This is a genomic window from Leisingera sp. CC-HEC096 (assembly GCF_059429235.1).
Map to the genome: position 1 here is coordinate 56,995 of NZ_JCAIJS010000007.1, position 53,656 is coordinate 110,650.

Here is a 53,656-nt window from a genome sequence, read left to right on the forward strand (position 1 = left end):
ACCTCGCCGCGGCTGCCTTCGAGCGCTTCACGATAGACGGTTGCAAGGCCGGTGTCCTTGAACGGTCCCGTCATCATATTGGTGCCGAAATCGTTTTCCTTGAACACCGAATAGACGACGTCGCCGGCCAGGTTGATCAGGAAGGCGTCATAATACCCCTTGCTTTCGATCAGCGTTTTGTAGGCCGGATGAAAGCTCTCGTGATGCATGTGATAGGGGGAGTCGCCCTTGCCGCGCGCCAGCAGATGTTTCTGCCCCTCCGGATGCGGGTTGTCGTCGATATAGGCCTGGCGCAGAATCTCGCCCGGATTTCCCTCCAGGTCGTTCCACGTCATCGTCAGCCATTCTATGGCGGTTGCCGTCGACGGCACGGAGGCCAGCGTCTGGACATCCGCATGAATCCCGTCCAGCAAGGTCTGCACCGACAGCTTGCGGTCCGCCACCATGGAGCTCAGCTGGTCCTCGGCATTTGTTTCTGCGCTGCGCTGGAAGCTGAGCGTGCTGATGGTGACGAGAATCGCCGTCACAACCACAACCAATCCAACAACAAACAACGGCAGCTTATGTGCCAGTTTAAGCGATTTCAGGGCTTTCATTCCGTCCTCCTAAGAGTATTGCGGTCTGGGCCACCGCAATTGATGATGCCTCTCAGGATGTCGTGCAGATGTTAATTTGCAGCTTACGGAAGGGCAGCCTGATCCTGTTCGACAGCAAAAAAGGGCGGGAATCCGAAGCGCAACAGCGTCACTCCGTAAAGGTCAGGTAAAGATGCATCTTCTGGCTGAGCGCCGTGTCCTGGGCACGCCCGCAAGCACCCCAGCATGGCGTTCAGGTGATTCTCTGGAGCGTTGAGCCACCGTTAAAAATTGACAGGAATTTCCACGCGGAATTGCCCGCCCTCTCCTTATGAATCCCCCTTGGCGGGCGCGCTGCGGCAATCAAATGTTAAGGCCCCGCACCTATCAATTGCTTCATCGAACTCGAATTGATCGCCGACAACGGGGGTGCGAATCGCCGAACATGACCACGGAAACGCAAAAGCATATTCTTGATCTGCCGAATGCCTTCGCGGAGCTGGATCCGCTGATCGCCTTCCTTCAAGGGGCACGTGCCAAGGCGGTCGAAATCGACTGCAGCGGCGTTGCTCTGATGCCTTCGCGCTGCCTGCAGATTCTGCTCGGAGCAGAGCAGCAGTGGCGGTCCGAGGGGGTAGGCTTCTCAGTCACCAATATCACCGAATCCTGCCGCAAGTCCCTGACGCTTCTGGGGCTGGAGCCCAACCGTTTTGAAGACGAGGAAACAGCATGAAGACCAAAGTTCTGGCAATCGACGATTCCCGCACGATCCGGAATCTTCTGGCCGCAACCCTGGAAGAGGCCGGGTTTGAATACCACTGTGCGGTCGATGGCCGCGAAGGGGTGGACATGTACTCCGACGTCGACCCCGACGTCGTGATCACTGACATCAACATGCCCAACCTCGACGGCTTCGGCGTGATCGAAGAGCTGCGCGGCCACGGCATCAACTCCAAGGTGCCGATCCTGGTGCTGACCACCGAAAGCGCACCGGAGCTGAAGGCCCGCGCCCGCGGTGCAGGCGCCACCGGCTGGATCACCAAGCCGTTTGACGATGCTTCGCTGATCTTTGCGCTCAAGCGTGTAACCGGAGCTGCGGCCTGAGATGTCCGGCTCGATTCAGGATACCTTCTTTGAGGAGTGCGAAGAGCTCCTCGAAGCAACGGATGAGGGTCTGACCGCCATCGAAGGAGGCGATCACGACTCTGAGGTTGTCAATGCGATCTTCCGCGCCGTGCACTCGATCAAGGGCGGCGCCGGGGCTTTTGGCCTCGATGATCTGGTGGCCTTTGCCCACCGGTTCGAGACCGTGTTTGACGAAGTGCGCTCCAACCGGCTGGATCTGGACGAGAAGCTGATTCAGCTGCTGCTGCGTTCCAGCGACCACCTGTCGGCGCTTGTCGAGGCGGCCCGCGATGGCGGCCAGATCGACGAGGCACACCATGATACCCTGCTGGCGGCCCTGGATGAGTACATCCCGGAGGAAGAGGAAGACCTCACCTTCGAGCCGATGGGACTTGGCGGCCCGGCACCGATGATGGACCTTGGTGATATCGGCGGTGCCCCGGCGGAACCGCAGGAGGAGACATACCGGATCCGGTTCCAGCCGCTGAAGGAAATGTACGGCACCGGTAATGAGCCGTTTTTCCTGTTCCAGGCGCTGAGGGACATGGGTGATCTGACCGTGAAGCTCGATGAGAACGAGCTGCCCGGTTTTGACACCATGGACATGGACGAAAGCTACCTGGCTTGGGATCTGGTCCTGGTGACCAAGGAGACCCGGTCAGTGGTCGAGGCGGTGTTTGAGTTTGTCGAAGGGCTTTGCGAGCTGTCGATTGCCGGGGATGGTGACGCGGAAGCAGAGGCAAATGCCTTGGCCGCACTGGATGCGATGTTCAGCACCCCGCCCGCTCCTGCCGCTGCAGACAGCGCAGACGGGGAGGCCGCAGCCGCCCCTTTTGAACCGCCGGTCCCCGCACCTGAACCCGAAGCCAAGCCGGCAGCTGCCGAAGAAAAGGCATCGGCCCCGAAAGCCGAGAGCGGCAAGCAGGAGCAGCGCGGCGGTCCAAAGCCGACGCTCCGCGTCGAGCTCGAGCGGGTGGACCGGCTGATCAACGCTGTCGGGGAGCTTATCATCAACCATTCGATGCTGGCGCAGCAGATTGCCAATCTCAACGTCGCCGACCTGCGCGACGTTGAGACGGAGCTCGAAGGTTTCAAAAACCTGGCGCGCGACATCCAGGAAGGTGTCATGGCCATCCGTGCCCAGCCGGTGAAACCGCTGTTCCAGCGCATGGCCCGGATCGTGCGTGAGGCTTCCGCAGCCACCGGCAAGACCTGCAAGCTGGTCACCGAAGGCGAAAACACGGAAGTCGACAAGACGGTGATCGAACGGCTGTCCGATCCGCTCACGCATATTCTGCGCAATGCGGTCGACCATGGCGTCGAAAAGCCCGAAGACCGGGAAGCCGCAGGCAAACAGACCACTGGTGAAATCCGCCTGTCTGCCTCGCACCGTTCCGGCAGCGTCTGCATCGAGATCAAGGACGACGGTGCCGGCGTGAACCGGCCGCGGGTCAAGCAGATCGCCATCGAAAAAGGCCTGATCCCGGAAAATGCCGAGCTCACCGACAGCGAGATCGACAATCTGCTGTTCGCACCGGGCTTTTCCACCGCAAAAGAGGTCTCCAACCTCTCGGGACGCGGTGTCGGTATGGATGTGGTGAAGAACGCGGTTACCGGCCTTGGCGGCCGCATCAACATCTCCTCGACCCCGGGCAAAGGCTCGACCTTTACCATCATCCTGCCGCTGACGCTGGCGGTTATGGACGGCATGGTGGTGTCGGTGGCCGATCAGACCATGGTGGTGCCGATCACCTCGATCGTCGAAACCATGCGCGGCAGCGACGACATGATCAACAACCTCGGCGCCGACGGCACCCTGCTGTCGATCCGCGGCAACTTTGTGCCGATCTGCGATGTGGCAGGCGGCCTGGGCCTGTACCGCGAGAGCGACCAGCAGGCCGGCGTCTACCTGCTGGTGGAGACCGAGACCGGCCAGCGCTGCGCCTTGGCGGTGGATGATATCCACGACCAGCGCCAGGTGGTGATCAAGAGCCTGGATGGCGTCTGCGGGGAAATTCCCGGCGTCGCCGCTGCAACCATTCTGGGCGATGGCAAGATCGCCATGATCCTGGACCCAGAAAGCATCATTGCGGCCTCGCCCACGGCGGCCGCCTTTGACACCGAGCGGAGAATGAGCAATGCAAGCTGAAGTGAAGCAAACCGATCAGGAAGTGAAGCACGCTGAACACAGCGAGTTCGTCAGCTTCACCGTGGCAGGCCAGGCCTTTTGCCTGAAGATCACCCAGATCCGCGAGATCCGGCGCTGGTCGCCGGTGACCATCCTGCCGCATGCTCCGGCCGATGTGCTGGGCGTGATGAACCTGCGCGGCGCGGTGATCCCGATCTATGACCTGTCGGCACGCTTCGGCCTGCATCAGACCGAAGCCAGCGAGCGCAATGTGGTCATTGTGGTCTCGGTGCATGGCAAGCCTGTCGGGCTTCTGGCGGAGTCGGTTTCGGAGATCATCTCGATCAACCCGGACGACATCCAGGACACCCCGCCGGTCGACAGCCGCAACACGATGGAATACATCCAAGGTATCATCTCGCATGATGACACCATGGTGCGCATCATCAATCTGGATGCGGTTATCTCGGCTCCGGAGCAGGTGATGCCGTGAGCGCAGAAGGTTCCATCTCTCCCGCAGCTGAAAGCTTGTCGCTGACAGACCAGGAATTCGAGTCCATTGCGCAGTTTGCGCATAAACACTTCGGCCTGGCCTTGGCGGCAAGTAAGAAACCGCTGGTGTCTTCGCGGCTGGCGCGCAAGCTGCGCCAGCGAAACTTCTCCAGCTTCAAGGAATATCTGGCGTGTCTGGATGGTCCCAATTCCGAGCAGGAGCGCAGCGGCCTGCTGTCGCTGCTGACCACAAATGTGACCCACTTCTTCCGGGAGCCGCATCACTTTGAGACGCTGCGCAACGACGTCCTGCCGCCTCTGATCGAGCAGGCGCGGCGCGGCGGGCGGGTGCGGCTTTGGTCGGCGGGCTGTTCCAACGGACAGGAACCCTATTCGATCGCCATGACTGTTCTGGACCTGTGCCCGGACGCGGCCAAGCTGGACTTTAAGATCCTCGGCACCGATATCGACCCGGTTGTGGTGCGCCACGCCCAAGGAGCGAAGTATCCTGAGGACGAGCTGGCCCAGATCGACGCGAAATACCGCAAGCTGGTGCCCGCCCGGGACGCCGAGGGGCGGCTGCCGGACAACCTGCGCAAGCTGATCACCTTCGGGGTGCTGAACCTGATCGAGCCGTTCCCGTTCCGGGGCAAGTTCGACGCCATATTTTGCCGCAATGTGGCGATCTATTTCGACAACCCGACCCAGCAGAAGGTGTGGCAGGCCTTCCAGAATGCCCTGAACCCGGGCGGTTATCTCTTCATCGGGCACTCCGAGCGCATGTCCGGCCCGGCAGCGCAGCACCTGAAGACGGCCGGGATCACAACTTATGTCAACTCACCCGCTGGCAGGACCTCCTGACCACGGCTGCAAGCAGAGCAGAAGGAAAGAAAAATGAGCTTGAAAGACTCTCTCCGCGTTATGGTCGTTGACGATATGTCAACCAGCCGGGGGATCATCACACAGAGCCTGGATGAGATCGGCATTAAGAACTACATGGTCGAAAACTCCGGCGAGGGCGCCTACAAGAAACTGGTTCAGACACCGGTGCACATGGTGCTGTCCGACTACAACATGCCTGGCATGGACGGTCTGGGCCTGCTGAAGGCCCTGCGCAGCCACCAGGTCACCCAGCGGGTTGGCTTCATCCTGGTCACCGGCAAGCCGACGCCGGAGATGATCCAGGTCGGCAAGCAGATCGGCCTGAACAACATTGTCCGCAAGCCGTTCACGGTTGCCACGATGAAGCAGGCCATCGAACAGGTCGTCGGGCGGCTGTAACGATGGAGCGTCCCGGCACAGCCCTGAGCGAACTTTGCGCCGCCTCGGCGTGGGAAATGGAGCAGTTGCGCAGTCAGATGCAGGCGCTGGAAGACGTCGTGCTCGACGTGCTGGAGCGGGGCACGCCCCCGACCAGCCAGGAACTGCGCTCCCTGCAGGACTTCGATCTGGTGATCCAGACCCTGGCCGGGCTCTCAGGTTTTTACAAGCGCGTGCAGGCGCAGGTTGACGAGTCAGGCCCCGCCGACCTGCCGGCCGCGGCAGCGGGGGTCACCCTGGAAAAGCTGCGCGACCGGCTGCGCTCTGCCAGCAGCCTGGCAAGCACTTGAACTCCGCTGCCCCGCCCTGACCAGGGCGGGGCTGTCCTGCCAGCAGCGGCGAATTTTCTTTTTAATTGCTGCCGCAGCGGACTACATTGGGCATAGCTGAAACCGCCAGCCCGGGTATCCGTATGTCTTTCCTTTTCAAACCGTTGATTTTCACCGCCTGCCTGATGATTGCGGCAGGGGCGCAGGCTGCTAGCGACCGCATCGCCCTGGTCATCGGCGTGGCGGAATACCAGTACCTGCCTCCGCTCGAAAATACCCGCAACGATGCCGTTGCAATGGCGGACACGCTGGAGGGGATCGGCTTTGACGTCAGCCTGGCGCTGGATCCGGGGACGGCGGAAATGGAGCAGATGCTGGATGATTTCGCCTTCCGCTCCGAAGTCGCCGATCTGGCGCTGGTCTATTTTGCCGGCCACGGGATCGAGGTGCAGGGCGAGAATTTCCTCATCCCGGCAGACGCCAAGGTCGCCAGCAACCGGGATGTGCAGCGCCAGTCGCTATCGCTGAAGCAATTGCTGGCGGCAGTCGACCGCGCCCGCAAAATGCGCATCGTGATCCTCGACAGCTGCCGCGACAACCCGCTGGGCGACTCCATTGCGCTGGAGCAGAGCAGCGTGCAAACGGCGGCCTCCAGCGAAACCACCCGCGGCGGCGGCGGCATGGCGCCGGCCGATCCGGACCGCGGCACCCTGGTGGCCTTTGCCGCCAAGGACGGCCAGGTGGCGCTGGACGGCAGCGGCAGCAACTCCCCGTATGCAACTGCGCTGATGGAGAAAATGGTGCAGCCCGGGCTGGAGATCAGCCTGATGTTCCGCCAGGTGCGCGACCGGGTTCTGGAAAACACTGCCAACCTGCAGGAACCCCACACTTACGGCTCGCTCACCGGAGTACCCTTTTATCTGGCCGGCCCCGGCGAAAACGACACTCCGGTCTCGGTGGCCGATGCCTCCGCCGCCTGGGCCGCGCTGAAGCCGGACCAGGAAGAACAGCTGCTGGCGCTGGCCGACCTCGGCGACACCCGGTCGATGCTGGGACTGGCCTATATCCGCCTCAACCCGAATGAGGGCCGGTTCGACCCCAAGGCAGCCGTGGAATTTCTCCAGCGCGCCTCGGACGCCGGCTCCCCGGAGGCGCAGTTCGAACTGGCCAAGCTGTATGAGCGCGGCACCGGTGTCGAAGCAGACCCGGCCAAGGCGCTGGAGCTTTATCAGGCCGCGGCAGACCAGGATTTCGCCGACGCTATCAATGATCTCGGGTTTCTTCACTACCAGGGCGGGCTGGGGCTTCGCGCCGATCCGAAAAAAGCGCTGACATTCTTTGAACGCGCCGCGGACCTGCGTCATCCGCAGGCCCAATTCAACTTCGCCGCGCTGATTGACGACGGGCTGATCCCCTCAAAAGGTCCAGAGGATTCAGCACATTACCTCTATGCAGCGCTGCGCAGCGGCAGTTCTGATGTGCTCAATTTGCTTAGCGAACGGCCCAATATGTTCACCGCCGAAACCCGGCGCGCGCTGCAACGGAAGCTGAAGGACAACAACTTCTATGCGGGCGCGATTGACGGCGACTTCGGACCGGGAACGCAGCGGGGTATCCGCCAGGCCTATGGACTGGAAGGATAAGCGCCCTACTTCAAGCGGATGTCGTTACATCGTGCTTTGTTCCTTCTTCTGCTCACCTGTTTCCTGAACAGTCCCCTGGATAGCCAAGCCGGCGGCTATGGCGGCGCTGGCGGAGTCGGTAGCGGCGGTGGCAGCGGCGATGGCGGCAGCGGTGACGGCGGCAGCGGCGATGGCGGCAGCGGCGACGGCGGCAGCGGTGACGGCGGCAGCGGCGACGGCGGCAGCGGTGACGGCGGCAGCGGCGACGGCGGCAGCGGTGACGGCGGCAGCGGCGATGGCGGCAGCGGTGACGGCGGCAGCGGCGATGGCGGCAGCGGCGACGGCGGCAGCGGTGACGGCGGCAGCGGCGATGGCGGCAGCGGCGATGGCGGCAGCGGCGATGGCGGCAGCGGTGACGGCGGCAGCGGCGATGGCGGCAGCGGCGACGGCGGCAGCGGCGATGGCGGCAGCGGCGACGGCGGCAGCGGTGACGGCGGCAGCGGCGATGGCGGCAGCGGTGACGGCGGCAGCGGCGATGGCGGCAGTGGTGATGGCGGCAGCGGTGACGGCGGCAGCGGCGATGGCGGCAGCGGCGATGGCGGCAGCGGCGATGGCGGCAGCGGTGACGGCGGCAGCGGTGACGGCGGCAGCGGTGACGGCGGCAGCGGCGACGGCGGCAGCGGTGACGGCGGCAGCGGTGACGGCGGCAGCGGTGACGGCGGCAGCGGCGATGGCGGTGCTGGTGGCGTTAGCTCTCGTGGTGGCGGCGACGGCGAAGGCAGTACCTACGGAGGCCCATCCGGAAACGGACGGTTCTTTGGCAACCGCATACGGTCTGCTGACGAAGTGGTGGACCGTGTTGCAGGCTTCCGGAACCTGTGCGGCATTGTAGGACCCTACCTTATCGACTGCCTGGCCGAACGTTTCGAAGCTTTGGAAAAGGATTTGGCTGGCCTGCCTGGCCATGAGCCGCTGCGGGAAATCCTGCAGGATACGGCCCGGGATCTGCGGCAGATTGCGCGGGAAAACCGTGACCCCTCAAAACCAAGGGGGAAGGCGCGGTCGCTGAACAGCACCGAGCGGTCGCACCGCCCGATTGTCGCTGTCGCACCGGAACGGCAAACCGCTGCCAAGGCGCAGGCGCTGGCCGTGCTGGAGGAAGCCCAGACCAAACTGCTCAGGTCCGCGGAAAACTCGCCCACACGGTCTATTGTGCGTTATCAGAGGATTGCAGCGGCGATCGACTCCAGCAAGGTACTTTTAAGATCTGCCTGAGGCGGGTTTCTACAACAGCCCCTCAGCCAGCCACTGGTCCAGCTGGCGGCGGCTGATTTCGAAATGCATGCTGTCCTCGCGGCGGAAGCCTGCGCCCCAGACCCAGCCCTGATCGTAGAAAAAATCAGCCATGATGGTCAGCCCAAGCTGGGTCTTGCCGTCGGTGAAATTGTCCAGCTTGCCGTCGATGTTAAGGTCGACCGCCAGCCCATAGCTGTGGGTGGACAGCGAGCTCAAGGTGCCGCGGATTCGGCGCACACACAGCGCCCCGGCGGTGTTGATGCGGGCATACAGATCGGGATCCGCCTGGCGGATGTTCTCGAAAACCACCTTCAGGCTTTCAATTGCCGGGCGCAACATGCTGACCCGGATAGGGCCAACCTGCTCTGTCACCAGCTTTTTCTTGAGGTCCGGGTTGGTCATCGGCTGGCAATTGTCGTTCAGATCCTCCCGCGGACGGCCCAGCTTCTCTGTCAGATACCGTCCGCCGGTGACCTTCAGCCCGCGGTTCACGTTCAGACGGTCGGCGATCAGCACCACCTGGGCATAGTCCAGATCCGCGCCCTCGGTCTGGTTCCAGATCGCGGCCTCACCTGCCGCGTCATCGGTGAAAGGGGTTCCTGTGCCTGCCCCTCCCGCGGGCAGGCTGGCAACTTCATTCTGCAAATCGCTGACCCGGGCCTGCAGATCCTCGACCTGCTGGCGCAGCATCTCAATCTCGATCCGCGCGGTGGAATCCACACCGCCAGCCCCTTGGTAATCTTCCTCGCTCAGCAGCCAGCTCAGCCCGAACCAGACCGCCGGGGCCAGCACCAGGCCAATAGCTATTATGACTGCTGGCAGAACCCGCATGTTTCCTCCCGGTTAATCTGCGCCCATTTCAATCGTTCGCCGCGCGTCAGTAAACCCCCTGATTACAACTTGCCGGAAACACCATGTTTTTTTCCGCGGAGGGCCTGTGCCTGCCATTGGCAGGCCGCGGGTGCTGGTATAAGCTGCAGTCCATGTTGCAACGGTAGGGGAGGGCGCTGAGCATGATCCGCCTGAAAGGAATTTTCGCAAGTATTCTGGGGGCCGGCCTGATTTTTGCACCGCTGGCGCAGGCGCAATCAAACGGCGGTGAACTGTCGGTTGAGGAAATCACCAACGCCTTCAAGAAACAGAAAACACGCGGCCTGGTGATTGTGCCCAGCAGCACGGAGCAAACCCAGGACACCGCGCAGGAAACCGCGACCGTAGCCGCCGCGGCTGAGGAATACAATCCGGTCGACCGGCAGACCCAGATCAATGTCCAGATCTCCTTTGACTTCGACAGCGCTGCGCTGCGCGCGGACCAGGCGCCGAAGCTGGCCAATATGTGCGAGTCAATGAAGCTGATGGACGGTACCGTGTTCCAGATCATCGGTCATACCGACAGTTCCGGCTCTGCCGCCTATAATGAGCGGCTGTCGCTGCTGCGCGCGCAGGAAGTGCGCCGCCATCTGATCAGCTCCTGCGGCGTGCCTGAGGACATGCTCAAGGCGATCGGCATGGGCGAGACTGCCCCCTTTAACCAGAACAACCCGCGTGCGGACGAAAACCGCCGCGTCGAATTCCAGGCTCTGGGCTAAGCCCGGTTTGGACTCGCGGCGGACTGCAGGCCAGGGAGAACTACATGCTTGAATCGCGCCCTGGCGACCTGTTTCAGCCGGGTGATCTGCTGAACAACACCTACAGGATTGAAGGCCTGCTGGGGCGTGGCGGCACATCTGATGTCTACAAGGCGCGGTCGGAAATCTCCGGCAACCTGGTGGCGCTGAAGGTGCTGAAGCAAGAGCTTGCCGCCAATGAGGACTTTACCGTCCTGATGGCGCGCGAGGAGAATATCCGTGAAATCCGCCATGCCGCGGTGGTCCGCTATTCGGAAAACCACCGCACGCCGGACGGCCATATCTACCTGCTGATGGATTACGTCGAAGGCCCCGGCCTCGATAAGCGCCTGAAGCAGGGGCCGATGGCGGCCGAGGATCTGCTGGTGATCTGCCGCCGCGTCGCCGAAGGGCTGCAGGCCGCACATGCCCGCAACATCGTCCACCGCGACCTCAGCCCCGATAACATCATCCTGCGCGGCGGTGATCCGGCCGAGGCGGTGATCATCGACTTCGGCATAGCCAAGGATACCAATCCCGGCGCCCAGACCATCGTCGGCAATGAATTTGCCGGCAAGTACTCCTATGCCGCACCGGAACAGATGAGCGGCGAAACCGACGCGCGCTCCGACATCTATTCGCTGGGGGCGCTGCTGCTGGCCAACTTCCGCGGCGAAGCGCCCAGGCTGGGCGCCAATCCGATGGAAGTGGTCGAAAACAAGCAGAAGCCTCTGGACACCAGCGGCGTGCCGGAACCGCTCAAGACATTGATCGACAGGATGTGCGCACCGGACCCGGATGACCGCTTCCAAAGCGCAGGCGAGGTGCTGGCGTTCCTCGACGATCCCGACGGCGGCAGCCTGGCGGATGTGCTGGACGGGCCCGCAGCCGAAGATGCCACGATCATCGTGCCGCAAACGCACCAGCCGGCACCGCCTCCCCCGCCCAAACCGGCGCCGGAGAAAGCTCAGGAGAAGAAAACCCGCGGCGGCCTGTGGGCGGCCCTTGCAGTTCTGCTGCTTCTCGGCGGCGGCGGTGCGGGAGCCTATTTCAGCGGGATGCTCGACAGCTTTATGGGACCGTCGTACCCGATTGTGCGCCCCTATTCCCTGATTGCCGAAAAACCGGCAGATGGCCCGGTGCAGATCGTTGGCAACGTGCCATCGGAGGCCACCCGGGACGCCCTGCTGGCCTTGGCGCAGGACGCGGACCTGACCCTTGCCTCCGGTGAAATCGCTGAGACCTGGGGCGCCGATGTGCTGGACACGGTGCAGCCGCTTGAGGGGCTGCGCGAATGGCGGCTGGTGGTCAGCAACAACAAGGCCCGCCTGACCGGCACAACCGATGACACCAATACTGCGGAAATGCTGAACGAACGTTTCCGCAACGGCCTTCCCGGCGCGCTGGAGGGCAAGGCGGAAATCCGGTTTGAACTGCCGATGCTGCCGGTGGCTGAGGTCAAGGCGGTGATGGAGGCCTTTGCCGATTGCGGCCCGCTTGTGCGCGACGGCAACGGCCACTACGACGGCTATGCGCCCACCGATCCGATCCTGATCAGCGGGCGGGTTGCCAGCACCGGAACCCGGCTGGAACTGTTCGACGCCCTGCGTGCGCTGGCCCATGAACGGCAGGTGGTGCTGGATGTCGAAGTGCTGAACGACTCTCTCTGCGTAGTAGAGCAGCACCTGCCCAAGGCGCCCCCCGGCGGTGCGGAGGTTCAATTTGCGGTGGGCGGCTCGTCTGTCGAGCCCAACCCCTCGGGCCGCTTCTTTGTCGGGGAAAACCCGGTGATCGACGTGGTGCTGCCGGCGGATGTAACCGATGGCTACCTGACCGTCTCGGTGCTGGATGTATCCGGCAACGTGTTCCACCTGCTGCCCAATATCGCGCGGCCCGACAATGCGGTGGCCAGTTTGCGCGACGGTGCTGCGGGCGATGTGCCGGTGCGGGTTGCCTACAGCCTTGAGGAATCCTCCTCCGGCGGCGGCATCGCCTTCAAGGTGGACGACAGCACCCTGGGTAAAAGCAAGGTTCTGGTGCTGCACTCCTCGGAGCCGCTGTTTGACGGCATGCGCCCGACCTCGGAAAGCGCCGTGGGTTTTGCAGAAGCGCTGCAGGCCAGCTACGAGGCGGATTCCAGCCGCATCCGCTCTCTCGACAGCCGTATTCTGGTTACTGCCAAACCCTAATCGCAGAACCGTGAGACGAGTTTTCCGGGCGTCCTCCCGTACAGGAGAACAGCCGGCTTACATCACATCAACCACGACGGCGGTGATATTATCTGCGCCGCCGCCGTCCAGCGCAATCTGGATCAGCCGGTCACCGACAGTTTCCAAAGGTGTGCCGCCCAGCACATCCTCAAGGATCGCGAAGGTGGCGTATTTAGTCAGCCCGTCGGAGCAGACCAGGAAGCGGTCGCCCGGCTCTGTATCCCCGCGGACCTTATCGATCTCGAGGTCCTCCCCCACTCCGACGGCGCGGGTGATGGCATTGGATTGCGGGTGCTGGTCGGCCTCATCCCAGGTCATCTTGCCCGCCAAAACATATTCCGCCACCGCCGAGTGATCCTCGGTCAGCATCTCGATCCGGCCGTCGCGCAGCCGGTAGATGCGGCTGTCCCCCGCCCAGAGGCCGACAAAGTGCTGGTTCGCCATGATCAGCGCCGCCACGGTTGAGCCGATGGTGCCTCCGCCGCGGGAGGCGGCCTCCGCCCGGATCGCCTTATGCGCGGTCTGGATCGCATCCCGCAGCGCGCGCATCCGCGCCGCCGGATCCAGCCCCAGCGGGATCGTCGCGGCAGCATCGGCAATCAGCCGGCTGGCGTAATCACCCGCTGCATGGCCGCCCATGCCATCGGCCACAAGCCAGATGTCATGCTCCGGCAGTGCCAGCACGGCATCCTCGTTGACCTTGCGCTTCAGCCCCACATGGGTTTTCGCGGTGTAACGGTATTTGCGCATCGGGTTCATCATGAAACCTTGGCCCCCGCCCAGACCGGCGCGCCAAGGTCAAACAGCCCCAGCGCCGCAAGGCCCTGCGGCAGCCCGTTGCACGCCAGCGTCCGCGGCTCCCCGTTCAGAACTGCCGTCCACAGGCTGCATCCCGCCAGCCGGGCGCCCAGCACATCGCCAGGCAAACCGGCAGGCAGCCTCTCCAGGCCATGCCTCCCTGCCAGAACCACCGCCACACCCGGATCCGGCCAGGGGCCTTCAACCCGTGCTTCCGGAGCCTGTATGTCTGCGAGTGTTTCTGCCAGGCGGTCCTTGGTCATCGTGTCCTCCAATGCATCCAGCGCCACATCCTCCAGCCGTTCAAATAATGCGGCCTCGCCGAAATGGTACAACGCCACCGCGCCCTGCCCCGGCAATCCCGCCATCAGCGTCAGCGGAAACCGGCGCCCGACGCGGTCGACCGAGGGCATCATGACGCCCATGACCTTACCCGAACCGGCCAGACCGGCAGGCAGGGTGAACCGCCAGATCGGCGCGGTCATGTAGTGCGCGTCAAAGCCTGAGCCATAGGCCGCCCTGCCGTCCAGCAGAACCTGCTGCAGCCAGGCATCCCACACCCGCACAAACCCGCCCGGCGTGTTCAGCCGGAAAAAATCCCCGGCTGACGGCATCTTACCGAAGGCGCCAAAACCCGCCATCACATCGACTTCGGGCAGCTGAATTTTGCCATCGCCGGCAGGGCGAAGGGGTTGATCACCGAACCGGACTGAAGCTCAAACAGCGCCAGCCGGCCGCCCACGCGGAAATTCACCCGGCGCCGGTCCGAGACATTGGTGCGGCGCACCTCTGCCGCGTCCAGCAGCCGGAACCAGGCCCAGGGCCCGTCGCGCGACAGCACATTCTCGCTGTCGCGCTTCTGCGGCAGCAGGGTCAGCCGCGCCAGCCCGACCGAGCCGGGCCAGGTAACCGCCACCGGGGTTGGCGCGCCGGAGCGGTGGTTATAGGCGACCTTGGTGCCGTCGATCTCCAGCAGAACCTCCTTGGCCTTGGGGTCCAGCGCGTTGACGGTAATCTGGAACTGCACCGCGGGCTGCGCGCCGCCGGCAAAGAACGCCTCCTTGATTTCAGAGGCATATTGCATCTGCTGCAGCACCGCCTGGCTGATGCCCAGATCCACGTCATTCACACGCTTCCACGTCCAGGGGCGGCTGCGGGTGTCGACATATTTCAGCAGCTGGTCATTGAAGAAGCCGTCGATCAGCCCGCCCGGCGCAAACAGCTTGGCAAAATCCGCCATTGCCACATCTGCCCGGGCCGAGCGGTTGAACGGATACCGGTTGGCCAGCGCCTGTTCGCAGAACGGCAGCACGGCGGACTGCCAGCGCGCGTTGATCGACGCCCGCGTGCCCTCAGAGGTGATCCCGGAGGAGCCCGCCGAAATCTGCGTTGCCCAGCGGGGCAGCGGGCCGCCCATGCGGCTGGCGGTCTGCTGGAACTGCAACAGTGCCTGCCCGCTCTGGCCGCCGGTGGCAACACCGGAGAAAGACATCTTGTTCAGCTCCTGATAGACCATCTGAAGCTGCCCCATCAGATCATCCAGCTGCGAGGGCTGCCCCTCGGGCCGGTTGACGAGGTCATAGAGCCACTGGAACCGCTCCTGCACATAGGCTCCCGGCGGCTTAGCCGCCTGACCAGGCGCATTTTCGGCAGAGCCGACCAGCGCCTCCAGCAGGATCTGCCCTTGGATCGACAGGTTGGAACGCGCCTCAATCGCGGCCACGTTCTGGGCGCCCGCGGCAAGAGTGCCCGCGTCCAGAAGCGATTTGTCTTCGTTCAGCCGGGTTTCATTGCTGACGTCGGTCAGGATATTGACGATCGGAGAGGTCGGCCCTGACAGCACATTGGTCACCTCCACCGCATGGGAGAGCGACTCGAGCGGGATGATATCGATATCGCCAAGGATCTGGTCATAACGGCTGATGTAGTCGTTGTAATAGAGGTCCAGCACATCGCGACTAAGCTTCAGCAAAACCGCCTCGTTCTGGGCGGCCCCGCTCTGTTCGCCCAGAACCCAGGCCTCGCGGTGGACACGCTCGGCGACGCTTACCGCTTCCGGCAGGAACACGTTGTGGAAGCCATCATAGGTAAAGATGCCCTCGATCCCGTCATTCAGCGGCTTGCCGGAGCTGCGCACCAGCACCCGCTTGACCGACGGGCCGCCGACATCGGTGATCCGCCATTTCGGCAGGCTGGTGGCCTTTTGCGAATTGAGGATGCCGTTGTAGACCCGCTGCGCCAGCGGCATTTCCGACAGGATGTTCTGCGCCTGGGCTACCAACGGTCCGTTCAGCGCAATCTCCTCCATCGGCTGCGACAGCAGCGCCGTGAGGTGGTCCATCAGGTCCGCACGCAGCTGGGTGCGGGCAATGCCGGGATAAGCAATGTTTTCCCAATCCAGCCGCATCCATTCCTTGACCAGATCCTGGTTCATCGGACCCTGCAGGCCCAACATCAGGTAGATCTTCAGCGCCTCGTAGAGAGTATCGGGGTTGTTGATATTGCCCTCGATCTGCTGCTCCAGCCGCACCAGCAGCCGCGGCAGCAGGCGCTGGTTCAGAGCCGCGCGGTAGGTCTGGGCGGCCTGGGTGCCAATCACCTCGCCCTGATAGAGGCCATAGGTCATCGCCCGCTCAGGCTCCGGGTCGGACAGCACCGGATTGCCTGGCAAATCACGCAGATTGTTCAGCGCCGCGGCCACCGGCACCAGATCGGTGTCGCCGACCGGGCTTGGCGGCAGCTGGGCCGCGGCAGCCTGATAGGCCGAGACCTGGCCCTCCGCCTGAGCAATCAGATCGGTGTTCTTGAGATAGGACCGAACCCACAGCGTGCCCATCGCAATGGCAACCAGCACGGTTGCGGCGATGGCAATCCGCCGCGTCCAGCGGTAGCGGCGCTCGACCTTGTCATCGGCAGAAACCAGCCCCGCCTCCGGGAACATCACGCCTTCGAACAGCCGGGTCAGGAAGAAGGAACGCCCGGTCCCCTGCCCTGAGCCAATCGCCTGACGCCCAATACCGAACGTCTGGGCCATACCCAGCATCAGCCGGTCAATCGGAGTGCCTTCCTGCGTGCCGGAGGTGAAATAGACCCCGCGCAGCATCTGACGCTGCGCATAGCGGTTGTCCTGGAACACCTCCATCAGGAAGTCGCGGGCAACCCCGCGCATCGAGGCCACCTGCGCCGGGAAGCCGGCGATCAGCGCCCGGCGCTGATGTTCGGTCTCGGTTTGCATCTTCTCCAGCAGCTGCGCATTGATCTGCCCCAGCAGCAGCCCGAATTCCGCGTCAAACGCGGCAATCGGCGGCTCTTCCTTCTTGCCCTTGGGCAACGGCAGGGTGAACCCCCAGACTTGTTCGCGGTCCTCCTTGCCTAAGTTGTCGTGGAACTCTTGGAAACCAGCGATCAGATCCGCCTTGGTGAACAGCACATAGACCGGGAAACGCACCCCCAGCTTCTCGCGCAGCTCCGTCAGGCGATGGCGCACCGCGGCGGCGTGGCTTTTCTGGGTGATCTCATCCTGCAAGCTGAGGTCCGACAGCGAAATCGCGACAATGGCGCCGTTGATCGGCTGCCGCTTGCGGTATTTCTTGAGCAGCCCCAGGAAGCCGAGCCAGGCGGCGTTGTCCGCATCCGCATCGCTCTCCTGCGTGGTATAGCGCCCGGCGGTGTCGATCAGCACCGCGTCATTGGTGAACCACCAGTCGCAGTTGCGGGTGCCGCCAACGCCGCCAATCGCCGCCTTGCCCATTTTCTCGGCCAATGGGAACTGCAAGCCGGAATTCACAATCGCAGTAGTCTTGCCCGCACCCGGCGGGCCGATCATGATGTACCACGGCAGGTCGTTCAGGTGCCGGCGGCCGCCCTTGGACTTGCGCAACTCCTTCATCGCGTCCTTGAACTTGCCGCGCAGCTCGCCGATTTCCTCCGACAAAACATCATCTTCCGAGGTGCCCGCCACCTCGGCCATCTCCTCGGTCATCTCCTTGTCCTTGCGGCGCCGCCGCCAGAAGATGATCCCGATGATGATAAAGTACAGCAGGAAGATCACCCCGATGGTGATCAGCCGCGCCATCACGCCGTCAAAGGGTCGCCACTCGGAACTACCAATGAAGGGCGCAAAGAACCAAACACAGGCCGCCAGCACCAACGCCAGGATCAGCAGGATGGTGTAGATCGACCGGAACAGGGGAAAGATATAACGGCGGATCATCCCTCAACCTCCTGAACCAGCAGGATTTCGATCCTGCGGTTCTTGGCCCGCCCTGCGCGGGTGCTGTTGTCTGCAATCGGCTCCTTGTCCGCGCGGCCTTCAGCCGACAGCCGGTCCGGATTGGTCATCACTTTGGCCATGCCCGCCATCACCGATTTCGCGCGCGCCAGCGACAGCGCCATGTTGGACGGGAAGCGCGACGACCGGATCGGCACATTGTCGGAATGCCCTGCCACGATAATCCTGCCTTTTTCATCATTCAGTGCCTCGGCCACCCGGTTCACCGGGTTTCGGAACGCCTTGCTGAGCTGATCCGAGCCGGAGCCGAACATGCCAGAGCCGGTCAGCCGGATGATCAGCGTGTTGCCCTTCTGGAACACCTGCACGATGCCTTCCTTGATCTCCGGCTCCAGGAATCCGGCCACCTTGGCTACCTGTTCCTCGGTGGTCGGTGCCAGTCGCGGCGGCGGCGGCGGCGCGCGCCGTTCCAGTTCCACCTTGGGACCGGAGTCGACGATGGACAGCTGCCCCACCACATTCTCCGTCTTGTTCGACAGCATCCAGCTGAGGCCGATGAACTGCAGCGCCAGCACCGCAGCAGTGGCCGCCAGCGTGATCCACACCAGCCGCCAGACCGATAGCGCCTTGAACGGTTTCACCAAACCTTCCCAATGCGGCGACAGATCGCGCTCCACCGGCCCGCGCTGGTTGCGGATGATCCGCGCCAGCGCTCCGCGGATCTGCAGGTGCTTCTCGGAGCCGCCCTGCTCCACCCGCAAGCGGCCCTCGAACCCCAGCGACAGGCACATGTACAGGAATTCCAGCATGTCGATATTCGCGCCGGGCTCCTTCTCCAGCCGGGCCAGCAGATCATAGAACCGGTCGCCGCCGACCACCTCGCGGTGGAAGGTCGCCACCATCGACTGCAGACCCCAGGAGGACTGCCCGCCCCAGGGCGTGTTCAGCACTACATCGTCCAGCGTCGCGCACAGGGCGTAACGGGCGATCTTCACGGTCTGCGCGGCAATGCCCGCCTGCAGGGCGCGGTTTTCAAACGCGCGCACCTCCGCCACCACGCTCTTGCGCAGCGCGTCCGGGTCCATGTGCTGGGCCCGGTTGCGGATCCGGGAAATCAGCGCAAACAGGGTCGAGGCGCAGGCGGTCAGCTGGTTCATCCCCGTCAGCGCCATCTTCGGCGCTTTCTGACCGCCCGCAGCAGCCTGCGGTTTCGGTGCCGCCGCCTGCGGCACGCCATAGGCATCCAGACCGGCCTCGGCAGGCGCGGCCGGCTGTTCCGGCGCCGGCTGGGCCTGCGGTGTCTCCGGCTGCTGCATCGGCGCGGCAGAGCGCCGCCCGCCCGGGTTCGGCTTGATCACCGTTTTGTCGGTATCCCCCGGTTCGGCAAAGGGATCGTCATAATCAGCCATCTCAGCGCCTTCCCTTATGCATTACGGATTGCCCAAAGCTCCATTTTGAGCCCCGGATACTGTCCCGACACATGCACTGCGATTCCGCCCGAAGTGGTCATCTTGCGCCAATAGGGGCTGTCCGCGTCCATCTCGAAATAGACAACACCCGAATGATAGGGGATCTGCCGCGGCGCCACCGGCAAGGGGCGCAGGGTGATCCCCGGCAGCGCCGAGTTCACCAGCTGGCGGATTTCCTCCACCGGGCCGATCTTGGCCTGGCCGGAGAAATGCTTGCGCACGTCCTCTGCCGGGATATCGGCGCTGACCGCCAGCACAAAGCCCGCGTTGCCCAAGAGCTTGCGGTCGGCAATGACGCCCACCGAGATACCGTATTTGCGCGCCTCCAGCTTGATCGGGATCGCGGTCTGTTCCAGAACCGAGCTCAGATACTGGCGCAGCACCCGGATCACCGGTGCAAAGCATTCCATCAGGTTGTCATGGGTATAAGGTGGAAACTCCGGCGCCTGCTTTTCCGCCGACATGAACACCGACAGCTCCCCCGCCAGCCCGGCGCTCAGGGTGAACAGGCGCTCAGGGTGCAGATTCTCGATATTGCGCAGGTGGCGCACCTGCGGCAGCAGCCGGTTCACCACCGTCAGCAGCATGAAGTCCGACACATCCGCCACGCCGCGGGCGCCGCCCGCCTCTGACAGGCGGCCCGCCAGCGCCTCCATCCGGTGCGCCAGCAGCCCCTCCAGCTCCCGCAGGAAACCGCTCAGCGCAGGTGCTGCGCGCACATCCAGGCAGGACGGGATAAACGCCTGGTCCAGCACGATCTCCTTGTCCGGGCGCACCTCGATGATCCGCGCCACCGGCACCGCCAGAAGGTCGGCCAGATCATCCACTTCCAGCGCGAATTGCAGGCGCATCTTGCCGACGTCCAGCTCCACCGGCTTGCGCTCGGTCGAGGTGACGTCGGTCACTTCCTGCTTGTCCGGGCGCAGACGGCTGGCCGAGCGTTCGGCGCCGCTCAGGTCGACCTCCACCGCCCCCTGCCGCCGCTGCGGCACGGTCAGGTAGACGATGCAGTCCTTGACGGTGGACGGAACCTCCATTGCCGGCGGATGCGGGTCTGCCATCGGCACCCGGAACACCGTGCCGTCATGGGTCAGCCCTTCGCAGGACTTCACCGCAAACTGGCCGATCTTCAGCGCCTCGTGGTCAATCTCCAGCCCGTTCACGCCCCAGGCATAGGGGCTGAGCCGCCGCGCCAGCCCGGCAACCAGCGCCTCGTTGTAACGGTCGGACTGCTGGAAGTGATGCGGCTGCAGAAACAGCCCCTCCGTCCAAAGTACCTTGCTGTCCCAGGACACCGGGATCTCCTCTTACCTTGCAGGCACGCGCCAGAGCGCGCCGCCAATCATTCCTTCAGCCTGTCCAGCTGCTGCTTGTAAGCCCGCGCAAATTCGCGGCTGAACAGGTCGTGAAAATCATTCTCAGCCTGGTCGGAAATCTCCGCATAAAGCTGTTCGTAAACGTCCCAGTACCGCGCCTTCTTGCCGCGCAAGAGGCCGGTAAAGCCGCCCTTGTCCTCGATCTGCGCTTCCAGCGCCTTGGGGTCGAGGCGTTTCAGCACGCCCTTCAGCGCTGCTTCCATACCGGTGACCATCGCCACCTCATGCGCCTTGATGTCCTTCAGCGCCTCCTCGGCGGCGGTTTCGGGGCTGAGATAGCCCTTGGTCGCCGGGCGCACCATCGCCTCGATCGCCTGCTCCGGCGTGATCGAGAATTTCAGCGGGTTGTTTCCGCCGGCCGAGATCATCGTCTGCTCAATGCGGAATTCCGACTTGATCGAGGTTCGCGTCATCAGGATTTCGCGCAAGCCGGTGACCAGCGTCCGCATCACCCGCCCCATACGCGCCATGGTGCTGGCCTGATCCGCCGGGTCGATGCTGATCTCGGCGCCGGCGCCATTCAAAAAAGCTTCAAGCGCGTCCTGCGTCCCGGCAGGCGGCGCTGCTTGCGCACCCGATTTCTGGTAAGGCGGAATCTCGGGCGGTGCAGAGGGCGGGGCCTCCTGCGGCGACGGCGGCGTTTCCTGAGGCGGTGCGGGAGGGGCTTCCTGCGGCGGACCCGACGGCGGCACTTCCTGCGGCGGCGCCGGAACCTCGCGCGGCGGTTCGGGCTTGGGCTCCGGTTCCTCCGGCCCGCCGATGCCGGACAGGAACTCGTCATCCCAATCGTCCGGTATCATGCCGGACTGCGCCGCGGGCGCGGCAAACCCGTCCGAGGCGGTCGGGTTGTGGTTGGCCAGGCTGGCCCCTTCGCCTTCGCGCCCGTCGCTGGCTTTCTGAAAGAACGGATCCTCCTCCTCGCCCAGCGGCGGCAACAGCTCGTCAATCGGGTCGACCGGGTTCAGCTGCGCGGGCCCCTTCGGCCCCTCGCCCAAAAGATCGTCCAGGAAATCTCCGCCCGTGCCGCTGTCCTCCAGCAGCTGCAGCGGATCGGGCGCATTCGCTGCGTTGCCGTGCGATATGGGCGCCTGCGCCGCAGGTGCCGCAATCATATCCCCAAGGTCCATCAGATCGTCGCGGATCTCCACCACCAGCTCATAGTTGCCGATGCACAGCACATCGCCATTGTTGAGCGGCGTCGGCGTCCGGCCCAGCGGGATCTTGGAATAGTTCAGAAAGGTGCCGTTGGAGCTCAGGTCCACCACCACCACATTGCCGTTGTGATCCTCAATCACGCAGTGATTGCGCGACAGCATCTGGTCCGGATCCGGCAGCACCAGGTCGCAGCTGGCCCCGCGCCCCACCGTGAGGCTCGGCCCCCGCATTGGAACAGGGGCCGCATCGCCGGGCATCGCGCCCGAGCTTTGAAACTTCAGCGTCACTCCCATGACTGGGCCTAACCTCCCACCAGCACGGTGAATTCACCCTTGACGACCATGCCGCCGCAGGCGGTGTTGTCCAGGATACGCGCGGCCGGCATGCTGTTGATCAGCACCGTTGCGGACCCCTTGATGATCGGGTGCGGCGCGGGCGCCGCCGTGCACATGTCGCCCAACCGCGCAGCCGGCAGCTTCCCCACCAGTACAGTGACCGCACAGGGCGGCAGGATCGGCGTCGGCACCGGCAGAACCGGCGGCGGCGGGGTGGAGGGCAGCATGCAGGCATGCAGATCCGTCACCCGGGCCTGTGGCATTCCCATCTGTTACATCCTCCCCGTTATTCCTGCGCCGCGTGCTGCGGGACTTCGATCACCTGACCTTTGCCGCCGCGCGCGATATCCAGCGCGCGCTCGACCAGCACGCCGCCGTGTTCTTCAAACTTATCAGACAATTGACCCAAGGCCACCATATTCATGGCAAAGGCCGCCGCCTCAGAGGCACCTGCAGGGGCAGGATATTGATTCAATTCTCCGGGTCCCAGTGTTCCCGCGGCATAGAGCACCGCAAGCGCACAGTTCACCGTGTCATCATCCACATAGGCATGATCCAGTGTTATCCGCGCCTTGTCGCGGTTCTCCTCTGTAGGCTCGAACACCCAGGCCTCCGATGCGGTCAGCGAGGCCGGATCCTTGTCCGACCGCGGCCCGATATAGTCGCGCGCAGCCAAACAGGCCCACCACACCCGTTCCCTCGGGGGCAGCAGAACTGCCAGCACCCGCAAGAGATCAACCAGCGCGCCCTTGCGGTCCAGCTCCTCCAGCACCACCCCGGCCTGCGCCGTCGGCGGCGCCTCCAGCGGCGTCTTCAGGATCACATTTGCCCGCGACAGCAGTTTGGCCACCGGGTCGGCGGGCATCTTGATCAGCTTTTCAAATCTTGCCGACATCTGCACCACCTAGTTGATCATCGTGAGGCCGCCCTTCAGGGTCAGCATGGCCTCGCCTTTGACGGTGGTCATCGGTGCTTTGGCTTCGACCATGCCGGAGCCTTCGATCTTGATCATCGGCCCCTTGATGGTCACGCCGGAATTGTCGATCTTGACCTCCGAGGCCCCCACGGTCAGCTTGATCTCCTGGCCTGCGCTCATCGCGATCTTGCCCGCTGTCACATCGACGGTCAGATTGCCCAGCGAGACAGTCTCTGTGTGGTTCCCTTGGGCAATGGTCTCGGTCAGGTTGCCGGTATCCACATCCAGGGACATGTTGCCGGTCTGGATGTTCTCCGATTTGTCGCCGGTCTCCACCACTTCGGTGCGGTCGCCCTGGTGCACGGTTTCCGTCATGTGCTGCTGGACCGTGAACACATAGCTCTTTTCGTCCGCCGAAGTGACCTCCGGGTCGGGCGCATCCATGCCGACCGTCACCGTCGAGCGGTCCTTGACCAGCATCTGGTGATCCTTCTCGGCCTGCACCCGCATCAGTTCGCTGTCCTTTTTGTCGTCGAACATCAGCTCGTTATAGCCGCCGCCTCCCTTGGAGGAGTTGGTCTTGATCCCCAGCTGGGTCTGATCGTCGGGGTAGGTATAGGGCGGCATCGTTTCGGCATTGTAAAGCATGCCGGTGCAGATCGGCCGGTCCGGATTGCCGTCCTCGAACTGGATCACCACCTCCTGGCCCATCCGCGGGATCGCCACCATGCCCCAGTTCTTGCCAGACCAGGGCGTCATCACCCGCACAAAGCACGACGAAGTCTCGTTCTCCTGCCCTTCGCGGTCCCAGTGGAACTGGATCTTGATCCGGCCGTGCTCGTCGGTCCAGATCTCCTCGCCGCTCTTGCCGACCACCGTGGCGGTCTGCAGCCCCTGCACTTCCGGCCAGGGAGTCACCAGCGGCGCCCGGAACTGATCGGACTTGGGGATCACCCCGAAAGTGGCCGCATAGGTGTCGTGCTCCATCTCTTTGGGGTAGTCCATGTTGCGCGGCTTCACGTCATGGCGCATCTCGCCCGAGGTTGCGACCTCGGTCGTGCGGCTTTCCCGCTCGCCGTAGTCCCAGGCCAGCTTGATATGGTGTTCTGCATCGGTGACCAGATACTCCTGGTTATTCTCCGCAACCGGATGCTTCTTCATTGTGAAGGTATAGCCGGTGCCCAGGGTCGCCACACTGGACGCGCCGCGCCAGCGCTTGTGCTTGATCGCCTGTGCCTCCATCTGCACCCGTGTCCGTTTGGTGCCCAGGCCGGAATTCTTTCGGTAATGGCCCTGGTAATCGTAAACCTCGTAATCCTTGTGGGAATGCTTGCCCTTGGCAATGGCCGTGGCCGCTTTCAGATCCGCCGACGGGGTCAGGAAGTCGAAATCGTTCAGGGTAACCTTGCCGCGGGTCAGGATTTCCTCCTTGGCCCATTCCGAAATATGCTCCTCCCGCCGCCTGTCGCGGTCGTCGCGGGCGTGAAATTCGATCTCCGCACCGCCCTTGATTGGAGAATGGCCGCTGACGCCATCACACAGCACCAGTTTCTCGGGGCTGCTGGGGCTGGTGGTGCTGTCGAAGTAGAAATAGATCCCCTCCTCCTCCATCAGCCGGCACAGGAAGGCATAGTCGCTCTCGCGGTACTGCAGGCAGTACTCGCGCTGCTCATAGCTGTCGCTCAGCTTGTCGGTGTAGTCGCTGAACCCGTACTCGCTGAACAGCTGCTTGATGATCTCGACCGTGGTCTTTTCCTGGAACACCCGCAAATCGCTGGTCCGCGTCAGCAGCCAGAACCAGGGGCGCACCTCCGCCACATACATCTCATAGCCGTTGCGGAACCCAAGGTATTCGACCGAGATGCACAGGCCTGAGAATTGCTGCTCCGTGTCCGGGTTGCGCATCACATGCACGTTCATCGTCTTGCCGACCAGATCCTCCAGCTTGGGCTGGGCCTTGGTGGCGGCAAATTCGATGGTGGTCTCGGTCAGCTTGCTCAAGCCCTCGCGCACAATTGCGCGGCTCAGCATCAGCCCATCGGTGCTGTAGCTCCCCGACATCCAGGCGAGGTCGTTTTCATGGCCCTTGCTTACAACCATGGTTCCTCCTTTCCGCGAAGGGAACCGGGCCGGAAATCACCGGCAGTGTTCTCAAACATTCGCATCACAAATCATCCAAAAGCGCGGCGAGTTCTGCATCCATTTCCTCATCGCCGCTGCCGTCGTCGTCATCCTCGTCGTCGTCATCCCCAAACGACGCCAGCAGATCATCGAGCCCCCCGTCATCGGCATCGAAGTCCAGTTCGCCCAGATCCAGGTCGTCTTCCTCATCACCCCCGAGGTCCAGGTCATCCAGGCCGAGATCGTCCCCGTCATCTCCGCCCAAATCCAGGTCATCTTCATCCCCGCCGCCCGCAGGAGCCGCCGGTTTCGGCAGGCCGCGCGGATCCGGCGGCGAGGGCTCAGGTGCCGGCAATCCAGTCCAGGGCCCCAGAATTTCGCTGCCCTTCAAGGAATTGAAGGAGGTCAGCCGCACCTCGTCCCGCCCCTTGACCGCGCTCACCGCCATAAAGCCACGCTCCTGAGCCAGCGCGATCTTGTCCAGGTCGATATTGCGCTCGGTGCAGGGCAGCGCCACTTGGTCGCCGAACCTGTCGTTCACGTAATGATAGGGCACCCCCCCCAAAGACATGGTCTTGCCCAGCTGCAGCGACGGGCCGTATTCCTTGAAGGACCGCCCCAATAGGATCGCCACCAGCACAACCGGATTGGCCCAGAGCATACCCTTCAGGCCTTCCGCTTCGGTGAATTCCTCGAAATCAAACTCGTAACAGGGCTCGGTTTTCTCCCCATATGGCCGCCGCAGCAAAAACCGCGGGCTGGCCAGCCCCAGATGCCCGGCCTCCGCCATGCCCCGCAGCGTATCCCAGGCCTCCGCAACCAGCTTGGGCCGCTCCGCCTTGGGCGTTTTCAGGAACTCCGGCGAGATCGACGCAAAGAACGGCGCATCCACATGCGCCGCCACCCGCGCGATCCGGCCCAGCAGCTCCGCATGCGGCGGCGTCTCCTCGAACTGATACATGCCGATCAGCGCCGAATAGCCGCCGCGGCCGTTCTCCTCGTCCAGCGGCTCCTCTGTCAGCAGCCGCACAAACCCGGTCTTTGACAGGTCCTCTTCCGCGGCCAGGTCCGCCGCCAGCTCCTCCGCCGAGATGTCATAGAGCATCACATCCAGCGTATCGTCCGCCTCGATCGAGCGCGCCATCAGATCCAGCGAGCGCCACTGCGCTTCGACCGACTGGAACTCCGGATGATGCAGCACCAGCCGCATCGCATCCGACAGCGCCTCATCCACCGCCTTCTGCATCGCGGCCACGTCCGGATCCGGCAGCGCCCGGATATGCGGGCCGACAACCCGTGCCAGCAGCTCCTCCACCGGCGTCGCCGGGCGCGGGGTAATGCCGGTGTCCTTGATCAGCTGCTGAAAGGCGCTCAACCGCTTGTCAGCAGGCACCGCATTGCCCGCCGAGGTCCGCTTGGGCGCCCGCGCCTTGGTGCCGTGTTTCTCCGCCCAGGCCTTCAGCGTATTGGCCGCATGATCCGCCGTCGCGCCGCTCTGCAGCTGCTTGCGCAGGCCCACCAGCTCCGAGAACAGCTCCACATTCTCAAAAAGCTCATCCGGATGCAGCCCGTCCAGATCCTCCAGCTTGACCGCAATCCCGGCACCCTCCTTGCCGATCGGCAGGACCAGCTCGGTGGCAAAGCGCTCGATCACATCCTCAACCGTATCCGGGTCCAGCAGGATCGCCTTGCGCGCCGCCAGCGCGTCGCCGGTTTCTAGCTGCCCCTTGGCCGCACGGCCCGAAAAATCCCCCAGCACGGCCATCCGGAACCGCTTGCGCGCCAGCTTCTGCGGTTCGGGCCGGTCCGCGCTCATAGTGCCATAGGCGAATTCCGGTTCCTCCGAAGCCTCCACCGCAGCCACGGCCTCCGGTTCGCTGCCGCCTTCTTCCAGATCCCCCAGCAGCGCATCCAGATCATCCCCGCCGGCATCCTCCGCCGCCTCATCATCGCCGCCAAGATCGCCCAGCAGATCGTCGAGGTCCATATCCCCGTCCCCGCCCATCAGGCTGTCCAGATCGGGGTCCGCATCCCCCAGACCGCCCAGCAGCGCATCGAGGTCATCCTCGGCGCTCTCCGCATCTGCGGTTTCCTCGGCTTCCGCCTCTTCCCCAAGACCAGCCAGCAGATCGTCGAGATCACCGTCGTCTTCCTCACCGCTGCCCAGATCGCCGAGAAGATCATCCAGGCTGGCGTCATCAGCCTCCCCGGCATCCTCCGTGTCCAGATCCCCAAGCAGCGAGTCCAGGTCATCATCTCCGGCCTCTTCGGCGCCGGCGCTTACGTCATCGTCCAGCCCGCCAAGCAGATCATCCAGGCTGCTGTCTTCGGGCTCCTCCGAAGCCTCATCTCCGGGCTCATCCAGATCGCCCAGCAAATCATCGAAATCATCCCCGCCGGCTTCTTCTGAGCCCCCATCGTCCGGCAGCAGCGCGCCGGGACTGTCCTCCTCAGCCGCGTCGGCCTCCACATCATCCAAACCGCCAAGCAAATCATCCAGACCGCTGTCCTCGGCGCCCGCTTCCTCATCGGCACCGCTCAAAAGCGCATCCAGATCATCATCATCCGAGCCTGCTGTTTCCTCGGTCAGGTCCCCTAGCAAGCTGTCAAGGTCATCATCCCCGGCTGTGTCCTCAGCCTCGTCTCCGCTGTCCAGCAAAGCGTCCAGATCCAGGTCCGGCTCGCCGCTGTCTGCGTCTTCTGGGCTGTCCTCTTCCGCGGTCAGAGCATCCAGCACCCCGGCGGCATCCTCCTCCGCATCTTCGACGCCGTCACCGCCAAGATCGCCAAGCAGATCGTCCAGCCCGCTATCGTCCGCATCTTCCTCCGCAGGCGCGTCCAGGGTGTCCAGCGCGGCGCTCAGATCATCGCTTTCCTCCGCTTCCTCCGGCGCATCCAGACCGCCGAGGATCGACTCCAGGCCGCTGTCCTCTTCCGCAGTTTCCTCCGGCAGGTCATCGGAAAGCCCGGCCAGCACATCGTCAGAAGTCTCCTCGGCGTCTGCCTCCTCCGGCGCTTCAAGGCCATCCAGAACCGCGCTCAGATCCTCGCCCGTGTCCTCCGCCTCATTCAGGCCGCCCTCCAGCAGCCCTTCCAGAACGTCATCGGACCCGTCATCGTCCTCTTCCTCAACCTCAACGGACGCAAGGCTCTCCAGCGCGCCCTCCGCCTCGCTGCCGGCGTCTTCTTCTGCAGGCGCATCCTCCAGAAGGCCGCCAAGAACATCGTCCAGGCCGTCGTCTTCCTCGGCAGCCGAAACCTCTGCATCCGCCAGACTTTCCAGTGCTGCGTCAGCGGCCTCGCCTTCCTCCTCTGCCTCTGGCTCGGCATCCGCGAGGTCACTCAGAACACCGGAAACATCTTCTTCTTCTTCGCCCCCGTCGGCCTCCACAGGTTCAAGACTGCCCAAAGCCGCCTCCGCAGCATCATCCGCTTCGGCCTCGTCAGGCTCCAGATCTGCCAGCCCTTCCAGAATGTCCGAGTGATCTTCCGCCTCGGGTGCCTCAACCTCCGCCGCGGCCAGGCTCTCCAAAGCAGCACCTGCAGCATCCTCTTCCGCCGGTTCTTCAACCTCAAGAGCCGCCAGGCTTTCCAGCGCGTCCTCCGCGGCGGTATTTTCAGGCTCGTCCACCGCGGTTTCGGCAAGCGCATCCAAAACGCCGGAATGATCCTCCGTTTCCGCCTCGGCCACTTTAACTTCCGAAAGGCTCTCCAGCGCGGCTGAGGCCGTGTCTTCCGGCGTGTCCTCATCCACCTCCTGCGCGGCCAGCCCGGCGAGCACCTCACCGGACGTGTCTTCCGCCTCCTCCGGAATTTCCGCCTGCGCCAGACCTTCCAGAACAGACCCCGTCTGATCGTCTTCCCCGACGTCCGGAATCTCCGCCCCCGCAAGCGACGCAAGCGCATCTCCGGCTTCGTCGCCCAGGTCTTCCTCCAGCGGCGCGGATGCACTCAGGTCTGCCAGCACATCTGCCGAGCCGTCCCCGGTGTCCGCCTCAACAGGCTCCGCCGCCCGCAGCTCTTCAAGAACGCTGCCAGAGGCATCCTCCGCTTCGGTCTCTTCCGGCGCTTCAGCCGCCGCCAGGGACGCCAAGGCATCCGCTGATTGATCCGGTTCACCAGCGTCTTCAGGCTCCGCAGCGCTCAATCCTGCCAGCACATCCGCCGAGGTGTCTTCCGGTTCAGCCTCCTCCGGAACGGCAGAGCGCAACCCCTCCAAAACCCCGGCCGAAGCATCCTCAGGCGCCGCATCCTCCGGTGCCTGCGCGGCAAGGCCTGCCAGAACGTCGCCGCTGGTGTCCACCTTTTCCTCCGGCAGCTCCAGATTGCGCAGGCTGTCCAATGCAGCAGCACTGTCAGTATCCGCCGCCGGCGCCGACACCGCCTGCAGCAGCGACGGGTCGTTCAGGATCGTCTCGATCAGCGTCTCGGCGCCGGTCTTGCCGTCCATATAGGCCATCAGGTTCTGCAGCTGGGTGCGCGCCTCCAGCAGGGGCCGCAAGGCGTCCACCTTGGCGGCAATCGCCCCGGGCGAGAAATCCGCCATGCTCTCAAACGTCAGATCCACCGCCAGGTTGCCCTCACCAGTAAGCGTGTTGGGCACGGTGAAAGCGGCGCGCGGCGCCAGCCCCTTCATCCGCTCATCGAAGTTGTCGACGTCGATTTCCAGGAACTTGCGGTCGGCGACGGCGGGCTGCTCCACCGTGGATTTCCCCGCCAGATCGCTCATCACCCCCATGACAAAGGGCAACTGCACCTTCTTCTCGGCGCCGTACAGCTCCACATCATACTCGATCTGAACCCTTGGCGCCCGGTTGCGGGCGATGAACTTCTGCGAGCTGTCAGCCATTGCCCTGCCCTTTCAGCTCTGCGACTTCAGCCCTGAGCGCCTTGATCTCCTGAAGCAGCTCAAGAACACGCTCGTCGATCACATCCGTCTCCGACTTCACCAGATCCCGCAGCTTCTCAAACTCTGCCTCGGCTTCCGCCTCCACCGCCGACTGCATGGTGTTGACCAGTAGACCGATGAACAGGTTCAGCACCGAAAAGGCGGTGATCACGATGAAGGGCACAAAGAAAGACCAGGCGAAGGGGAACTCCTCCATTACCGGGCGCACAATGCCCATCGACCAGCTTTCGAGCGTCATGATCTGGAACAGCGAGTAAAGCGATCGGCCCAGGGTGCCGAACCACTCGTCAAAAGCCTGCCCGTACATCATCGTCGCCATCACGCCGAACACGTAGAACACGATGGAAATCATCACGATCACCGCGCCCATGCCCGGCAAGGCGTCCAGCAGTGCCTGCACCACCGCGCGCATTTGCGGGATGACGGACAGCAGGCGCAAGGCGCGCACCACCCGCAGGCCGCGCAAGGCCGACAGGCCCTGGCTGTCCGGCAGCAGCCCGAAGGAGACCACAACAAGATCGAAAATGTTCCAGGCAGAGGAGAAGAACCGCAGACCGTAGGCAAACAGCTTCAGCGCCAGTTCCAGCACAAAGATGGTCAGAACCGCTGTGTCGATCACGTCCAGCAGCCCGCCAGCATGCGCCCGCACCGCGGCAGAGGTGCCAAGGCCCAGCGTGATGGCGTTGAAGATGATGATGCCCAGAATGGTATTGGTCACCCAAGGGCGTTCGACGAATTCACGGGCGCGGTCCCGAAGCGTCATGCCGGTGCTGGCCTGGGTTTCCACTGGTCTTCTCCCTTTTTCGCGGCCCGGCCAGCTTTGGGCCGGGCCAATCGTCTGCCGGTCTGGATCAGGCGACCGCCTTGCTGACGTTGTCTACCAGGGTCTTCACGGTCTTGATCGCCCCCATCAGCGTGGCCGCTTCCGAGGCGATCGACTTCTTGTCCAGCTCCTTGAGCTTTTGGATCGTGGTCTGGTCGTCGATCTTCATGCCGTTGCCCTCCATCAGGGCCTGCATTTCCTCCAGATAAGCCTCGCGGTCCTTCAGCTTGGCGGCCAGCTCGCTGGCGGCGCGTTTCAGCGTCATGCATTCGGCACCCAGCTTCACCCCTTCTTTCAGGGTTTTCGACGCGCGCACCTTCTTCATCAGCTTGTCCGCCGAAACGCCCAGGCTGTCGGTCTTGTTGCGGGTCTTGGTGGTGTGCTCGCGGTAAGCTTTGCGCGCCTTCTCGGCGTCATTCACCTTGGCTGAGATCCCCTTGACCGTGGCGTCCAGCAGGTTCTTGGCGATCGACTTGGCATCCTTGCCCTTGGTCACCTCATCGCCCATCGCCAGCGCCTTGGCGGTCAGCTTCTTGATCGCTTCAATCGGCTTTTTCACCGAAATGCCGGAGGTGTCGGTGATCCCCTGCCGCTCCGCCGCCTGCATCAGAACGGTGCCGCGCAGGGTGATATAGGCCTGGATCCCGGTATACAGATCCTTGCGCAGCTTGGCCTCGTTCTTGAGCTGCTGATTGATCTCCATCCCCAGCTTCACAACCTCAACAACGATGGTCTTGTAAGAGGTCACATCCGCGCCGGAGGTCGCCACCAGCTTGGCCACAGAGCCTGCGATCTTGATCGTGCCCAGCCCCACCTTGAGCGTGGTCTTGACCCGCGCCTCCTTCAGCAGCTTGTCGCCCTGGGCCTCTTTCTTGAGCCGGGCCTCGATGGCTTTCTGTGCGGCCCCTTCCGCCGAATCCATCGCGTTCTTGATCGAGGCGTTGGTCGCCTGGATCATCTTTTCCGCTTCTTTCTGCGCCGCCGCTCCCGGCGTCTCCATCAGCTTGCCGACCTTGGCGTCCAGCTTCACCGCCTCTTCGGTGATCACCTTCTCATAGCGCTCCAGCTCCGCCATGCCGGCCTCTTCCAGGCGCTTCAGCTTGGTCGAGGGTGCCGGATCCGGCTTTTTCACCGTGCCCTTGGTGGTGACTTCAAACTCTACATCGACCCGGTATTTCGGCAGTTCGATGTAGTTCAGCTTGGGTTTGGAACGCACAAGATCGACAACATAGAACTTGTGCTTAACGGTTGTTGTCTTGGCCATCTTATTTCTCCCTTGTACTCATCACCCTGCGGCGCAGGCTGTGCGGCGCCGCATCAGTCAAATGCGTATGAAAACTCTCCGTCCGTAACGCCGATCTCGACCTTCTCCACTTCCTTGCCTTCCATCAGACGGCGCAGGAATTCGTTGGAGATGTCCGGCAGCATCGAATTGGTGACGATGGCGTCGATCATCCGGCCGCCGGATTCCAGCTCCTGGCAGCGCTCGACGATCTTGTCGACGACTTCGCCGCTGTAAGAGAACGGCACCCCGTGCGCTTCCTCGACCCGCTTCTGGATGCGGCCCAGCTGCAGCTTGGTGATCTCGGCAATCATGTCCGGCGACAGCGGGTAATAGGGGATCGTCACCAGACGCCCCAGCAGGGCGGGCGGGAACACTTTCAGCAGCGGGTCGCGCAAGGCTTTCGCCATGCCCTCCGGCTCCGGCATCAGATCGGGGTCAGAGCACAGATCCATGATCGTCTCGGTACCCACATTAGAGGTCAGCAGGATCAGCGTGTTCTTGAAGTCGATCACGCGGCCCTCGCCGTCTTCCATGACGCCCTTGTCGAACACCTGAAAGAAGATCTCATGCACATCCGGGTGCGCCTTTTCGACCTCATCCAGCAGCACAACGGAGTAGGGCTTGCGCCGCACCGCCTCGGTCAGCACCCCGCCCTCGCCATAGCCGACATAACCCGGAGGCGCCCCTTTCAAGGAGCTGACGGTATGGGCCTCCTGGTATTCCGACATGTTGATGGTGATGACATTCTGTTCACCGCCATACAGCACCTCAGCCAGCGCCAGCGCGGTTTCGGTCTTACCCACGCCAGAGGTGCCCGCCAGCATGAACACACCGATCGGCTTGTTCGGGTTGTCGAGGCCTGCGCGGCTGGTCTGAATGCGCTTGGCGATCATCTTCATCGCGTGGTCCTGGCCGATCACCCGCTGGGCCAGCCGCTCTTCCAGGTTCAGGATGGTCTCGATCTCGTCCTTGACCATGCGGCCCACCGGAATGCCGGTCCAGTCGCCCACCACCGAAGCCACGGCCTGGTGGTCCACAATCGGCAGGATCAGCGCCGAGTCGCCTTGCAAGGCTTCCAGCTCCGCGTTCTTGTCCTTCAGCTGCTGCATCAGTTCGGCGCGCTCATCATCCGACAGCGGGCTATCGGCAGCGCCCTCCGCAGCGTCGTCCCCAGCATCCCCGGCATCATCCACGGGCGCGGCCCCCTCCCGCAGCTTGGCGCGCAGGTCCAGAATGCCCTCAACAACCGCCTTTTCCTTGTCCCAGCGCTCGGTCAGGCCTGCCAGCCGTTCCTCCTCGGCAGCCTTGGCCGCCTCCACCGCCTCGCGCCGGTCGGCGACCTCATAGCCTGCGGTCTCGTCGCGGCCGATGATCTCCAGCTCGGTGGTCAGCGCCTCGATCCGGCGCTGGCTGTCATCGACCTCAGCGGGCACCGCGTGCTGGCTCACCGCCACGCGGGCGCAGGCGGTATCCAGCAGGCTCACCGACTTGTCCGGCAGCTGCCGCGCCGGAATATATCGAGCCGACAGGCTGACGGCCGCCTCAATCCCCTCGTCCAGAACCTGCACCCGGTGGTGCTGTTCCAGCATCGAGGCAATGCCCCGCATCATCAGGACCGCCTTCGGGATATCCGGCTCATCGACCTTGACCACCTGGAAACGGCGGGTCAGCGCCGGGTCCTTTTCGATGTATTTCTTGTATTCAGCCCAGGTCGTGGCGCCGATGGTACGCAGAGTACCGCGCGCCAGCGCCGGTTTCAGCAGGTTGGCCGCGTCGCCGGTTCCGGCCGCGCCCCCTGCGCCCACCAGCGTGTGGGTTTCATCCACGAACATCACGATCGGCACCGGGCTCGCCTGCACCTCGTCAATCACCTGGCGCAGGCGGTTCTCAAACTCGCCCTTCATGCTGGCACCGGCCTGGAGCAGCCCCACATCCAGCGCCAGCAGCCGCACATCGTGCAAGCTGGGCGGCACGTCGCCGCGTGCGATCCTGAGGGCAAAGCCCTCGACCACCGCGGTCTTGCCCACCCCGGCCTCGCCGGTCAGGATCGGGTTGTTCTGCCGCCGCCGCATCAGGATATCGACGATCTGGCGGATTTCCTCGTCCCGGCCCACGATCGGGTCGATCTCGCCGTTGCGGGCCTGTTCGGTCAGGTCAGTGCAGAACTGCTCCAGCGCCTCGCCCTTGCCCATCGCGCCCGGCGCCATCGCCGAAGAAGCCTCGCCCGGCTCGGCCCCGCCGCCAGTGACGTTGGAACCGTCCTGCGCCCCCAGCGTTTCCTCGGGCGAGCCATCAGTGGCCTCGTTGAAATTGTCGGCCAGATCATCCGCGCCGATCTTTGCCAGCTCCGGCGACATGGTCGACAGGATGTTGCGCAAGGCCGGCGTCTTCAGCATCCCCAGCAGCAGATGGCCGCTGCGCACATGCCCCGAGGAGTAGAGCAGCGAGCCCCAGACCCAGCCGCGTTCCATCGCATCCATCAAGTGATCGGAGAGGTCCGAGATCGTCGAGGCGCCGCGCGGCAGCATGTCCAGGGCGCGGGTAAGCTCGGTGGCAATCTTGCCCGCATCCAGGTCGTAATGCTGGATGATCCGGTGCAGGTCGCTGTCCTGCTGCGCCAAGAGCTGATGCATCCAATGCACCAGCTCGACATAGGGGTTTCCGCGCATCTTGCAGAACACGGTTGCACTTTCAACGGCCTGGTATCCCAGCTTGTTCAGCTTGCCAAACAGCGCCACGCGGCTGATCTCGGTCATCTCAAATCCCTCCCTCTACTCGCTCTTCAGCCCCGGCGCCAAATCCCGGGTACAGGTACAAATCATTCACGTCCGGCTGATCCGCATCCGGATCCGGGCGCGAACGGATCCAGCTGGTATGCCCCAGCCGGGTGGTTCCGCCCAGGGACGCGCGCGGCACCTCATCGCCCGCCAGCACCAGGTTCACGTCCCAGTCCAGCACATCGCCGGCATAAGAGCGCACAATGGCGCGCAGCCGTTTCAGCGCCTCCCCGCCCGGCAGCAGCCGCTCGTAATCCTTCAGCGTCAGCGGCCCGATGCGGATGCGGAACTTGGCGGTGCGGCTCCACACCTTGTTGCCGATGCTGGTGCTTTGCCCCAGCCCGCCATAGCCCAGGCCCCAGCGGTCGTCCGGCTCCAGCTCCAGCCAGCTGCCGACAAATTCCTCCAAGGAGACCGGCACCTCGAAAAACGCCGCCAGGATCGACACCAGCCCTTCCGGGTTCTTCGCGCCGCGGGCCAGGTGGCCTGCAAAATGCAGCTTGGCCAGGTCGGGCATGTCGTCCCGCCGGGCGAACTTGAAGCCATTATAGCCGATCAGCGACGCCACCTTGCGCGCCATCGGATCATCCGCCCGGTCAAAGCTGACGGCGGGCGAGCCTTGCGTCCAAGCGCGATAGAGCAGGCTCATCAGCCGGTGCGTCAGCATATCGGCAAAGGCCACCATCGTCGGGTCGCGGTGGTTGCGTTTGCGGTCGCGGGCGTATTCGGTCAGGTGCAGCGGCAACGGCCCTTGCGGCCCGAACAGGCCGAAAAAGCGGTTGGTCAGCACCGCGGGCTTGTCCCCTTCAGCCGGCTTGAACGCGGCAATGGTCGAGGGCGGAAAGGCCAGCTCCGCCTCCTGTCCCAACCGCAGCTTGTCCTCGCGCGGGCGGCGGCTTTCGCCAAGCCGGGGGGCCTCCTCGAAATGCGCCTCCAATACCCTCAGGGCCTGAAAAACGTGGTGTTTCTCAGGCTCCATGGCCAGCCGGCCATAGAGGCTCAGATCATCCGGCCAAGGCCCTTTTCCGGTCGCCATCTGGCAATTTCCCCGCGTTTTTCAGTTTTCAGGACGGTCTCCGTGAATGAGTTGATGCTGGCATAACCGCGGAAGAACCGCTCCAGCACGGCCCCCAGCGCGTAGATGTTGCTGCCTTCGAAAAAACTCTCGTCAAAGCCCAGGGTGATCTCCAGCCCGCGCACCGCGGTGGACAGGATTTCATCGCTCATCCGCCGCACGATGGGCCGCGCGCCGACCGACAGGATCCCCTCCAGCTGCTTCTCGGTCACCCGGTCGCCCAGGGGCGCATACAGCCCGACCAGCTCGCGCAGCGCCTCCGCCGACTGGCCCTTGCCGGTTTCGGCAATCGACACGTAGTTGAGGCTCAGGTGCGAGATCAGCCGCCAGGCTGTATCCCCCTGCGCCAGCGTCGGATGCGGACGGGTGGGCGACACCGGCAGCGTCACCTTCTTGACCGGGCCGCCTTCGGGCAGATGGAAGACGTCGTCACTGCCGGTGGCCAGCAGCATCGGCAGGTCGCGGTTGGTGCACAGCGCGGTCACCGCCAGCTGCTCCAGCCCCGGCGAATAGGGCACCTGCGACCGGTCGACCAGCGTCAGGAACACCTCCGACCCCAGGTAAGAGCTGCGCACCCCGCGCAAACGCTCCTTCTCCGACCGCTGCCGCATCCGCCGTTTGACGGTGTAATAGGCCGGGTGGCTTTCGCCTGCCGCAGTGAAGTCATTGGCGGAATAGAACGGGCGGAACACCACATCGTCCTCGCCCTCGCCGCTGATCCCGACCACGCTTTGCAGCGCGTAGACCTCGAAATCCAGCCCGGCGGTGCGGTTCGGGATCACGTGATGCTCGGTATCAATCGGCGCAATCCGCACCCGGTCGCAGCGTTTCTCGAACAGGTTCACCGCAGGCACCGCGTTCAACTGGAATACCTCCGGCACCACGATCGGCGCCACCTCGGACATGCCTTCGCGCAGCAGGATATACAGATCCACCTCATTGCCGGCGGATTTCTCCAGCCCCGCCCGCAGCCCCTGCAGCTCGACAAAGCGGAACCGCTCCGGCATGGCGAAATATTCCTGCAGCAGCCGGTAGCCGTCATAGACCCGGCGCGGCAGCGGCAGCAGCGCCTCCTCCGGGCTGAACCCCTTTTGAACAACCTTGGCGCCGCGCAGCGGCAGCTGCCAATCGGCCCGCCGGTCGGTGGAGCGCGCCACGATCCCCTGCACCTGGGTGCACAGCAGTTCCAGCAACGGCCAGCTGTTGCCCGCCGCACCGGACAGGTACAGCGACAGCCTGTCCATCTGCAATTTGCTGATCGGGTCGCCGTCGATCCGCTTGATGCGCAGCCGGATGCCCGCCCGGGCGTCATACCCGGTGGCCACGCCCGCCGCGACCAGCTCGCCGCGCCCGTCGATATACTGCGCCTCGGTGATCTCGATCGGCCACATGGTCAGGTCGGCGGCGGTGCGGAACTCGCAGGGCGTCTGCTCGCCTTCGGTCAGCCGCGACCTGAGGGTGGAGCCGCGCGGCAGCACATAGCCGCTTTTCACCGCCGAATTCGCCGCATCCGGCTCAAACGCCGCGATCATCATCGACGGCGTCGGCGCCAGGTAATGCGGATAAATAATCTCCAGCAGGTTGGAGGTGAAATTCGGATACTGCAGCTCCAGCTCCAGCTGCACCCGCGCGGTCAGAAAGGCGGCGCCCTCCAGCAGCCGCTCCACATAAGGGTCAAGAACCTCGACCCCTTCCATGCCCAGGCGAGCCGCGATCTTGGGATAGGCGGCGGCAAACTCCGCGCCCATGTCGCGCAGGTAGTTCAGCTCGTTCTCGTAATGGGTCAGCAGCCGTGTATCCATCTCACAGCGCCCTTTCCATTTCCACTTCGCCGGTGGTCAGATCGACCTTGCTGCGCAGATACAGCTCCAGCGGCATCGGCTGCGCCCACATGTCGGCGCGGATCTCCAGGCCGACGGTCATCTCGGTGGCGTCAGTCCCGTCCTGCAGCCGCACATCGACCGATCCGTCGATGATCCGCGGCTCATAGGTGGCAATCGCCTGCTTGATCGACCGGCGGATCGCCTCCGCCTTCTCAGTGGTCGAGGCTTCACCCGCCACTTCCACCAGCCCGTAATTCAGCACCGAGGCCGACACCGACGGGTATTTCTCCGCATCGAAATGGCTTTCGACATTCTGGGTATTCAAAAGCCAGGACAGATCGCGCTGGATGATCTCCCGCAGCCGCACAAGGTCGATCACCCGGCTCTCGCGGGTTTCCTTCAGATCGCCAGGTGCATTGTCGGTCAGCCGGTCCAGCAGCGAGGGCTGCAGGCGCTCGGCCAGTGTTTTGTCAGCCATTTTCTACGTCATGCCCATCCATCCGGAGTGTGCGCACATCCATGATGGCAATGTCCTCTTCCCCGATCGTCAGCAGCCGCTGGCCCAGACCGGTATAGGTTTCCTCGCCGGCGTCCTCCCACACGGTGGCGCGCGCCAGCATCGACAGCCCGTCAGCTTTTTCGCTGCCCGGGTAGCGGGTCGGGATCATCGCCGCCACCGCGCCGCCGCCCGCCAGCGTCAGCGTGCCGGCGGTCCAGACCGCATCGCGCAAATCGCTCGGCTCCTCCGCCTCGAACGAGACGATCTGCGAAAACGGCAGCCAGTAGTATTTGCCGTTGACGATGGTCTCCAGCACCGGTCCCAGCCGCATGTCGGCATCGGCGATCCATTCGAACCGCTTGCCATTCACTTCGCCCGGACTGGCAGGTGCGGCCTCAAACGCCTTGGCGCGCAGCTCCGCGGCTTCCTTGGGATTGCCCTGCGCCAGCAGTTTCTGCGCTTCGATCAGATGCGCCAGCCATTCCTCCGGCTCGCCCAGGATCAGCGGGGATTTCTCACCGGCAAAGACCTTCTCGCGGTAAACCTCGCAGATAATCGCCTCGCGATAGGCCTGCGCCATCACCGTGGCGCCTTCATCCAGACCCGCCGCCGCCTTCAGCTGGGCAATCGCCCGGTTCCAGTCGCCCAGCACGCACAGCAGCTGAAACAGGAAAACCCGCAGCTTGGCATTGCTCGCGTCCGCCCGGATCTTGTCTTGCAGCGCCTCCAGCGCCGCCCTGGGATCACCGGCCTTCAGATGCTCTTCGGGTGTCATGGGGCTCTACTCCGCAACTAGGACTGGATGCTGCAAATGCTTCAGAAAAAACGGACCCCGGGCGCAAACACGCCCGGGGCCAGCCGAAAGTTTTACTCGACCTTGCCGGTCTGCACGTTCCACTTGAAGGTGCCTTCAGTGGTGAGTTTACCGGTTTTCTGGTTGGTCGACTTGTACTCATGCTCGATCGAGGCATAGGCCAGCGACCAGGTCTCTTCCGGAATGCCGTCTTCACTGGCAGAGATGGAATAGCTGTCCACCACCACGTCCTTGAACTTCCAGATCGAATAGACCAGCAGGCCCTGGCTGGCGCTGTCACCCGACCGGCACCAGTGCATGGTGATTTCCGGGCGCACGGTGCCGTTGGCAACCGACAGCGCCAGATCGTTGGACGCCTTGCCCATCTGCGACGTCAGTTCGACCTTGCCGAAGTTGGAGTTCGCATGCATCCGCTGGGTCGACCCCAGGTCGGTCATTTCCACGGCACGTTCAACATTCCAGCTCGCGGACTGGACAACGATCCATTTCTTGTGCTGTTCCTCGGTCGCGTCGCCGTCGATATCCGAGATATGCACGAACATATTTGCAGCCATTTTTCTATCCTTTCAAAAACTAAGAACTCTACTGCACTATGATGGGTTTGAGGCTGGGGAGTGGGAAATCAGCCTCCTTTTTCCGAGGGCAGTTTCGATACCAGCCGCAGCGAGACGGAAAGCCCCTCAAGCTGGTAATGCGGGCGCAGGAAGAATTTCGAGGTGTAATACCCCGGGTTGCCCTCGACCTCTTCCACAACCACTTCGGCTGCGGCCAGAGGCTTGCGCGCCTTCTCGTTCTCCGAGGAGATATCCGCGTTGAAGTCAACATAGTTGTTGATCCAGTCCTGCAGCCAGGATTCCATGTCCTGGCGGCTTTTGAACGAGCCGACTTTGTCCCGCACCATGCACTTGAGATAGTGCGCGAACCGGCATGTGGCGAACAGATACGGCAGCCGCGCGCCCAGGTTGGCGTTGGCGGTCGCGTCCGGATCGTCATATTCGGCCGGCTTGTGCAGCGACTGTGCGCCCATGAAGGTCGCCACATCGGTGTTCTTGCGGTGGATCAGCGGCATCATGCCGTTCTTCGCCAGTTCCGCCTCGCGCCGGTCGTCGATGGCAATCTCAGTCGGGCATTTCTGATCGACGCCGCCATCGGTGGTCGGGAAGGTGTGGCTGGGCAGGTTCTCCAGCGTGCCGCCGCTTTCGACGCCGCGGATGCGCGAGCACCAGCCATACATCTTGAACGACCGGGTGATGTTCACCGCCATGCCATAGGCCGCATTGACCCAGCCGTATTTGTCGCTGGTCGCGCCTGCGGTGTCTTCCTCAAACGCAAACTCCTCCACCGGGTCGGTCTTGGAGCCATAGGGCAGACGGCCCAGGAACCGCGGCATCGCCAGGCCGACATACTTGGCATCTTCGCTGTCGCGCAGAGACCGCCAGGCGGCATATTCCGGGGTCTGAAAGATCTTGGTCAGATCGCGCGGGTTCGACAGTTCCGCCCAGCTGTCCATCTGGAACAGCGTCGGCTTGGCGCCGGTGATCAGCGGCGCATGCGCGGCCGCGGCGATCTTGGACAATTCGCCCAGCAGCTCGATGTCCGGCGGCGAATGGTCGAAATGGTAGTCCACCACCAAAGAGCCATAGGGCTCGCCGCCCAGCTGGCTGAATTCCTCGGTATAGATCTTCTTGAACAGCGGCGACTGATCCCAGGCCGTCCCCTTGAACTTCTTCAGGGTCTTGGACATTTCCTTCTTGGTGATCGGCATCACCCGGATCTTCAGCTGCTCATCCGTTTCGGTGTTGTTGACCAGATAATGCAGCCCGCGCCAGGCGCTTTCCAGCTGCTGGAATTCCTCGTTGTGCAGGATCAGGTTGACCTGCTCGGTCAGTTTCTTGTCGATCTCCGCCACGATGCTCTCGATCGAGCGCAGCGCGTCATCCGAAATCAGCGCGGAATTTGCCAGCGCCTGTTCGGCCAGGGTCTTGACCGCGCTTTCGACAGCGGTCTTGGCCTGGTCCGACTTGGGGCGGAATTCCTTCTGCAGCAGGTTGGCGAATTCGGCAGAGCCAAAGGCGGCTTCACCGGCAGCGGCTTCCGCCTGGAGTTCTTCTTCAGCCATCTTTGTCCTCCCCTATTATTCTTCGCTGTCGGCGTCGCCGCCGGGCTTCGGCTGCGCGGCCAGGGTTTTCAGCAGGCTCGGATCCTGAATGATCTTGGAGATCAGATCCTCGGCGCCGGTCTTGCCGTCCATGTAGGTCATCAGGTTCGACAGCTGGGTGCGCGCTTCCAAGAGCTCGCGCAGCGGCTCCACCTTGGCGGCGATCGCGGCGGGCTTGAAATCGTCCATGCTCTCAAACGTGATGTCGACCGCCAGGTTGCCCTCGCCGGTCAGCGTGTTGGGCACGGTGAAGGCGGCGCGCGGCGCCATCGACTTCATCCGGTCATCGAAGTTGTCCACGTCGATTTCCAGGAACTTGCGGTCTGCGACCGCGGGCTGCTCCACTTCGGATTTGCCCACCAGGTCGCTCATCACGCCCATCACAAACGGCAGCTGCACCTTCTTCTCGGCGCCATACAGCTCCACGTCATATTCGATCTGGACCCGCGGGGCCCGGTTGCGTGCAATGAATTTCTGTGAACTTCCGGCCATCTAGGTCTCCTTACTCGTCTTGCTGTCACGGGCCCCGCCGCCGGTCCGGCCGCAGCGTGTTCCCGTGTCTGTCAGTCGTCGTCGTCTTCGATGCCGCCAATGAGGTTGACGTTGTCCACCCCCTGCGGCGCCATGTCGTTCATGATGGTGAGGAAGTCGGCCCCCACCAGCCGCTTGGCCCGCTCCAGCAGGATCGGCAGCGGGCTCGACGGTTCCGCCCGCCGGTAATAGCCGATGATCCGGTCCAGCGCGTTGGACACATCCGCGGGCGAGTTGATCGCCCCCGGCGCTGCCGGCGCTGCGCGCCCGCCTGCCGCCGCCGGAGCGGCTGCCGCTCCGGCCTCGTCCGCAGCGCCATCATCCGCAGCACCGTCTTCGGCGGCCCCGTCCCCGGCACTCACATTGCCATAGTCGCGGATGCGCTTGGCGGTCTGCTGCAGCAGTTTGATCAGCGCGCTCAGGTCCGGCCCCTGCCCCGGCGTCTGCTCATCAAACACCGCCGAAATCGCCCGGACGTTCTCCTCTGACGTTTCGATCGCCGCCAGCCGCTCGGCGATAATCTCCTCATCGCTGTCCTGAAAGGCAGCGCCGATGGTGGCGGTGTCGGGGATATGCTCCATGTCCGCAGGCGCGGTCATCACCCCTTCGGCGATCTCGATATCGCGCAGGGAGAACCGGCCAAAGCCGCGGCTCTCACTCAGCGGCGCCCGCCGCAGCGACCGGTAAAGCGGCGACGCCCCCGCCATCCCGTCCGGCTGGCCGCAAAGATCCTGCACCGCGTTGATCCGCATCGTCGGGTCGCCGTCATCCTCATCCAGCTCCGGATGGCAGGTCTCCCAGAAGTCCTCCAGGCAGCCGCGCATGTAGGTTGTCACATCGGCAAACCCGGTCAGCCCCTCGGAATGCAGCAGCGCGTCGCCCAGGAACACCGCCGCGCGCAGGTCGTGGCTGCGCTCCAAAACCTCCAGCGCCTTCTTCTGAACTTCTCGGTAATCCGGATCCGTGGCCTCGATGGTCTCGTTGCCCACAACGGATTCTTCCCCGGGCTGCGCAGCCAGCTCCATCTCGGTGAAGGCTGGATCGTATTCGAGGTTCTCGCCGCTGGGCGCATCGTCCCCTTTGGGCTGCAGTAATACTGCCGGATCCATCTATTGCCCCCCCGCTTTTTCTTCCGATTTTGCGGACGCGTTAACGTAACGTCAAGCGACCCCCCGTCCTTTTTTGATCCGGTGGTTAAGGCCGCCTTAATCTCAAACTAAAACTTGACCCCAAGTGAGCCTTATCGGCATCTTAAAGTCAAATGTTTTCACAGCTTTTTGCAGCAGGTGAATAATGAGTATTGAGCGCATTTCCGGTAAGGAAGTCAAAGCGATGGTCCGCGAGGGCGCAAAGAAGCGGATGAGCTTTGCCTTCTGCCTGGACCAGAGCAAAGACCCGCTTCTGATGATCCAGCCGGGCAAGAAACCGGAAACCCTGAAAAACCCGATGAAGAAGGAAGGCGGCGGTCCGCCGATGGCCTGGGGCACCTATGTGGTGCGCTCCGGCGCAATGGAAATGATCTGCGAAACCGCGCCGCAGCGGATGGTCACTGAACTCAAGAAGTTCCTCAAGCGCAACAAGCCCAAGGTCAACGTGCTGTTCTACGACGACGGCGGCAACCTGCTGGACAGCCTCAAGCCGGAAAAGCCCGAGGGCCAGGTGACCGAGGAGAAGGCCGCCGACATTTCCGCCACCGGCATCGACAAGAAGGCCATCGCGCCGCTGAAACGCCGCCTCAAGCGCATCCAGCCGCGCATCGGCCTGGCCCCCGGCCCGCTGGAGCTGAAACTCAAGCGCGCCTTGGCGAAATCCGTCAGCCTGATCAACAAGGGCCGCTTGCAGGAGGCCGAGACGATGATCGTGGTGATCGAACGCGCCGTTGCCCGCATCGGCAAGGACCGCGAGGATGAGGCCAGAACGCTGAAACGCGGCCAGCGCGAAATGGACCAGCGCAGCCTGGGCGCACAGGTCAAGCGCGCCCAGGCGCTGCAGGCCAACGTCGCCCGCGCCCCCGGCAAGGTCCGCACCCGGCTGGGCCGCGCGTTGCATGTCGCCGCCCGCCACCTGAAACGCCGCGACCTCGACTCCGCCCGCGATGCCATGGACCGTATCGAAAAGGCGCTGACAGCCCTGGTCTGACCCCAAACAACAGCCCGGCCCGCAGCGGTTGCGGGCTGGGCATCCCACCGGAACCCCGGAGACAGTGATGCCCCTGACCCGCCTGCTGACTGCCCTCGCCCTGATCTGCCTGCCGCTCGCCGCCGCGGCGGAAACCGGCCCGCTGCGGGTCGAGCTGAACAAGACAGAGGAGATCGAGGGCGGCGGCTGCCGCGCCTTCTTCCTGTTCCGAAACCAGACCGGCAAGAGCTTCGAAGGCTTTGAAATGTCGCTCGCCATTCTTGACGGCCAGGGGGTGATCGACCGCCTCCTGTCGATCGACGCCGCCCCGCTGCCAGTCCAGCGCACCACCCTGAAACTGTTCGAAATCCCGGAAATCTCCTGCGGCAACATCTCCGAGATCCTGTTGCACGACATCACCTCCTGCCAGCCCCAGAACGAGGAGCAGATGGACTGCTTCCCGATCCTCGAGCTCGGCTCCCGCGCCGCCGCGCCGCTGGTGAAATAAGCCATGAGCGGCACCTGGGATATGCTCGGCACCGGCGGCCCGGTGATTGCGCTTCTGGCGCTGATGTCGCTGCTGTCGATCACCGTGATCGCGGTCAAGCTGATCCAGCTCTGGCCAGTTCGCTCCGGCGGGGATGCCCGCGAACAGGCCCTGGACCTGTGGAAGGACGGCGACCGCACACGCGCTCAGCAAAGCATCGAGACCGACAAATCCCCGGCCGGCCGGGTGATGGCCTATGCCATGCAGGCGCTGCAGGAGGGCCTGCGCGGCCCGCTGCTGCAAGACGAGCTGCAACGCCGCGGCAATGAGGAGGTCAGCCGGATGAACTCGCTGATCCGCCTCCTGGAGCTGATCGCCATGGTCGCCCCGCTTCTGGGCCTGCTCGGCACCGTCCTGGGCATGATCCAGTCCTTTCAGGAGCTGGAACTGGCACAGGGTGCTGCCAATGCCTCGGTGCTTGCCGGCGGCATCTGGCAAGCGCTGCTGACCACCGCCGCGGGCCTTCTGGTGGCGATCCCCGCCGCCGTCGCAGCAGGCCTGTTCGCCGCCCGCATCGACGCCGCCGCCCAAGCGATCGAAAGCGCCGCCGGCCGCCTGCTGCTGATAGACGGGTCGCGCTGACACGGAGGGGATCTGCCATGATGATCAACCGGCCCTCCCGGCCCCGCGCCCTGATCTCACTGGTGCCGATGATCGACGTGATGCTGATCCTGCTGGTGTTCTTCATGGTGACCTCCACCTATCTGAACCTCGACATGATCCCGGCGGTGAAACCGTCTGAGGGCACCGCCGCCAGCACCCAATCCCCAGCCGGCACGCTGATGATACGCCTCGGCGCCGATGGCGTGCCGGTGCTGCGCGGCACCGGACTGGATCAGGACACACTCCGCGCCACCCTCGCCTCTGCCGTCGCCGACGAACCGCTCACCCAAGTGGTGATCCTCCCCTCCGGCGCCGCCCAGACCCAGGCGCTGATCACCGTGATGGACAGCGCCGCGCTGGCTGGCGTTACCCGCCTGCGCGTCCTGCGGCTGGAGGCGTCCCCATGAAGCTCAACCGCCCGGCCCGCAATCCGCATTCCGAAACCATCATCGCCTTGATCGACGTGGTGTTTTTCCTGCTGGTGTTCTTCATGCTGATCGGACGGATGGACGCAACCGCTCCGTTTGACGTCCGCCCCGCCACCGCCGTCACCGGCCGCGACATGCCCTCGGGCGGCATCACCCTGGCCATCTCCGCCCAGGGCGCCTTGGCACTCGACGGCGAGGAACTCACCCGCGAGGCCCTCTCCCCTGCCCTCTCCGCCCGGCTGGCAGAGGACCCGGAACTGCGCCTGCGCATCAACGCCCACCGCACGGCGGAGCTGCGCAACGTGCTGCCGCTGGTGGCCGAGGGCGAGGCGCTGGGGTTCCGGGACGTGGTGCTGGTGGTCACCCCGGAAACAGACGGGTGATGCGCGCCCCGGCCACATGGGCGCTGGGGCTCGCGGCCTCCGCCCTGGTCCACGCCGGCGGCGCCGCCGCGCTGCTGATCTCGCTCACCCCCGATCCGCTGCCGCAGCAGCCCACCCCGGAAAGCAGCCTCAACCTGCAGGCCCACCGCATCCCGCGGTCCGAGGCCGTTCCGCAAACACCAGAAGGCGAGCAAGCTCCTGAATCCCAGGCACAAAGCCAAGGCCTCTCCGCTGGCAGCATCCCGCTGTCCAAGGCCCAGGCAAAGCCCCCAGCAGCAGCCAGCCTCGCCCCCGCTGCCGCCCAGGCCCCTGCGGCCGCTCCTGCCCATGCCCCCTCCAGCAAACTCGCCAGCGCCCCTGCATCCGCCGCCCATCTGCCTGACGTCCGCCCGGCTGCCTTTCCGGCACAGACGGCAAAACTGCAATCTACCCAGGCTGCCCCGGTCCAAGCCGCCTTGCAGCAGGCGGCCCCGGCAGCAGCCGCGGTGCAACCGGCCACCGCCGCCACCGCTGCCCCCGTCCTGCTGACCGCCACGCAGGAACCCTCTATGGTGCTGGCAAACACACCCGCTCCGCTAACCGCCGCCGCAACAGCCCGGCCCAACCCGGCGGCCCTGCCGCAGGCCGCGGCAGCCAGCCAGCCCAGTCCCGAGGCGCAGCCTGTTTCCGCACCGCTGGCGGACACCATTCCGCCCGCCCGGCAAACGCCTGCCGCCACCCCCGACGCCCCCCGCATCAAGGCCGCGCTGGCCTTCCAGGGCGGCAGCGGCGACATCGACCCGGTCTCGCTCGCCGCCTTCCAGAGCTTCATGCAGCCGGGCGATGCAGTGGCCGAGGGCGACCCTTTGCGCGACGGCGTTTCCGGCATCCTCGCCGCCGTCCCCTGCTCCCGCCTGCAGGTCGCCTTTGTCCCCGAAACCGCCACGCTGGAGGTCCGCGGCCACCTGCCCGAGGACGGGTTGCGCAGCCCGGTCCTGGCGGCGCTGCAAGCGGAGATGGGCGCCGATATCACCGTCTCCGACCAGATGCGCCTGCTGCCCCGCCCGCAATGCGGCGCGCTGGCCGGGATTTCCAGCGTCGGCCTGCCGCAAAGCACCGACCAGATCACCAATCCGCTGCTGGTCGGGGCAGATGCCCATGCCCGGGTGCTCGACTATTCCGGCGGTGACCGGCTGTTCTTCGACCTCACCGCCCCGGACTACCCGGCTTATGTCTATGTCGACTATTTCGACGCCGGCGGCGCGGTGCTGCACCTCAGCCCGAACGAGCTGGTGCCGCTGACAGAGGCCGCCCCCAAAAGCGCCCTGCGCGTCGGCGCCAAGGAGGCCGGAGACCCCGGCCTGCAAATCTCCGTCGGCCCGCCCTACGGCCAGGAAATCGCCGTCGCCTTCGCCGCCTCGCACCCGCTGTATGACGGCACCCGCCCGCTCAGCGAGCCCGCAGCGCCCTACCTCGACTTCCTGCGCACCCAAGTGGCCAAGGCCCGCGCCGAACACCCTGATTTCAAAGGAGAATGGGTCTATTTCCTGATCACCACCCACGCGCCGTAGCACTGCCCGGCAGGCGGAAGCTCCCGCGCCCGCAGGCCCGCGGCTGACGCCGCCAGGCCTTGGCGGCCTTGGGCCCGGCGCTGCGCTGACGCGCAGCGCCCTCGCCCGCCCAATACCAGGTCAAGGGCTGCGCCAGCAGCCGCGCGGCACGCGCGGTTCACCCTTGACGCGGAAATGGGCGGATCACTCTCGAAGCGGCGTCTTAAGGGCAAATCTGCCCTTAAGCGCCTCTAAGCAAACGGAAAAAATGTACCGGGCTGGCAGTCCGTCAGTTCCTGGAATGCCCCGCGCTGTGCGCAGCACAGCGCCACGCCCAACTGGGACCGGGCATTTCCTGAAATGCACCGGAGCAGGCGGGAGCCCTCCCCTGCCCTTTTGCAGCCGGCCCGCAGACCTCTACTGGCAGCCGCCCGCCGCCCAGCTCTTGAGCGCCTGTTTCAGCGCGCCGCCAAAGGGGTGCTGCTTGCCCAAAGAGCGCTGCATATTCAGGCTCAGGTAGGTATTGCCTTGCGTGCACAGCCGCTCCCGCGTCCATTGGTGGCAGCTGCTGCAGGACTGGTCCTTCCAGTAGCTGTCCGGCAGCCCCTCCACCGGCGGGAAGGCCGGTGTGCGGGTGACCGCTTCGGCCAACGTCAGCCCGGAAATCGCCGCCACCTCTGTCTGCAATGGGCTGGCATACGTGACCGGCCCGGCTTCCGTCAGCTTCACAGCTTCCGGCGCGGGCTCAGCCGCCGCCGGGGGTGCTTCTGCCTCCGCCTGCGGATCCTGAGCCGCTCCAGCCGACAGAGCCGCAACCTCAGCCGCTGCCATCTCCGCAAACCGGCCCTCAGGATAGGCCATCAGATAGGCCTCATAGGCCGCCTTGCTGCCGTCGCCCTGCGCGGCCTGGAACATCGCAGTCTCGGCATCCGGCGCCGGAGCGGCAGCAGGCGCAGGCTCCGCCGGAGCAGCCGCAACCGCCGCCCCAGTGCCGCCGTGCAGCTCCTCCTCCATCAGGGTGGCCAGCAGCGCACGCGCCTCACCGGCATATTTGCCGCTGCCGTAACCGCGCAAGAACAGCATGATCTGCATCGCATCGCGCGATGCCTCGACCGAGCGCCAGATCTGCGCCTCCTCGATTTCTGCGGCGCTCATCACAACCTCCGGTTCTGCCGCGGCAAAGGTGAAGTCACTGACCAGCGAGGACGTGTCCCAAGGCGTCTGGCTGCCGCCGCTCTGCTCCAGCACCGCCCGGCGCACCTGCTTGAACACCTGCTCCACCGGCGCGCCCGGCACCACGATTTCGCGCGCCAGCGCCTCGGTGAAGGGGCTGTTCTCCCCCTCCCCGTCCAGCGCCACATCGCCCGGCGCGGTGGCATAAGCCAGGAAGGTTCCGGTCGGCGCCTTCATCTCCGCCAGGCCGCTTTCGTTCAGATCGGCAACCGCCTCGAACGGGTTGTTGCGGCAGGCGTCCAGGATCACGATATTGGTGCGGTTGCGGGCCGAGGCCATCTGCCGCAGAACCGACTGCGCCTCCACCGCCATCAGGTCGAGGTCAGCGGCATCCGCCAGCGCCACATCGACCGGCAGCAGGTAGTTGCTGCCAAAGCTCTGCACCCCGTGGCCGGCATAGTAGAACAGGCCCGTCGCGTCCTCCCCTGCCCCGCGCAGTTTGCGCCCGAACCGGCCGATGGCGCGTTTCATCTCGATCTGGCGCGCATCCACCGCCAGCGTAACGTCAAAGCCCAGCCGCTCCAGCGTCTCGGCCATCAGCCGGGCATCGCGCCCCGGGTTGTCCAGCGGCTGCACCGACCCGTAGGCCGAATTGCCGATCACCAGCGCCAGCCGTTCCTCCGCCCAGGCGGCCTTAGCAAGGCCCAGCACCGCGGCGGCCAGCACAGCCAGCCGGATCCACATCCCGAAAATTCGCACGCACCTGCTCCACTTCTTAGCCCCCGGTAACCGTGCCCGGGGCAGCTTCCCAATTATTAAGGGTATTTGGTTACCAAACTATCGCGTCCCTTGCACCATGCAGCAACCCTGCTGTTAGACTGGAGGGATACCTTCCATCCCTGCCTGCCGGCGGGGATTTCACGTCCGCCAACCCGAATGGATCGCGCATGCTCCGATTAACCCTTTCAATATTAACAGTTTTCCTGCTAATGCTCCGCCCGGCCCTGGCCTCCGGCCCGTTTGAGCACGGCTGGCAGCTCGACGCCGAATCCTCCGCCATCCGGTTCATATCGATTAAAAAAGGCAGCATTGCGGAATCGAGCCGCTTCGCCGCCTTCTCCGGCAGCATCTCCGAACAGGGCGACGCCAAGATCAACATCGCGCTGGATTCCGTCGATACCTCCATCGACCTGCGCAACGTGCGGATGCGGTTTCTGTTCTTTGAGACCTTCACCTACCCCGAGGCCACCATCACCGCCCGCATCGATCCCGATCAGATTGCCGATCTTGCTGCGGTGCAGCGTAAGCAGATCGAGCTGCCGGTCACCCTGTCGCTGCATGGAGTCGAGGCCCAGCTAACCGCGCCGGTAGCGGTAACACTGCTGGACAAGGACCGCGTCGCCGTGGCCACCGTGCAGCCGATCATCCTCAAGCTGGAGGACTTCGCGCTGAATCCTGGCCGCGAAAAGCTCGAGGAAGCGGCGGGCGTCACCATCACCCCCGTGGGGCTGGTAAGCCTGGACCTGATGTTTGACCGCACCGCCCCCGGCACCGCTTCTGTCCCCGCGGGGACAGTGACCGCAGGCGCCTCTGCGGCGCTGGAGGCCAGCGGCGATTTCAGCCGGGAGGCCTGCACCGGCCGGTTTGAGATCCTGTCGCGCAGCCGCAGCGTCAACTTCGCCCCCTCCACCGCCCGGCTGGATGCCAGCTCCCGTGGTTTCCTCGACAGCCTTTCGGACATCATCCGCCGCTGCCCCGGCATGGTGGTTGAGGTCGGCGGCCACACCGACAGCCAGGGCAAAGCGGCCTGGAACATGGCATTGAGCGAAAAACGCGCGGCAGCGGTGAACGGCTACCTGCAGCAAATGGGTATCCCCGCCGAGCGGCTGGTGGCCGTCGGATATGGCGAGACCACGCCGCTGGTGCCGAACAACACGGTGCAGAACCGGGCCAAGAACCGGCGGATCGAGTTCAAGGTTCTGAACTGACCAGACGGCAATCCGGCAAAATCGCCCGCTGTCCCCGCGGGGACAGCAGCAGAAAACAAACCAAGACCCGGCCCCGCGCCGGGTCTTTTGCTGCAGGCTGCACCGTTCTGAAGGAGCGTTTCGCATTCTGTCCCCGCGGGGACAGGCAGGTGTTTTGAACATCCGCCGCCGGTTTCAGGCGGTTGTCCCCGCGGGGACACATTGGCTTGCGGGCGCTCCTTGGCGGGCAAATCGCCCGGCTGCCAGATCGCCGGCCAAGCACAGTGTGAGGCTGAGATCCCGCCTGTCGCAACCGGAAGCCGCTCTTTGTCCCCGTAGGAACAGGGAAAGTTTTCGCCTCTGCCCTGCTCGGTTTTGTCCGCCTGTCCCCGCGGGGACACGCAAGGTTGCAGGCGTTGTGCGGTCGGCAGATTGCCCACCCTACAGGTATCGATTGCATATTCCGTACGGCAGACTGCGCCAGCCGCCGCCAAGACCGCAGTTCTGTCCCCGCGGGGACAGACCGGAATTCTGCCCGCACGCCCTGCCCGTTTCACCCGATTGTCCCCGCGGGGACACTGATGGTTTTGACCGGATTTAGCATCCGCATGTGCTGCCCCGGGCCAAGCGATGCGGCCGTTTTCAGAGCTTGTCCCCGCGGGGACACCTCTGCTGCCAACGCCAAAACTGCGGCCTATCAGCAGCAACCTCGCATTTGTCCCCGCGGGGACAAGACGATGAAACTGCAACCGGCGCGTCCTGGCCTGACCGTCCGAAGCTATGCCTGCCGCGCGGCGGGCGCTTGCCGATGGGGCATCGCACTCAGCATCAATTCTGTTTGTCCTGAGCCGCTGTCCCCGCGGGGACACTGGCGCGAAACAGACGCAAACGCGCCTGTTAGGCATGAAAAAGGCCCGGCATCTCTGCCGGGCCCTTGCCGTTTTTCTGAGCTGTCCCCGCGGGGACAGCGGATCACCCGTCCTGTTCCAACGCCGCAAAGAAGGCCGCAATGGCGTCCTCCAGCTTGTGCCGGTCGATCTCGGAAAAGTCGCGTTCCATCGCCATTTCAATCTTGCCGTCGCGCGCCTGGCAGCGGACTGTCCCCGCGGGGACAGTGCAGCGCAGAGTGGTCTTGGCAACACCGGGGCGCGGCGCGGCGGGGGTGCGGGGGGCGTTCTTGCGCTTGCCTTCGGCAAAGCTGCGCAGCACCTCCAGTTCCGCTTCCTCGCTCTGCGGCTGCACCCGCACCAGCGCATCGCGCAGCACCTGGGCGTTCATCGCATCTGCTTCCAGCCGTTTCTTCAGGTCCAGCCCCAGCGCCCGCGGGATCGCCTCCGGGAATTTCAGCGAGTCGCCCACGGCCATCAGCACCTGGGCGAAATGGCGGATGTAAATCCGCTTCTGGCGGCCCGCAGAGGCGTAAAGGTCGTTGACCGCATCCTCGATGGTCTCAGCCCCGGTCTGAGTGTCCTCCGCGTAACGCAGCGCCAGCTGCGCCATCTCGGCGAATGAGATGTCGCGGCGCACCAGGTTTTCATCGACCATCCGGCGGTACAGGCTTTGCAGGCTGTCGCCCTTGGCCACCAAACCCGCGGGGATCGCTGCATAGCTTTCATCGCCGGTCTCGTTCAGCAGGGAATAATAGGCCTTCATCCGGCGGTAGCCCTGGATCAGTTCATACCGGCCGTCGCCGCGCTCTTCGACACGGATCGGGTTCGACAGGCCGACGGACTTGATCGATTCCTTCAGCTCGTCCAGTTCCGGATCGCGCTCCTCCTTGCGGTCGCGGATCAGCTTGTCCATGCGGATCATGCCGAGCGGGATGCGGTCGACCACCAGACCCAGTTTCTTCAGCCGCACAAATTCATGCGCCAGCCGGTCGTTCTCTTCACGGATTTTCTGCTCTGCCTCAGCCCGGGTGCGCAACGCATCGGCGTTTTCGGAAATCGCGGTGGCCATCGGCCCGCGGCGGGCCTCAGTTGGCTTTTCCGCCGGATTTTCCGGTGCTGTCCCCGCGGGGACAGCGGCGGTGTCAGGGGTGAAGTCGATGTCGAAAACTCTGCGCTTGCTCATGCCTCATCCTCCAGTTTCTCCCAGGCTTCCAGCGCGTAGGCTTTGAATTCATCATAAGCCTGGTCGAACGACGCCCGCGCGCGCCGCCAGGTTTCGCGTGTCATATCCCGGTAGTCGATTTCGTAGATGGAACTCAGGAACCGCCCCGACTGTTCGACCGCGCGGGTCATCTCGATCGGGTGTTCGGTCATCCTACCCTCAAACACCTTCATAAATGCCGAACGCATCGCACGGTGCAAATCGTTACCGGACTCATAACGGGTCAGCAGGAAGCGGACGTCCTGAAACACCTTGGGCAGGGCAAATGTCCCCGCGGGGACAACGCCGTTAAATGCGGAGAGATCCTCCAGCGCCTCAGAGAGCTGACCGATGAAGGAGGTAGTGGAGTCGTACTCCCAGTAGCCCGGGCCGGAGGGGATATAGAGCATGTCGGCAGCAAACACCGCGTTCATCGACTGGTAGCCGATCGCGGGCGGGCAGTCGAAGATCATCAGGTCGTAATCCTCAGACGGCAGCTGGTCGAGGTAGCGGGAGACCGCGGCGAAGAACGACCATTCCGGGTTCAGATGCCGGTACTGGGCGGAGGCGAATTCCACAAACGCCGCGTTGGCGCAGGAGGGGATGATGTCGATGGTGGGCCAGCTGGTGGGCTTGACGAAATCGCTGGTCCGGAGATCCTGCAGCCCCATGCCGGTGATGGCGTCGGGAAGCTGGCGCTGGGGCAGGGCGGTGCCGGACTCGGCCCCCTGAAGGGTGGCATTCATCCGCTCGGTCTCGCGCACCAGGTCGCGGGCCATGATGCCCCAGACGGTATAATCCTCGGTAACGTCGCTGAGGCCCATGGAGTGCGACAGGGTGGCCTGCGGGTCGAAGTCGACGCAGAGCACCCGGTAGCCGTCCAGCGCCGCGGCATGGGCGAAATGCAGGGCAACGGTGGACTTGCCGGCCCCGCCCTTGAAGTTGGAGATCGCCACCCGCAAGGCGCGTTTCCCCGCGGGGCGCTTGGGCAGGAGGGACTTGCGGTTGATCTTGATGCGGCGGCGCAGCTCGTTGATCTCCTCCAGCGAATACCAGCGCTGGCGGCCTTCCTCCTCGA

Annotated in this window: 45 protein-coding genes and 1 pseudogene (1 of these 46 cut by a window edge); 18 read left to right on the forward strand and 28 right to left on the reverse strand. The window is 64.1% G+C overall.

What is annotated here, in order from left to right:
* Positions 1-596 carry the beginning of a methyl-accepting chemotaxis protein gene (locus AC5STI_RS21580; protein WP_495448297.1) on the reverse strand. The gene continues 1,777 nt to the left of window position 1, outside the view, so the window shows 596 of its 2,373 coding nt (coding positions 1-596); it begins with the start codon at positions 594-596; the stop codon falls past the left edge of the window.
* A gap of 424 nt (positions 597-1,020) precedes the next feature.
* Here AC5STI_RS21580 and AC5STI_RS21585 point away from each other — a divergent pair, with 424 nt between their 5' ends.
* From AC5STI_RS21585 to AC5STI_RS21620, 8 genes are all read left to right on the forward strand, one after another.
* Positions 1,021-1,308, forward strand: coding sequence for an STAS domain-containing protein (locus AC5STI_RS21585; protein ID WP_421056856.1), 288 nt, complete (start codon positions 1,021-1,023; stop codon positions 1,306-1,308).
* Positions 1,305-1,679 carry a response regulator gene (locus tag AC5STI_RS21590; RefSeq protein WP_421056855.1) on the forward strand — a complete coding sequence of 125 codons (375 nt, stop codon included), beginning with the start codon at positions 1,305-1,307 and terminating at the stop codon, positions 1,677-1,679. Before AC5STI_RS21585 ends, AC5STI_RS21590 begins: the two co-directional genes overlap by 4 nt.
* Position 1,680: 1 nt before the next feature.
* A complete protein-coding gene (locus AC5STI_RS21595) occupies positions 1,681-3,849 on the forward strand; it encodes a chemotaxis protein CheA (protein ID WP_490400325.1) in 2,169 nt (722 codons plus the stop codon).
* A complete protein-coding gene (locus AC5STI_RS21600; protein ID WP_008558479.1) occupies positions 3,839-4,321 on the forward strand; it encodes a chemotaxis protein CheW in 483 nt (160 codons plus the stop codon). The genes AC5STI_RS21595 and AC5STI_RS21600 overlap by 11 nt, the downstream gene beginning before the upstream one ends.
* Positions 4,318-5,181 (forward strand): CheR family methyltransferase, encoded by an 864-nt coding sequence (locus AC5STI_RS21605; protein ID WP_475054660.1) that lies wholly within the window; start codon positions 4,318-4,320, stop codon positions 5,179-5,181. Before AC5STI_RS21600 ends, AC5STI_RS21605 begins: the two co-directional genes overlap by 4 nt.
* A gap of 33 nt (positions 5,182-5,214) precedes the next feature.
* Positions 5,215-5,601 carry a response regulator gene (locus tag AC5STI_RS21610; RefSeq protein ID WP_027233853.1) on the forward strand — a complete coding sequence of 129 codons (387 nt, stop codon included), beginning with the start codon at positions 5,215-5,217 and terminating at the stop codon, positions 5,599-5,601.
* 2 nt (positions 5,602-5,603) lie between these two features.
* Positions 5,604-5,930: a DUF8776 family protein gene (locus AC5STI_RS21615; RefSeq protein WP_490400324.1), complete on the forward strand. Its 327-nt coding sequence runs from the start codon at positions 5,604-5,606 to the stop codon at positions 5,928-5,930.
* Positions 5,931-6,052: 122 nt separating this feature from the next.
* Positions 6,053-7,552, forward strand: coding sequence for a caspase family protein (locus AC5STI_RS21620; protein WP_495448298.1), 1,500 nt, complete (start codon positions 6,053-6,055; stop codon positions 7,550-7,552).
* Positions 7,553-7,576: 24 nt separating this feature from the next.
* On the opposite strand, the gene AC5STI_RS21625 is transcribed toward AC5STI_RS21620, so the two are convergent.
* On the reverse strand, positions 7,577-8,497 hold the full coding sequence (locus AC5STI_RS21625; RefSeq protein WP_495448299.1) for a hypothetical protein: 921 nt from the start codon (positions 8,495-8,497) through the stop codon (positions 7,577-7,579).
* Between AC5STI_RS21625 and AC5STI_RS21630 the strand changes: the two genes are divergently transcribed.
* Complete coding sequence (locus tag AC5STI_RS21630; protein WP_495448300.1) at positions 8,477-8,806, forward strand: hypothetical protein; 330 nt, start codon at positions 8,477-8,479, stop codon at positions 8,804-8,806. The genes AC5STI_RS21625 and AC5STI_RS21630 overlap by 21 nt on opposite strands.
* 9 nt (positions 8,807-8,815) lie before the next feature.
* On the opposite strand, the gene AC5STI_RS21635 is transcribed toward AC5STI_RS21630, so the two are convergent.
* Entirely contained in the window at positions 8,816-9,658 is an 843-nt protein-coding gene (locus AC5STI_RS21635) for a M15 family metallopeptidase (protein WP_495448301.1), read from the reverse strand.
* Positions 9,659-9,840: 182 nt separating this feature from the next.
* Here AC5STI_RS21635 and AC5STI_RS21640 point away from each other — a divergent pair, with 182 nt between their 5' ends.
* Positions 9,841-10,416, forward strand: a complete 576-nt coding sequence (locus AC5STI_RS21640; RefSeq protein ID WP_475054668.1) for an OmpA family protein — start codon at positions 9,841-9,843, stop codon at positions 10,414-10,416.
* Positions 10,417-10,460: 44 nt separating this feature from the next.
* The gene (locus AC5STI_RS21645) at positions 10,461-12,623 is read left to right on the forward strand and encodes a serine/threonine protein kinase (RefSeq protein WP_495448302.1); all 2,163 of its coding nucleotides are present in this window, start codon (positions 10,461-10,463) and stop codon (positions 12,621-12,623) included.
* Positions 12,624-12,680: 57 nt separating this feature from the next.
* On the opposite strand, the gene AC5STI_RS21650 is transcribed toward AC5STI_RS21645, so the two are convergent.
* The 22 genes and pseudogenes from AC5STI_RS21650 to tssA form a co-directional block, all read right to left on the reverse strand.
* Complete coding sequence (locus AC5STI_RS21650) at positions 12,681-13,403, reverse strand: PP2C family protein-serine/threonine phosphatase (RefSeq protein ID WP_495448325.1); 723 nt, start codon at positions 13,401-13,403, stop codon at positions 12,681-12,683.
* Positions 13,403-14,083 carry a type VI secretion system-associated protein TagF gene (gene tagF / locus AC5STI_RS21655; protein WP_495448303.1) on the reverse strand — a complete coding sequence of 227 codons (681 nt, stop codon included), beginning with the start codon at positions 14,081-14,083 and terminating at the stop codon, positions 13,403-13,405. The genes AC5STI_RS21650 and tagF overlap by 1 nt, the downstream gene beginning before the upstream one ends.
* Positions 14,083-17,655: a type VI secretion system membrane subunit TssM gene (gene tssM, locus AC5STI_RS21660; RefSeq protein ID WP_495448304.1), complete on the reverse strand. Its 3,573-nt coding sequence runs from the start codon at positions 17,653-17,655 to the stop codon at positions 14,083-14,085. The genes tagF and tssM overlap by 1 nt, the downstream gene beginning before the upstream one ends.
* The gene (tssL, locus tag AC5STI_RS21665) at positions 17,652-19,082 is read right to left on the reverse strand and encodes a type VI secretion system protein TssL, long form (RefSeq protein WP_475054674.1); all 1,431 of its coding nucleotides are present in this window, start codon (positions 19,080-19,082) and stop codon (positions 17,652-17,654) included. Before tssL ends, tssM begins: the two co-directional genes overlap by 4 nt.
* 14 nt (positions 19,083-19,096) lie before the next feature.
* Entirely contained in the window at positions 19,097-20,437 is a 1,341-nt protein-coding gene (gene tssK, locus AC5STI_RS21670) for a type VI secretion system baseplate subunit TssK (RefSeq protein WP_495448305.1), read from the reverse strand.
* Between the two features lie 47 nt (positions 20,438-20,484).
* The gene (tagH, locus tag AC5STI_RS21675) at positions 20,485-21,966 is read right to left on the reverse strand and encodes a type VI secretion system-associated FHA domain protein TagH (RefSeq protein ID WP_475054678.1); all 1,482 of its coding nucleotides are present in this window, start codon (positions 21,964-21,966) and stop codon (positions 20,485-20,487) included.
* Positions 21,967-21,974: 8 nt separating this feature from the next.
* Positions 21,975-22,277, reverse strand: a complete 303-nt coding sequence (locus tag AC5STI_RS21680; RefSeq protein WP_495448306.1) for a PAAR domain-containing protein — start codon at positions 22,275-22,277, stop codon at positions 21,975-21,977.
* 17 nt (positions 22,278-22,294) lie between these two features.
* Positions 22,295-22,903, reverse strand: coding sequence for a DUF6931 family protein (locus AC5STI_RS21685; protein WP_495448307.1), 609 nt, complete (start codon positions 22,901-22,903; stop codon positions 22,295-22,297).
* A 9-nt stretch (positions 22,904-22,912) separates the two neighbouring features.
* Complete coding sequence (locus tag AC5STI_RS21690) at positions 22,913-25,024, reverse strand: type VI secretion system Vgr family protein (RefSeq protein WP_495448308.1); 2,112 nt, start codon at positions 25,022-25,024, stop codon at positions 22,913-22,915.
* A 64-nt stretch (positions 25,025-25,088) separates the two neighbouring features.
* Complete coding sequence (locus AC5STI_RS21695) at positions 25,089-27,050, reverse strand: type VI secretion system contractile sheath domain-containing protein (RefSeq protein WP_495448326.1); 1,962 nt, start codon at positions 27,048-27,050, stop codon at positions 25,089-25,091.
* 2,346 nt (positions 27,051-29,396) lie between these two features.
* Positions 29,397-29,894 (reverse strand): annotated as a pseudogene (gene tssB, locus AC5STI_RS21700) (type VI secretion system contractile sheath small subunit); the annotation flags it as partial.
* Entirely contained in the window at positions 29,887-30,717 is an 831-nt protein-coding gene (locus tag AC5STI_RS21705) for an ion transporter (RefSeq protein WP_475054708.1), read from the reverse strand. The pseudogene tssB (AC5STI_RS21700) and the gene AC5STI_RS21705, both read right to left, overlap by 8 nt.
* 88 nt (positions 30,718-30,805) lie before the next feature.
* Positions 30,806-32,041: a hypothetical protein gene (locus AC5STI_RS21710; protein WP_490400223.1), complete on the reverse strand. Its 1,236-nt coding sequence runs from the start codon at positions 32,039-32,041 to the stop codon at positions 30,806-30,808.
* Positions 32,042-32,094: 53 nt separating this feature from the next.
* The gene (tssH, locus tag AC5STI_RS21715; protein WP_490400222.1) at positions 32,095-34,818 is read right to left on the reverse strand and encodes a type VI secretion system ATPase TssH; all 2,724 of its coding nucleotides are present in this window, start codon (positions 34,816-34,818) and stop codon (positions 32,095-32,097) included.
* A 1-nt stretch (position 34,819) separates the two neighbouring features.
* Entirely contained in the window at positions 34,820-35,875 is a 1,056-nt protein-coding gene (tssG, locus tag AC5STI_RS21720) for a type VI secretion system baseplate subunit TssG (RefSeq protein ID WP_490400221.1), read from the reverse strand.
* Entirely contained in the window at positions 35,839-37,716 is a 1,878-nt protein-coding gene (gene tssF / locus AC5STI_RS21725; RefSeq protein ID WP_495448309.1) for a type VI secretion system baseplate subunit TssF, read from the reverse strand. Before tssF ends, tssG begins: the two co-directional genes overlap by 37 nt.
* Position 37,717: 1 nt before the next feature.
* Positions 37,718-38,215, reverse strand: a complete 498-nt coding sequence (tssE, locus tag AC5STI_RS21730) for a type VI secretion system baseplate subunit TssE (protein ID WP_475054692.1) — start codon at positions 38,213-38,215, stop codon at positions 37,718-37,720.
* Entirely contained in the window at positions 38,208-39,011 is an 804-nt protein-coding gene (locus AC5STI_RS21735; RefSeq protein WP_495448310.1) for a type VI secretion system accessory protein TagJ, read from the reverse strand. The genes tssE and AC5STI_RS21735 overlap by 8 nt, the downstream gene beginning before the upstream one ends.
* Positions 39,012-39,103: 92 nt before the next feature.
* Positions 39,104-39,604: an Hcp family type VI secretion system effector gene (locus AC5STI_RS21740; RefSeq protein WP_475054696.1), complete on the reverse strand. Its 501-nt coding sequence runs from the start codon at positions 39,602-39,604 to the stop codon at positions 39,104-39,106.
* A 68-nt stretch (positions 39,605-39,672) separates the two neighbouring features.
* Complete coding sequence (tssC, locus tag AC5STI_RS21745; RefSeq protein ID WP_475054698.1) at positions 39,673-41,169, reverse strand: type VI secretion system contractile sheath large subunit; 1,497 nt, start codon at positions 41,167-41,169, stop codon at positions 39,673-39,675.
* 15 nt (positions 41,170-41,184) lie between these two features.
* Positions 41,185-41,700, reverse strand: a complete 516-nt coding sequence (gene tssB / locus AC5STI_RS21750; RefSeq protein ID WP_027260175.1) for a type VI secretion system contractile sheath small subunit — start codon at positions 41,698-41,700, stop codon at positions 41,185-41,187.
* A 71-nt stretch (positions 41,701-41,771) separates the two neighbouring features.
* Positions 41,772-42,848, reverse strand: a complete 1,077-nt coding sequence (tssA, locus tag AC5STI_RS21755; protein WP_495448311.1) for a type VI secretion system protein TssA — start codon at positions 42,846-42,848, stop codon at positions 41,772-41,774.
* Between the two features lie 184 nt (positions 42,849-43,032).
* Between tssA and AC5STI_RS21760 the strand changes: the two genes are divergently transcribed.
* The 6 genes from AC5STI_RS21760 to AC5STI_RS21785 all read left to right on the forward strand — a co-directional run bounded on the left by AC5STI_RS21760 (position 43,033) and on the right by AC5STI_RS21785 (position 47,368).
* On the forward strand, positions 43,033-43,878 hold the full coding sequence (locus tag AC5STI_RS21760) for a hypothetical protein (RefSeq protein WP_495448312.1): 846 nt from the start codon (positions 43,033-43,035) through the stop codon (positions 43,876-43,878).
* Positions 43,879-43,945: 67 nt separating this feature from the next.
* Positions 43,946-44,365: a hypothetical protein gene (locus tag AC5STI_RS21765; protein ID WP_495448313.1), complete on the forward strand. Its 420-nt coding sequence runs from the start codon at positions 43,946-43,948 to the stop codon at positions 44,363-44,365.
* A gap of 3 nt (positions 44,366-44,368) precedes the next feature.
* On the forward strand, positions 44,369-44,986 hold the full coding sequence (locus AC5STI_RS21770; RefSeq protein ID WP_495448314.1) for a MotA/TolQ/ExbB proton channel family protein: 618 nt from the start codon (positions 44,369-44,371) through the stop codon (positions 44,984-44,986).
* A gap of 17 nt (positions 44,987-45,003) precedes the next feature.
* Complete coding sequence (locus AC5STI_RS21775) at positions 45,004-45,414, forward strand: ExbD/TolR family protein (RefSeq protein ID WP_495448315.1); 411 nt, start codon at positions 45,004-45,006, stop codon at positions 45,412-45,414.
* Complete coding sequence (locus tag AC5STI_RS21780) at positions 45,411-45,818, forward strand: ExbD/TolR family protein (RefSeq protein WP_495448316.1); 408 nt, start codon at positions 45,411-45,413, stop codon at positions 45,816-45,818. Before AC5STI_RS21775 ends, AC5STI_RS21780 begins: the two co-directional genes overlap by 4 nt.
* Positions 45,818-47,368, forward strand: a complete 1,551-nt coding sequence (locus AC5STI_RS21785) for a DUF4384 domain-containing protein (RefSeq protein ID WP_495448317.1) — start codon at positions 45,818-45,820, stop codon at positions 47,366-47,368. Before AC5STI_RS21780 ends, AC5STI_RS21785 begins: the two co-directional genes overlap by 1 nt.
* Before the next feature lie 396 nt (positions 47,369-47,764).
* Here AC5STI_RS21785 and AC5STI_RS21790 read toward each other — a convergent pair whose 3' ends face one another.
* Positions 47,765-49,279, reverse strand: coding sequence for a caspase family protein (locus tag AC5STI_RS21790; protein WP_495448318.1), 1,515 nt, complete (start codon positions 49,277-49,279; stop codon positions 47,765-47,767).
* Between the two features lie 230 nt (positions 49,280-49,509).
* Here AC5STI_RS21790 and AC5STI_RS21795 point away from each other — a divergent pair, with 230 nt between their 5' ends.
* Positions 49,510-50,508 carry an OmpA family protein gene (locus AC5STI_RS21795; RefSeq protein ID WP_495448319.1) on the forward strand — a complete coding sequence of 333 codons (999 nt, stop codon included), beginning with the start codon at positions 49,510-49,512 and terminating at the stop codon, positions 50,506-50,508.
* A gap of 951 nt (positions 50,509-51,459) precedes the next feature.
* On the opposite strand, the gene AC5STI_RS21800 is transcribed toward AC5STI_RS21795, so the two are convergent.
* Both AC5STI_RS21800 and AC5STI_RS21805 read right to left on the reverse strand, forming a co-directional pair.
* Complete coding sequence (locus tag AC5STI_RS21800; RefSeq protein WP_495448320.1) at positions 51,460-52,560, reverse strand: ParB/RepB/Spo0J family partition protein; 1,101 nt, start codon at positions 52,558-52,560, stop codon at positions 51,460-51,462.
* A partial coding sequence (locus AC5STI_RS21805) for an AAA family ATPase (protein ID WP_495448321.1) occupies positions 52,557-53,656 on the reverse strand: 1,100 nt, incomplete at its 5' end. The genes AC5STI_RS21805 and AC5STI_RS21800, both read right to left, overlap by 4 nt.

Excerpts from the sequence above, each read along its gene's own strand:
- AC5STI_RS21620 (WP_495448298.1), top strand. The coding sequence starts at position 6,053 with ATGTCTTTCCTTTTCAAACCGTTGATTTTCACCGCCTGCCTGATGATT.
- AC5STI_RS21610 (WP_027233853.1), top strand. The coding sequence starts at position 5,215 with ATGAGCTTGAAAGACTCTCTCCGCGTTATGGTCGTTGACGATATGTCA.
- tssC (WP_475054698.1), bottom strand. The coding sequence starts at position 41,169 with ATGGCTGAAGAAGAACTCCAGGCGGAAGCCGCTGCCGGTGAAGCCGCC.
- AC5STI_RS21765 (WP_495448313.1), top strand. The coding sequence starts at position 43,946 with ATGCCCCTGACCCGCCTGCTGACTGCCCTCGCCCTGATCTGCCTGCCG.
- AC5STI_RS21780 (WP_495448316.1), top strand. The coding sequence starts at position 45,411 with ATGAAGCTCAACCGCCCGGCCCGCAATCCGCATTCCGAAACCATCATC.
- AC5STI_RS21650 (WP_495448325.1), bottom strand. The coding sequence starts at position 13,403 with ATGAACCCGATGCGCAAATACCGTTACACCGCGAAAACCCATGTGGGG.
- AC5STI_RS21640 (WP_475054668.1), top strand. The coding sequence starts at position 9,841 with ATGATCCGCCTGAAAGGAATTTTCGCAAGTATTCTGGGGGCCGGCCTG.
- tssL (WP_475054674.1), bottom strand. The coding sequence starts at position 19,082 with ATGGCTGATTATGACGATCCCTTTGCCGAACCGGGGGATACCGACAAA.
- AC5STI_RS21800 (WP_495448320.1), bottom strand. The coding sequence starts at position 52,560 with ATGAGCAAGCGCAGAGTTTTCGACATCGACTTCACCCCTGACACCGCC.
- AC5STI_RS21770 (WP_495448314.1), top strand. The coding sequence starts at position 44,369 with ATGAGCGGCACCTGGGATATGCTCGGCACCGGCGGCCCGGTGATTGCG.
- AC5STI_RS21735 (WP_495448310.1), bottom strand. The coding sequence starts at position 39,011 with ATGACACCCGAAGAGCATCTGAAGGCCGGTGATCCCAGGGCGGCGCTG.
- AC5STI_RS21615 (WP_490400324.1), top strand. The coding sequence starts at position 5,604 with ATGGAGCGTCCCGGCACAGCCCTGAGCGAACTTTGCGCCGCCTCGGCG.
- AC5STI_RS21600 (WP_008558479.1), top strand. The coding sequence starts at position 3,839 with ATGCAAGCTGAAGTGAAGCAAACCGATCAGGAAGTGAAGCACGCTGAA.
- AC5STI_RS21585 (WP_421056856.1), top strand. The coding sequence starts at position 1,021 with ATGACCACGGAAACGCAAAAGCATATTCTTGATCTGCCGAATGCCTTC.
- AC5STI_RS21760 (WP_495448312.1), top strand. The coding sequence starts at position 43,033 with ATGAGTATTGAGCGCATTTCCGGTAAGGAAGTCAAAGCGATGGTCCGC.
- AC5STI_RS21775 (WP_495448315.1), top strand. The coding sequence starts at position 45,004 with ATGATGATCAACCGGCCCTCCCGGCCCCGCGCCCTGATCTCACTGGTG.
- AC5STI_RS21590 (WP_421056855.1), top strand. The coding sequence starts at position 1,305 with ATGAAGACCAAAGTTCTGGCAATCGACGATTCCCGCACGATCCGGAAT.
- tssF (WP_495448309.1), bottom strand. The coding sequence starts at position 37,716 with ATGGATACACGGCTGCTGACCCATTACGAGAACGAGCTGAACTACCTG.
- tssH (WP_490400222.1), bottom strand. The coding sequence starts at position 34,818 with ATGACCGAGATCAGCCGCGTGGCGCTGTTTGGCAAGCTGAACAAGCTG.
- AC5STI_RS21795 (WP_495448319.1), top strand. The coding sequence starts at position 49,510 with ATGCTCCGCCCGGCCCTGGCCTCCGGCCCGTTTGAGCACGGCTGGCAG.
- AC5STI_RS21595 (WP_490400325.1), top strand. The coding sequence starts at position 1,681 with ATGTCCGGCTCGATTCAGGATACCTTCTTTGAGGAGTGCGAAGAGCTC.
- AC5STI_RS21645 (WP_495448302.1), top strand. The coding sequence starts at position 10,461 with ATGCTTGAATCGCGCCCTGGCGACCTGTTTCAGCCGGGTGATCTGCTG.
- AC5STI_RS21685 (WP_495448307.1), bottom strand. The coding sequence starts at position 22,903 with ATGTCGGCAAGATTTGAAAAGCTGATCAAGATGCCCGCCGACCCGGTG.
- tssM (WP_495448304.1), bottom strand. The coding sequence starts at position 17,655 with ATGATCCGCCGTTATATCTTTCCCCTGTTCCGGTCGATCTACACCATC.
- tssE (WP_475054692.1), bottom strand. The coding sequence starts at position 38,215 with ATGGCTGACAAAACACTGGCCGAGCGCCTGCAGCCCTCGCTGCTGGAC.
- AC5STI_RS21785 (WP_495448317.1), top strand. The coding sequence starts at position 45,818 with ATGCGCGCCCCGGCCACATGGGCGCTGGGGCTCGCGGCCTCCGCCCTG.
- AC5STI_RS21625 (WP_495448299.1), bottom strand. The coding sequence starts at position 8,497 with ATGGCCAGGCAGGCCAGCCAAATCCTTTTCCAAAGCTTCGAAACGTTC.
- AC5STI_RS21710 (WP_490400223.1), bottom strand. The coding sequence starts at position 32,041 with ATGGCCAAGACAACAACCGTTAAGCACAAGTTCTATGTTGTCGATCTT.
- tssG (WP_490400221.1), bottom strand. The coding sequence starts at position 35,875 with ATGGCGACCGGAAAAGGGCCTTGGCCGGATGATCTGAGCCTCTATGGC.
- AC5STI_RS21705 (WP_475054708.1), bottom strand. The coding sequence starts at position 30,717 with ATGACGCTTCGGGACCGCGCCCGTGAATTCGTCGAACGCCCTTGGGTG.
- tagH (WP_475054678.1), bottom strand. The coding sequence starts at position 21,966 with ATGGGAGTGACGCTGAAGTTTCAAAGCTCGGGCGCGATGCCCGGCGAT.
- AC5STI_RS21695 (WP_495448326.1), bottom strand. The coding sequence starts at position 27,050 with ATGGGCGGGGACGGGGATATGGACCTCGACGATCTGCTGGGCGATCTT.
- tssA (WP_495448311.1), bottom strand. The coding sequence starts at position 42,848 with ATGGATCCGGCAGTATTACTGCAGCCCAAAGGGGACGATGCGCCCAGC.
- tssB (WP_027260175.1), bottom strand. The coding sequence starts at position 41,700 with ATGGCCGGAAGTTCACAGAAATTCATTGCACGCAACCGGGCCCCGCGG.
- tagF (WP_495448303.1), bottom strand. The coding sequence starts at position 14,083 with ATGGCGGGTTTTGGCGCCTTCGGTAAGATGCCGTCAGCCGGGGATTTT.
- AC5STI_RS21740 (WP_475054696.1), bottom strand. The coding sequence starts at position 39,604 with ATGGCTGCAAATATGTTCGTGCATATCTCGGATATCGACGGCGACGCG.
- AC5STI_RS21635 (WP_495448301.1), bottom strand. The coding sequence starts at position 9,658 with ATGCGGGTTCTGCCAGCAGTCATAATAGCTATTGGCCTGGTGCTGGCC.
- AC5STI_RS21680 (WP_495448306.1), bottom strand. The coding sequence starts at position 22,277 with ATGGGAATGCCACAGGCCCGGGTGACGGATCTGCATGCCTGCATGCTG.
- AC5STI_RS21690 (WP_495448308.1), bottom strand. The coding sequence starts at position 25,024 with ATGGTTGTAAGCAAGGGCCATGAAAACGACCTCGCCTGGATGTCGGGG.